This window comes from Streptococcus sp. F2 (assembly GCF_056500955.1).
Window position 1 is genome coordinate 1 of the sequence record NZ_JBWKAI010000014.1, and the last position, 49,839, is coordinate 49,839.

The 49,839-nt window shown below is 39.8% G+C and carries 47 protein-coding genes; 43 read left to right on the top strand and 4 right to left on the bottom strand.

Annotated elements, in window-relative coordinates:
* Positions 1-331: 331 nt before the first annotated feature.
* From ACYTR8_RS05640 to ACYTR8_RS05660, 5 genes are all read left to right on the top strand, one after another.
* Complete coding sequence (locus ACYTR8_RS05640) at positions 332-946, top strand: YutD family protein (RefSeq protein ID WP_269760281.1); 615 nt, start codon at positions 332-334, stop codon at positions 944-946.
* A gap of 3 nt (positions 947-949) precedes the next feature.
* Positions 950-2,032 (top strand): dual-specificity RNA methyltransferase RlmN, encoded by a 1,083-nt coding sequence (rlmN, locus tag ACYTR8_RS05645; RefSeq protein WP_269760282.1) that lies wholly within the window; start codon positions 950-952, stop codon positions 2,030-2,032.
* A gap of 4 nt (positions 2,033-2,036) precedes the next feature.
* The gene (locus tag ACYTR8_RS05650; RefSeq protein WP_479641821.1) at positions 2,037-2,552 is read left to right on the top strand and encodes a VanZ family protein; all 516 of its coding nucleotides are present in this window, start codon (positions 2,037-2,039) and stop codon (positions 2,550-2,552) included.
* Positions 2,553-2,646: 94 nt separating this feature from the next.
* Entirely contained in the window at positions 2,647-4,395 is a 1,749-nt protein-coding gene (locus ACYTR8_RS05655) for an ABC transporter ATP-binding protein (protein WP_443597275.1), read from the top strand.
* Positions 4,382-6,118, top strand: coding sequence for an ABC transporter ATP-binding protein (locus tag ACYTR8_RS05660; protein WP_479641822.1), 1,737 nt, complete (start codon positions 4,382-4,384; stop codon positions 6,116-6,118). The genes ACYTR8_RS05655 and ACYTR8_RS05660 overlap by 14 nt, the downstream gene beginning before the upstream one ends.
* Before the next feature lie 35 nt (positions 6,119-6,153).
* Here the strand turns inward: ACYTR8_RS05660 and ACYTR8_RS05665 are convergent, their stop codons facing one another.
* Positions 6,154-6,789, bottom strand: a complete 636-nt coding sequence (locus tag ACYTR8_RS05665) for an A24 family peptidase (RefSeq protein WP_479641823.1) — start codon at positions 6,787-6,789, stop codon at positions 6,154-6,156.
* Between the two features lie 218 nt (positions 6,790-7,007).
* Here ACYTR8_RS05665 and ACYTR8_RS05670 point away from each other — a divergent pair, with 218 nt between their 5' ends.
* The 18 genes from ACYTR8_RS05670 to ileS all read left to right on the top strand — a co-directional run bounded on the left by ACYTR8_RS05670 (position 7,008) and on the right by ileS (position 26,547).
* Positions 7,008-7,535, top strand: coding sequence for a Dps family protein (locus tag ACYTR8_RS05670; RefSeq protein ID WP_111717121.1), 528 nt, complete (start codon positions 7,008-7,010; stop codon positions 7,533-7,535).
* A gap of 141 nt (positions 7,536-7,676) precedes the next feature.
* Positions 7,677-7,880, top strand: a complete 204-nt coding sequence (locus ACYTR8_RS05675) for a YqgQ family protein (RefSeq protein ID WP_111717119.1) — start codon at positions 7,677-7,679, stop codon at positions 7,878-7,880.
* A 4-nt stretch (positions 7,881-7,884) separates the two neighbouring features.
* Positions 7,885-8,856 carry an ROK family glucokinase gene (locus ACYTR8_RS05680; RefSeq protein WP_479640754.1) on the top strand — a complete coding sequence of 324 codons (972 nt, stop codon included), beginning with the start codon at positions 7,885-7,887 and terminating at the stop codon, positions 8,854-8,856.
* 9 nt (positions 8,857-8,865) lie between these two features.
* Positions 8,866-9,246 carry a rhodanese-like domain-containing protein gene (locus ACYTR8_RS05685; RefSeq protein ID WP_111717115.1) on the top strand — a complete coding sequence of 127 codons (381 nt, stop codon included), beginning with the start codon at positions 8,866-8,868 and terminating at the stop codon, positions 9,244-9,246.
* Positions 9,247-9,435: 189 nt separating this feature from the next.
* A complete protein-coding gene (typA, locus tag ACYTR8_RS05690) occupies positions 9,436-11,277 on the top strand; it encodes a translational GTPase TypA (RefSeq protein WP_111717113.1) in 1,842 nt (613 codons plus the stop codon).
* A 104-nt stretch (positions 11,278-11,381) separates the two neighbouring features.
* The gene (locus tag ACYTR8_RS05695) at positions 11,382-11,633 is read left to right on the top strand and encodes a DUF3165 family protein (RefSeq protein WP_003054124.1); all 252 of its coding nucleotides are present in this window, start codon (positions 11,382-11,384) and stop codon (positions 11,631-11,633) included.
* Positions 11,634-11,893: 260 nt separating this feature from the next.
* Complete coding sequence (locus ACYTR8_RS05700) at positions 11,894-13,549, top strand: transglutaminase domain-containing protein (protein ID WP_479641824.1); 1,656 nt, start codon at positions 11,894-11,896, stop codon at positions 13,547-13,549.
* A 244-nt stretch (positions 13,550-13,793) separates the two neighbouring features.
* Positions 13,794-15,152, top strand: coding sequence for a UDP-N-acetylmuramoyl-L-alanine--D-glutamate ligase (gene murD, locus ACYTR8_RS05705; protein ID WP_479641825.1), 1,359 nt, complete (start codon positions 13,794-13,796; stop codon positions 15,150-15,152).
* On the top strand, positions 15,152-16,234 hold the full coding sequence (locus ACYTR8_RS05710) for a UDP-N-acetylglucosamine--N-acetylmuramyl-(pentapeptide) pyrophosphoryl-undecaprenol N-acetylglucosamine transferase (protein WP_479641826.1): 1,083 nt from the start codon (positions 15,152-15,154) through the stop codon (positions 16,232-16,234). Before murD ends, ACYTR8_RS05710 begins: the two co-directional genes overlap by 1 nt.
* Positions 16,235-17,383, top strand: coding sequence for a cell division protein FtsQ/DivIB (locus ACYTR8_RS05715; protein ID WP_479641827.1), 1,149 nt, complete (start codon positions 16,235-16,237; stop codon positions 17,381-17,383).
* A gap of 210 nt (positions 17,384-17,593) precedes the next feature.
* The gene (ftsA, locus tag ACYTR8_RS05720) at positions 17,594-18,958 is read left to right on the top strand and encodes a cell division protein FtsA (RefSeq protein WP_015057885.1); all 1,365 of its coding nucleotides are present in this window, start codon (positions 17,594-17,596) and stop codon (positions 18,956-18,958) included.
* A gap of 23 nt (positions 18,959-18,981) precedes the next feature.
* Positions 18,982-20,301, top strand: coding sequence for a cell division protein FtsZ (ftsZ, locus tag ACYTR8_RS05725; RefSeq protein ID WP_479641828.1), 1,320 nt, complete (start codon positions 18,982-18,984; stop codon positions 20,299-20,301).
* A 2-nt stretch (positions 20,302-20,303) separates the two neighbouring features.
* A complete protein-coding gene (locus ACYTR8_RS05730) occupies positions 20,304-20,975 on the top strand; it encodes a YggS family pyridoxal phosphate-dependent enzyme (protein ID WP_046176954.1) in 672 nt (223 codons plus the stop codon).
* A 12-nt stretch (positions 20,976-20,987) separates the two neighbouring features.
* Positions 20,988-21,665 carry a cell division protein SepF gene (locus tag ACYTR8_RS05735; RefSeq protein WP_479641829.1) on the top strand — a complete coding sequence of 226 codons (678 nt, stop codon included), beginning with the start codon at positions 20,988-20,990 and terminating at the stop codon, positions 21,663-21,665.
* Positions 21,666-21,670: 5 nt separating this feature from the next.
* Positions 21,671-21,925 (top strand): YggT family protein, encoded by a 255-nt coding sequence (locus ACYTR8_RS05740; RefSeq protein WP_003051849.1) that lies wholly within the window; start codon positions 21,671-21,673, stop codon positions 21,923-21,925.
* On the top strand, positions 21,925-22,716 hold the full coding sequence (locus ACYTR8_RS05745; RefSeq protein WP_269760293.1) for a YlmH family RNA-binding protein: 792 nt from the start codon (positions 21,925-21,927) through the stop codon (positions 22,714-22,716). The genes ACYTR8_RS05740 and ACYTR8_RS05745 overlap by 1 nt, the downstream gene beginning before the upstream one ends.
* A 9-nt stretch (positions 22,717-22,725) precedes the next feature.
* The gene (locus tag ACYTR8_RS05750; RefSeq protein ID WP_003051845.1) at positions 22,726-23,481 is read left to right on the top strand and encodes a DivIVA domain-containing protein; all 756 of its coding nucleotides are present in this window, start codon (positions 22,726-22,728) and stop codon (positions 23,479-23,481) included.
* 264 nt (positions 23,482-23,745) lie between these two features.
* The gene (gene ileS / locus ACYTR8_RS05755) at positions 23,746-26,547 is read left to right on the top strand and encodes an isoleucine--tRNA ligase (RefSeq protein ID WP_479641830.1); all 2,802 of its coding nucleotides are present in this window, start codon (positions 23,746-23,748) and stop codon (positions 26,545-26,547) included.
* Positions 26,548-26,950: 403 nt separating this feature from the next.
* On the opposite strand, the gene ACYTR8_RS05760 is transcribed toward ileS, so the two are convergent.
* The 3 genes from ACYTR8_RS05760 to ACYTR8_RS05770 form a co-directional block, all read right to left on the bottom strand.
* Positions 26,951-27,253 carry a DUF1827 family protein gene (locus ACYTR8_RS05760; RefSeq protein ID WP_003051842.1) on the bottom strand — a complete coding sequence of 101 codons (303 nt, stop codon included), beginning with the start codon at positions 27,251-27,253 and terminating at the stop codon, positions 26,951-26,953.
* Positions 27,254-27,302: 49 nt separating this feature from the next.
* Positions 27,303-27,758, bottom strand: a complete 456-nt coding sequence (locus tag ACYTR8_RS05765; protein ID WP_111717090.1) for an NUDIX domain-containing protein — start codon at positions 27,756-27,758, stop codon at positions 27,303-27,305.
* A gap of 117 nt (positions 27,759-27,875) precedes the next feature.
* Complete coding sequence (locus tag ACYTR8_RS05770; RefSeq protein WP_269760296.1) at positions 27,876-30,167, bottom strand: ATP-dependent Clp protease ATP-binding subunit; 2,292 nt, start codon at positions 30,165-30,167, stop codon at positions 27,876-27,878.
* Between the two features lie 298 nt (positions 30,168-30,465).
* Here ACYTR8_RS05770 and ACYTR8_RS05775 point away from each other — a divergent pair, with 298 nt between their 5' ends.
* The 20 genes from ACYTR8_RS05775 (at position 30,466) to ACYTR8_RS05870 (ending at position 49,702) form a co-directional block, all read left to right on the top strand.
* On the top strand, positions 30,466-30,696 hold the full coding sequence (locus tag ACYTR8_RS05775) for a DUF1797 family protein (RefSeq protein ID WP_003051836.1): 231 nt from the start codon (positions 30,466-30,468) through the stop codon (positions 30,694-30,696).
* A 127-nt stretch (positions 30,697-30,823) separates the two neighbouring features.
* On the top strand, positions 30,824-31,510 hold the full coding sequence (locus ACYTR8_RS05780) for an amino acid ABC transporter permease (RefSeq protein ID WP_003051835.1): 687 nt from the start codon (positions 30,824-30,826) through the stop codon (positions 31,508-31,510).
* Positions 31,510-32,244: an amino acid ABC transporter ATP-binding protein gene (locus ACYTR8_RS05785; protein WP_479641831.1), complete on the top strand. Its 735-nt coding sequence runs from the start codon at positions 31,510-31,512 to the stop codon at positions 32,242-32,244. Before ACYTR8_RS05780 ends, ACYTR8_RS05785 begins: the two co-directional genes overlap by 1 nt.
* Positions 32,245-32,444: 200 nt before the next feature.
* The gene (locus ACYTR8_RS05790; protein ID WP_280641383.1) at positions 32,445-32,921 is read left to right on the top strand and encodes a FeoA family protein; all 477 of its coding nucleotides are present in this window, start codon (positions 32,445-32,447) and stop codon (positions 32,919-32,921) included.
* Complete coding sequence (feoB, locus tag ACYTR8_RS05795; RefSeq protein ID WP_479641832.1) at positions 32,918-35,077, top strand: ferrous iron transport protein B; 2,160 nt, start codon at positions 32,918-32,920, stop codon at positions 35,075-35,077. The genes ACYTR8_RS05790 and feoB overlap by 4 nt, the downstream gene beginning before the upstream one ends.
* The gene (locus tag ACYTR8_RS05800) at positions 35,077-35,217 is read left to right on the top strand and encodes a FeoB-associated Cys-rich membrane protein (RefSeq protein WP_111717078.1); all 141 of its coding nucleotides are present in this window, start codon (positions 35,077-35,079) and stop codon (positions 35,215-35,217) included. The genes feoB and ACYTR8_RS05800 overlap by 1 nt, the downstream gene beginning before the upstream one ends.
* Before the next feature lie 200 nt (positions 35,218-35,417).
* A complete protein-coding gene (locus tag ACYTR8_RS05805) occupies positions 35,418-36,842 on the top strand; it encodes a cryptochrome/photolyase family protein (protein WP_269760300.1) in 1,425 nt (474 codons plus the stop codon).
* 153 nt (positions 36,843-36,995) lie between these two features.
* Positions 36,996-38,690 (top strand): phospho-sugar mutase, encoded by a 1,695-nt coding sequence (locus ACYTR8_RS05810; RefSeq protein ID WP_479641833.1) that lies wholly within the window; start codon positions 36,996-36,998, stop codon positions 38,688-38,690.
* A 216-nt stretch (positions 38,691-38,906) separates the two neighbouring features.
* Complete coding sequence (locus ACYTR8_RS05815) at positions 38,907-39,758, top strand: bifunctional methylenetetrahydrofolate dehydrogenase/methenyltetrahydrofolate cyclohydrolase (RefSeq protein WP_479641834.1); 852 nt, start codon at positions 38,907-38,909, stop codon at positions 39,756-39,758.
* On the top strand, positions 39,758-40,606 hold the full coding sequence (locus tag ACYTR8_RS05820) for an NAD(P)H-hydrate dehydratase (protein WP_479641835.1): 849 nt from the start codon (positions 39,758-39,760) through the stop codon (positions 40,604-40,606). Before ACYTR8_RS05815 ends, ACYTR8_RS05820 begins: the two co-directional genes overlap by 1 nt.
* A 150-nt stretch (positions 40,607-40,756) precedes the next feature.
* Positions 40,757-42,097, top strand: a complete 1,341-nt coding sequence (gene xseA, locus ACYTR8_RS05825) for an exodeoxyribonuclease VII large subunit (RefSeq protein WP_479641836.1) — start codon at positions 40,757-40,759, stop codon at positions 42,095-42,097.
* Positions 42,075-42,290 carry an exodeoxyribonuclease VII small subunit gene (locus ACYTR8_RS05830; RefSeq protein WP_002983901.1) on the top strand — a complete coding sequence of 72 codons (216 nt, stop codon included), beginning with the start codon at positions 42,075-42,077 and terminating at the stop codon, positions 42,288-42,290. Before xseA ends, ACYTR8_RS05830 begins: the two co-directional genes overlap by 23 nt.
* Positions 42,290-43,162 (top strand): polyprenyl synthetase family protein, encoded by an 873-nt coding sequence (locus tag ACYTR8_RS05835; protein WP_479641837.1) that lies wholly within the window; start codon positions 42,290-42,292, stop codon positions 43,160-43,162. Before ACYTR8_RS05830 ends, ACYTR8_RS05835 begins: the two co-directional genes overlap by 1 nt.
* Complete coding sequence (locus ACYTR8_RS05840; RefSeq protein ID WP_111717060.1) at positions 43,155-43,982, top strand: TlyA family RNA methyltransferase; 828 nt, start codon at positions 43,155-43,157, stop codon at positions 43,980-43,982. Before ACYTR8_RS05835 ends, ACYTR8_RS05840 begins: the two co-directional genes overlap by 8 nt.
* Positions 43,969-44,439, top strand: a complete 471-nt coding sequence (locus ACYTR8_RS05845) for an arginine repressor (RefSeq protein ID WP_111717058.1) — start codon at positions 43,969-43,971, stop codon at positions 44,437-44,439. Before ACYTR8_RS05840 ends, ACYTR8_RS05845 begins: the two co-directional genes overlap by 14 nt.
* Positions 44,440-44,457: 18 nt before the next feature.
* Positions 44,458-46,119 (top strand): DNA repair protein RecN, encoded by a 1,662-nt coding sequence (gene recN, locus ACYTR8_RS05850; RefSeq protein WP_111717056.1) that lies wholly within the window; start codon positions 44,458-44,460, stop codon positions 46,117-46,119.
* 206 nt (positions 46,120-46,325) lie between these two features.
* On the top strand, positions 46,326-47,222 hold the full coding sequence (locus ACYTR8_RS05855; protein ID WP_479641838.1) for an LPXTG cell wall anchor domain-containing protein: 897 nt from the start codon (positions 46,326-46,328) through the stop codon (positions 47,220-47,222).
* A 240-nt stretch (positions 47,223-47,462) separates the two neighbouring features.
* Entirely contained in the window at positions 47,463-48,302 is an 840-nt protein-coding gene (locus ACYTR8_RS05860) for a DegV family protein (RefSeq protein ID WP_100249543.1), read from the top strand.
* On the top strand, positions 48,295-49,137 hold the full coding sequence (locus ACYTR8_RS05865; protein WP_479641839.1) for an SGNH/GDSL hydrolase family protein: 843 nt from the start codon (positions 48,295-48,297) through the stop codon (positions 49,135-49,137). The genes ACYTR8_RS05860 and ACYTR8_RS05865 overlap by 8 nt, the downstream gene beginning before the upstream one ends.
* Positions 49,115-49,702, top strand: coding sequence for a YpmS family protein (locus tag ACYTR8_RS05870; RefSeq protein ID WP_111717050.1), 588 nt, complete (start codon positions 49,115-49,117; stop codon positions 49,700-49,702). The genes ACYTR8_RS05865 and ACYTR8_RS05870 overlap by 23 nt, the downstream gene beginning before the upstream one ends.
* Positions 49,703-49,839: the final 137 nt, after the last annotated feature.

The following is a 49,839-nucleotide window of genomic DNA, read 5'->3' on the forward strand; positions in this document are numbered from 1 at the left end:
TTGAAAGATTATTTAGCCCAATTATTTGGAGAAAGAGGCTAAGCAGATGATTGATTTAAAAAGGAATCTTTTCAAAATTGATGTCCGGGCACAAAAGGATGAAGAGAAAGTTTTCATGCGTACGGCGTGTTCATGACTTGTTTCCTACTTACAAAAGCTTAAAAATAGTGTATAATAGATGAGTTACGGGTAACGTTGAAACTCGGTTTTGTCAGTCACTCTAATTCTAAGGAAGTAAACTATTCCTACATGATTGACAAGAGTAGCAGGAGTTACCACGATTGAAATAACCTAACCATTGATATTTAAGGATTCTTATGAAAGGAGTCACATGAAAAAAGACATTTCACCAGAAATGTATAACTACAATAAATTTCCTGGGCCAGAATTTAGTCACTTTGACCAGCAGGTCAAAGCAGAAGGTATAGAGTTCCTCTTGCTTGAAAATGTTAAAAATGCCTTTGATACGATCAGTTTTGGTCAACGTTATACAGAGATTTTACTCAAGTACGACTATATTGTTGGCGATTGGGGAAATGAGCAACTACGTCTCAAAGGGTTTTACAAGGACAGCAATGACATTAAAAAAGCAAACCGCATTTCACGCTTAGAAGACTATATTAAAGAGTTTTGCAATTTTGGCTGTGCCTATTTTGTTTTAGAAAATCCTAATCCTAAAGAAATCACTTTCGAAGAGGAGCGTCAGCCAAGACGGAAAAAGTCCTCTAAGTCAAAACCAAATCGACGGAAATCAGGTCAAACAAATCCACAGGTAGCACCTCAAAAAAACAAACAGAAGCGTTCTCCAAAGGAAAAACCAGCTGACAAACAAACCTTTACTAGTAAAAAGCGTAAAGAAAACAATAAGAGCAAGTCGAAACGTAATCAGACCAAGCAGCTTAATGCTAAGTCCGATCACTTTATTATCAGAAAGAAGGATCAGTAATCCATGAAACCATCCATTTACAGCTTGACCCGGGAAGACTTAATTGCTTGGGCTGTTGACCACGGACAAAAGAAATTTAGAGCTATCCAAATTTGGGATTGGCTCTATAAAAAACGTGTTCAGTCTTTTGATGACATGACTAATATTTCCAAAGATTTTATTGCTATCTTAAAGGAAAATTTTTGCGTCAATCCTCTTAAGCAACGCATTGTTCAAGAGTCAGCTGACGGAACTGTTAAGTATTTGTTTGAGTTACCAGATGGTATGCTCATTGAAACAGTTTTGATGCGCCAGCATTATGGGCATTCTGTTTGTGTTACAACACAAGTTGGTTGTAATATTGGCTGTACCTTCTGTGCTAGCGGCTTAATCAAAAAACAGCGTGATTTAAACAGTGGTGAAATCACAGCTCAGATTATGCTAGTTCAAAAATATTTTGATGAGCGTGGTCAAGACGAACGTGTCAGTCATGTGGTTGTTATGGGAATTGGTGAGCCATTTGACAATTACCAAAATGTGATGAGTTTCTTACGGACGATTAATGATGACAATGGTCTGGCTATTGGTGCTCGCCATATCACGGTATCAACTTCCGGTTTGGCGCATAAGATTCGTGAGTTTGCTAACGAAGGAGTGCAGGTTAATTTGGCGGTATCACTTCATGCCCCTAATAATGACTTGCGTTCAAGCATCATGAGAATCAACCGATCTTTCCCACTTGAAAAACTTTTTGCAGCCATTGAGTATTATATTGAAACAACTAACCGTCGTGTAACCTTTGAATACATCATGTTAAATGAGGTCAATGATGGTGTTGAGCAGGCCCAAGAGTTGGCAGACCTGACTAAAAATATTCGCAAATTGTCTTACGTTAACTTGATTCCCTACAATCCTGTTTCAGAACACGACCAATACAGTAGAAGTCCTAAAGAACGCGTTTCAGCATTTTACGATGTGTTGAAGAAAAACGGTGTCAACTGTGTCGTGCGTCAAGAGCACGGTACCGATATTGATGCGGCCTGTGGACAATTACGTTCCAATACCATGAAAAAAGACCGTGAAAAAGCTGCAGCAACCAACGCATAAGAGGATGCTAAAGCAAGTCTTTAATCAAGAAGGATTAGTGAGGAGAAAATGGCGGTGTTTTTTCCTCCTTGTTCTAGCGGCTTATGGTTTGGCCATTGTTTTGATGTGTTTTACCCCTCAACCCAACTTGTTTGAAGGCATACAAACACCACATGTCATAGCAGTTGGACGCCTTCGTTTCCTCTTGGTACCTTTGAATAGCCTATGGTCGCTACCTCAATTGTCAACCCCTTTGGAACTTAGCTGGGTTATTGGGCAAAATGTAATGAATGTTTTTTTACTCTATCCCTTGGTTTTTATGATTCATTGCCTATGGAAAAATTGGCACAGCTCAAGCAAAAGTTTATGGCTAGGGTTTAGAATCAGTTTGATCATCGAATTGACCCAACTGTTGCTTGATGTTCTGATAGATGCTAATCGAGTATTTGAGTTGGATGACTTGTGGACAAATAGCTTGGGTGCTTTATTGGCCTTTTATAGTTATCGATGGCTGCATCATCGCCTGTCTAGGTCTTTGTAAGACGAATGTAAGCTAAATTTCTCTCCAATGGAGAGACTTTTTATTACTGATATAAAATTAGATTGAAAGATATATTAATGCGGAGGGAGAGTTAATGTCTATTTTGAAAAACTTATGGTGGTTTTTTAAGGAAGAAAAGAAACCCTATCTTATCGGGATTTTATCCTTAAGTTTGGTGGCTTTTTTGAATTTAATTCCCCCAAAAATCATGGGGATTGTGATTGATGGGATTACTAGCCAGAGACTAACTAAAAGCGAGTTGCTTTGGTACCTTTTTTGGCTTATCATAGCTGCTTTAGCAATGTATGCCTTACGCTACGTCTGGCGAATCTGTATTTTTGGGACGTCTTATCGATTAGGACGTGTCATGCGTTTTAAACTCTTTGAGCACTTTACCAAGATGTCTCCTTCTTTTTACCAACGTTATCGGACAGGGGATTTGATGGCCCACGCGACCAATGATATTAATTCCCTTACTCGTTTGGCAGGAGGTGGGGTTATGTCTGCGGTTGACGCCTCGATAACAGCGATTGTGACCTTATTAACCATGCTCTTCACAATTTCTTGGCAAATGACAGTCATTGCAGTCTTGCCTTTGCCCCTGATGGCTTACGCAACTAGTCGTCTAGGGCGCAAAACTCATAAGGCATTTGGAGAATCTCAGGCAGCTTTCTCAGAATTGAATAACAAGGTTCAAGAAAGTGTAACTGGTATTAAAGTGACCAAATCGTTTGGCTATCAAAGTGATGAAGTAGCTTCTTTCCAGGAAATCAATCAGATGACCTTTAAGAAGAACATGAGAACGATGTTTTATGATGTCATGTTTGATCCGGTGGTGCTTCTTTTTATTGGCTTATCCTATGTGCTAACCTTATTAGTTGGGGCTTTTATGATCAAGGCTGGGCAAGTAACGATTGGGAATTTGGTGACCTTTATGACCTACCTCGATATGCTCGTCTGGCCGTTGATGGCAGTTGGCTTTTTATTCAATATGGTTCAACGGGGAAGTGTCTCCTATGAGCGTATCAGTCAATTATTAGAACAAGCCTCGGATGTTGAAGAAAGCAGTCATCCCTTAACAACAATTTCTAATGGTTCTTTGACCTACGATATCAATCATTTTTCTTACGATAAAGAAGAAACATTGACCGATATTCATTTCAGGTTAGAAAAAGGACAAACCTTAGGATTGGTTGGACAGACAGGATCGGGTAAAACAAGTCTTATTAAGCTTCTGTTGAGAGAATATGACGTGACTGATGGCGCTATTTGCTTGAATAATCACAATATTAAGGATTATCGTCTTAAAGATTTGCGGCATTTAATGGGCTATGTTCCTCAAGACCAATTTTTATTTGCGACTAGTATTTTAGAAAATGTTCGTTTTGGTAATCCTAAGTTATCGGTTGAGGAAGTAGAAGCAGCGACACGTCTCTCCCATGTCTATAATGATATTATGGAAATGCCACAAGGTTTTCATACCTTAATCGGTGAAAAAGGGGTGTCCTTATCTGGTGGGCAAAAACAACGGATTGCGATGAGCCGTGCGATGATATTGGACCCAGATATTTTAATTTTAGATGATTCCTTATCAGCTGTTGATGCCAAAACAGAGCATGCTATTATTGAGAACCTGAAACAAACAAGACAAGATAAGACAACCATTATTACCGCTCACCGTTTGAGTGCGGTTGTTCACGCAGATTTGATTTTGGTTTTACAACATGGTCGTATTATTGAGAGTGGCCGTCATGAGGATTTGGTAGCAGCGGGAGGTTGGTATGCTAAAACCTATGCCTCACAACAATTGGAAATGGAGGTAGAAGACCATGAGGACAAATAATCAATGGCAAGTTTTTAAACGCCTCTTATCCTATTTGAAACCTTATAAATGGCTCACTCTATTTGCCTTAGCGCTCTTATTGTTAACCACTGTTATCAAAAGTATCATACCGTTGATTGCGTCACGCTTCATTGATCACTATTTGACAGCTTTGAATCAGCCAGCTTTCCTACTTTTATTGGGTTACTATGGCATGTACCTCATTCAAAGTGTAGTTCAATACCTTGGGAATCTCTTTTTTGCACGTGTGTCATATAGTATTGTCAGAGATATCAGACGGGATGCCTTTGCTAAAATGCAGGCGTTAGGTATGGCTTATTTTGATAAAACGCCAGCAGGTTCTATTGTCTCTCGGATAACCAACGACACCGAAGCTATCAGTGATATGTTTTCGGGCATATTATCTAGTTTTATTTCTGCTATTTTTATTTTTTCTGTGACCCTTTATACCATGCTGTTGTTAGATGTGACCTTAACAAGCCTGGTCGTGATTTTTCTTCCTTTTATTGTGATTTTGGTCAATCTTTATCGAAAAAAATCTGTGCAAGTGATTGATAAAACAAGAAGTTTACTCAGCGATATCAACAGCAAACTGGCAGAAAGTATCGAAGGGATTCGTATTATTCAGGCATTTGGACAAGAGGATCGATTGAAAGATGAGTTTGAAGTCATCAACCAAGAGCATGTTCGTTATGCCAACAAATCGGTAGCTTTAGATAGTATTTTCTTACGTCCAGCCATGTCCCTTTTGAAACTGTTAGCGTATGCGGTATTAATGGCTTATTTTGGTTTCAAAGGACTTAATGGTGCCATTACGGCTGGGATGGTGTACGCCTTTATCCAGTACATTAATCGTTTATTTGATCCTTTAATTGAAGTTACTCAAAACTTTTCAACTTTGCAGACCTCGATGGTGTCAGCAGGTCGTGTCTTCAAATTAATTGACGAAGAATTCTTTGAACCACAGCAAGCTAATCAACCAATTAAAGTCACAGAAGGGAATATTTCCTTTAAAAACGTGTCATTCTCTTATGATGGTAAACAAAAGGTTTTGGATAATATTTCTTTTGAGGTTAAGAAAGGAGAGACCATCGCTTTTGTAGGAGCGACAGGTTCTGGGAAGTCTTCTATCATTAACGTTTTCATGCGCTTTTATGACTTCCAATCGGGACATATTTTACTTGATGGGCATGATATTCGTGATTATTCTCAAGAGGAATTGCGCCAGTCTATTGGGTTAGTTTTGCAGGATCCATTTTTATATCATGGGACTATTGCTTCCAACATTCGGATGTATCAAAGCCTAAGTGATGAAGAAGTCAAAGCTGCAGCTGCTTTTGTCGATGCGGATCAATTTATTCAAAAATTACCAGACCAGTATCAATCTCCTGTTAGTGAAAGAGGGGCAAGCTTTTCGACAGGTCAGCGGCAGTTATTAGCATTTGCAAGAACCGTAGCCAGCAAGCCTAAAATTCTAATTCTTGATGAAGCGACTGCCAATATCGATTCTGAAACAGAAGCTATTGTACAACGTTCTCTAGCTAAAATGCGGCAAGGCCGTACAACCATTGCTATTGCTCATCGCTTATCAACCATTCAAGATGCTAATTGTATCTATGTGCTTGATAAAGGAAAAATTATTGAACATGGATGTCACGAAGAATTGCTTAATCAAAAAGGTACCTATTATAAAATGTATCAATTACAAGCAGGGATGCTATAAAACCTTAACCCTAGTCACCAAAGTGGCTAGGGTTTTTAGTAGATTAAGTATTTTTCAAGAAAGATAATACAAAGTAACCCAAAAGTTAAGTAAGGGATAAAGGGAATGTGTTTTGTACGTAGCAATAAGCAAGCAGCAATACCTGCTAAAGAGGCCAGTTGGACTAGCCAGATAAGAGACATTAAGTCAAACACTAACGCCAAACTCGCGAGATACAGAAAATCCCCTGCGCCAATTGAAAAAGGTCGGAGATAGGCTAACAGTCCTAACAACAGTAATAAAAGCGAGGTGTGGTTAATGGAGTAAAAAGGGAGCAAACTAACAAAAGTCACTAGCCATAAAAGGAAAGGGTATTCTTGTGATTGCCCATCAAAGAGACTGAGTAATAAAGAAAATAGTAGCAAATAGCAGTGCCTCACGTCCATCCAGCCTACCAAGGTTGCCATAAAGATTGTAAATAAACTAATTTCTAAAGTAAAGTAAGTATGATAGCTGACGAGGACATGCTTAATCAATGATAGCTGACAGTGCTGTAATTTTTCCTTGAGAGGGATTGATTCATTGGCAGTATTAGCTATTTCTTCTTGGCTCGCGTTTGTAAAAAAATGGAGTAAGTAGCGAAACAGTAGGCTTAAAAAGAGAGCAAGACAGAAACTAAAAAAGATATTCATACTTACTTATTCGAAAATAAATCAAATACTTGCAATCTTTTCCTAATCGTTGTAAAATAAAGTTATGAGACGAGAATGATTCTAAATAAGGTGTTTAGCCTGTTAGTTCAGTCCGTTATTGTCGAATAGGATTAGGCGACAACGATTCCTTCTTGATGAGTAATCGTTGCTCACCCTCCATTCTTGCCCTTTAAGCCGAAAAGTAAGGAGACGTTATTATGACAAATACACTCGTTGACAATATTTATGCTTCAGTAACCCACAATATTTCTAAAAAAGAAGCTTCTAAAAATGAAAAAACAAAAGCTGTTTTAAACCAAACAGTAGCTGACTTATCTGTGGCTGCCTCTATTGTGCACCAAGTACACTGGTATATGCGTGGTCCAGGTTTCTTGTACCTTCACCCAAAAATGGATGAATTACTGGACAGCTTAAATGCTACCTTAGATGAAATGAGCGAACGCTTGATTACCATCGGTGGTGCACCTTATTCTACTCTAGCTGAATTTTCACAACACTCTAAGTTGGATGAAACAAAAGGTAGCTATGACAAAACAGTTGCCCAACATTTGGCAAGATTGGTAGAAGTTTACCTTTATCTAAGTAGCCTTTTCCAAGTTGGTTTGGATATTACCGATGAAGAAGGCGATGCTGGAACAAATGATTTGTTTACAGCAGCTAAGACAGAGGCTGAAAAAACCATTTGGATGCTCCAAGCAGAGCGTGGACAAGGTCCAGCACTTTAATTAACAATGCCTTAGGATGAAAGAAGTCAATGATAAAATTGGCTTCTTTTTGATGGAGTCATCGGTTCATTTTCAGAAACATAGAAAGCGATTCCATGCTTGTCTTGAAATCTGCCTTAGAATTTGCTAAAATCTAGTTATATGAAAACACTATATGATGTGCAACAACTGTTAAAAAACTTTGGCATTTTTGTTTATCTTGGCAAACGTCTCTATGATATTGAAATGATGAAGATTGAATTGCAGCGCCTCTACGATAGCGGCCTGTTAGACAAGAATGACTATTTAAAAGCCGAGTTGATTTTACGGCGTGAGCATAGATTAGAAATGGAAAAAGAAGGATAGGCAAATGAGTCAAAAGTTACTGGGGATTGATTTAGGTGGAACAACTGTTAAATTTGGTATTTTAACAGCAGCAGGAGAAGTTCAAGAAAAATGGGCAATTGAGACTAATATTTTAGAAGGGGGCAAGCACATTGTCCCTGATATCATCGCTTCCATCAAACACCGCTTGGAATTATATGGTCTAAGCAGTGCAGATTTTATTGGTATCGGTATGGGGTCACCAGGGGCTGTTGACCGTACTGCTAATACAGTGACCGGGGCATTCAACCTTAACTGGAAAGAAACTCAGGAAGTCGGTTCCATTATTGAAAAAGAATTAGGTATTCCTTTTGCCATTGATAATGATGCCAATGTGGCTGCTCTTGGTGAGCGTTGGGTTGGAGCTGGCGAAAACAATCCTGATGTTGTTTTCATGACACTAGGAACTGGTGTCGGTGGGGGGATTATCGCCGATGGTAACCTGATTCATGGTGTTGCAGGAGCAGGTGGTGAAATCGGCCACATGATTGTTGAGCCGGAAAATGGCTTTGCTTGTACTTGTGGCTCACACGGCTGTTTGGAAACAGTAGCCTCAGCAACAGGTGTTGTCAAGGTAGCACGTTTATTGGCAGAAGCTTATGAAGGAGATTCTGCTATTAAAGCCGCCATTGATAATGGAGACAATGTCACCAGCAAAGATATTTTTATGGCAGCAGAAGCAGGGGATACCTTTGCAGATTCTGTTGTGGAAAAGGTTGGTTACTATCTTGGTCTTGCGTCAGCAAATATCTCCAATATCTTGAATCCAGATTCAGTGGTTATTGGTGGAGGTGTGTCGGCAGCAGGAGAATTCTTACGTTCACGCATTGAAAAATATTTTGTGACCTTCACCTTCCCACAAGTGAGGCATTCCACTAAAATTAAGATTGCAGAGCTTGGTAACGATGCTGGTATTATCGGTGCAGCTAGCCTTGCTCGGCAATTTATCACAGAATAGGAGGGGGATATGTCTCCAATCACACTTATCTTATGGTTACTCCTTTTAGGAATTATTGGCTATTACACATGGAACTATTTCTCTTTTCGGAGAATGGCAAAGCAAGTTGATAATGACACCTTCAAAGACTTGATGCGTCAAGGTCAATTGATTGATTTACGAGAGCCAGCGGCTTATAGAAACAAACACATCCTAGGAGCTCGAAATTTTCCAGTGCAACAATTTGAAGCAGCTATCAAAGGTCTTCGCAAGGACAAACCCGTTCTTATCTACGAAAATATGCGGCCGCAGTACCGTGTGCGTGCGGTTAAATTACTCAAAAAGGCTGGTTTTGAGGCTGTCTATGTTTTAAAAGACGGTATTGATTACTGGGATGGCAAAGTTAAATAAATAATTTAGAAAATCATAACATGGAGTTAAGGGAGTTTAGGCAATCATTGTCTAGAAAACCTTAGCTCTTTTTTGGGTATATAAGTGCTTGCTGAAAATCTGAAAACATTTACAATTGATTAAAACCAGTTTTTTAAAACATTTTGTGTTATACTTGTTTAGTTAAAATATATTTACTTAGAGGAACAAATGACTAACTTAAGAAACGATATCCGTAACGTAGCGATTATTGCCCACGTTGACCACGGAAAAACAACACTTGTAGATGAATTATTAAAACAATCCCATACTCTTGATGAGCGTAAAGAGCTTCAAGAGCGTGCCATGGATTCCAATGACCTTGAAAAAGAACGTGGGATTACAATCCTTGCGAAAAATACGGCAGTAGCCTACAACGATGTTCGTATTAACATCATGGATACCCCAGGACACGCGGACTTCGGTGGTGAAGTTGAACGTATCATGAAAATGGTTGACGGGGTTGTTCTTGTTGTGGATGCCTACGAAGGAACAATGCCTCAGACTCGTTTCGTATTGAAAAAAGCACTTGAACAAAATCTTATCCCAATCGTTGTGGTGAACAAGATTGACAAACCTTCAGCTCGTCCAGCAGAAGTTGTAGATGAAGTGCTTGAATTATTCATCGAACTTGGTGCCGATGATGAGCAATTGGAATTCCCAGTTGTTTACGCATCAGCTATCAATGGCACATCATCATTATCAGATGATCCTGCTGACCAAGAGCATACTATGGCACCGATCTTTGATACGATCATTGATCATATTCCAGCGCCAGTTGATAATTCAGCTGAGCCTTTGCAATTCCAAGTGTCACTTTTGGACTACAACGATTTCGTAGGTCGTATCGGTATCGGTCGTGTCTTCCGTGGTACTGTTAAAGTGGGTGACCAAGTAACCCTTTCAAAACTTGATGGTACCACTAAAAACTTCCGTGTGACAAAACTGTTTGGTTTCTTCGGTTTGGAACGTCGTGAAATTCAAGAAGCAAAAGCAGGTGACTTGATTGCTGTTTCAGGTATGGAAGATATCTTTGTTGGAGAAACCATTACACCGACTGACTGTGTGGAAGCTCTGCCAATTCTTCGTATTGATGAGCCAACGCTTCAGATGACTTTCTTGGTCAATAACTCTCCTTTTGCAGGACGTGAAGGTAAATGGATCACGTCTCGTAAAGTTGAAGAACGCTTATTGGCAGAATTGCAAACAGACGTTTCACTTCGTGTTGACCCAACAGATTCTCCCGATAAGTGGACTGTTTCAGGCCGTGGTGAATTGCACTTGTCAATTCTTATCGAAACCATGCGTCGTGAAGGCTATGAACTTCAAGTATCACGTCCAGAAGTTATCATTAAAGAAATTGATGGTGTCAAATGTGAACCCTTCGAACGCGTTCAAATTGACACGCCAGAAGAATACCAAGGTGCTATTATTCAATCCCTTTCAGAACGTAAAGGGGACATGCTTGATATGCAAATGGTTGGTAATGGTCAAACTCGTTTGATTTTCTTGATTCCTGCTCGTGGTTTGATTGGTTACTCAACAGAGTTCCTTTCAATGACACGTGGTTACGGGATTATGAACCATACCTTTGACCAATACATGCCAGTCGTTGCTGGTGAAATTGGTGGCCGTCATCGTGGAGCACTTGTTTCTATCGATAATGGTAAGGCAACCACTTATTCAATCATGCGTATTGAAGAACGTGGAACTATCTTTGTTAATCCGGGAACAGAAGTCTACGAAGGAATGATTGTCGGTGAAAACTCACGTGACAATGACCTTGGGGTTAACATTACAACGGCTAAACAAATGACAAACGTTCGTTCAGCCACTAAGGACCAAACAGCTGTGATTAAAACACCTCGTATTCTGACGCTTGAAGAATCATTGGAGTTCTTGAATGATGACGAATACATGGAAGTAACGCCAGAATCTATCCGCTTGCGTAAACAAATTTTGAATAAAGCTGCGCGTGATAAAGCTAATAAAAAGAAAAAATCAGCTGAATAAGCCATAAAAAATGAATAACAAAAAGATGTTTAGGAAAGAGACTATTCTAAAGGTCTTTTTGCGTCTAAGGGTTACCTACTTTATTAGAATCAAAGGAGATGAGGATGTTCTATCTTATTATTGCTGCCTTAATTATTTCCTATTATCTGTTTATGGCACCTAAAAGTGTGCGTAATACGCTTGGTATGATTGGACTTGTGGGTTTAGTTGCCCTCCTCATTGTTTTGGCAGGATTGAGTTTCATCAAAATCATGCAGACACCTCCTGAGATAGTTGTAGGACTCGGGATGATAGTATTGGGATACTATGCTTTGAAAGACTTACTCAAAATGCCAAAAAAATCAAAAGTGAAATAACTAGTCTTGATAAGGTTCATCATCTCTCTTCAGAATTCATGAAAAATAATGTTTCTACTGGGATGATGCCTTAGTTTATCAGTTATCAAAAGGACTGTGCTCGTTCGACACAGTCCTTTTTGCAATGCTAATCGGCATTAGTTGATATTCTAAAATTATTTTAATGTTTTGTTTATTAAAAATATTAAAAAATTTTACATTTTCTAAAAAAAGTAATATAATACTATTAGGTATGGATGATATAAAAAGGAGGACTAGCTATGAAAAAAATGCTAGGTCAATTAGGAGTAGTGGCCCTATCAACTTGTTTTTTGGTAGCACCATTATATGTTAAAGCTGATACTAACCAATCAAGTATGGTATCTCGAGAATTGGATCGGAAAGATCATCTTTCGCAAACAGACCATCTTGAAAAAGTAAGTGCCAGCACGGCGCAAGTTGTTGAAGGAGTTATTCAAGAAAGGGATGGCGACAGTCTGACAGCTTTAAATGCCTATGTCCTCGGGACAGATGAGCATTTTCGAGTTTGGCTGTTCGAAATGGAACGAAACCTAACGGATCAGTTAGGTTCAGATTATGGTTCACAATACGACTTTGTCAAAATCAATCATAAGTGGGTTAATGGGGGAGATTCACTTTTATTGATAAAGAAAACAGGCTATGTTCTTAATAGCTTAGAAGAGTATAATGCGTTAGTTCGCAAAACTATTCAGGATTTTGATTTGACAGATAAATTAGTGGTTGCTAGTTTTAATTTAAATGAGAGTATTCCTTTAAAATTATTATTAGCTAACGCTGGATTATCTATTGGTCAACAATCACATGATGTCACTATTGGCTCTCAAACACTTTATTCAAGAAATATTCGCATGATGAATTATGTTGAAGGTGTTGGCAGTGGGGTTATTGGAGGCTATGAAAATTCAAATGCTAGCCTGGAACGTTACCTTGCGAACGATGAGAAAATTAAAGCCTTGATTGAAAAGTCGGGAGCAATGAAAGAGACGACTGAAAAAGAAAGGCTACGTAAATGGTGTCTTTATGTCACAAATACCTTTGATTACGATTTAGAAGGTAGTAGCATTGATAATAAGCAAGCCTATTACAGAGCTTCAGATATCTTTTCAGTGACCGAACGTCAAAAAGCGGTATGTGTCGGCTATAGCGCCATCACAGCAAGGGCCCTTAACCTAATGGGCATTAAAGCTTATGTCGTTGGTGGTGTCAATGATAGTGGCATTCCTCACCAGGTAACCAGAGTTCATTATGATGGGGCATGGTATTATCTCGACACAACGAGTGGCAATCGTCCAGATAAAAAAGTAGAAATCACTCATTTTGGAAGAAACTATACGCCTGTGGAAATGTCAGTTCGTGAGGCCAATGGTCTTAGAGAAATGGAATACAGTAAAGCTTTTGAAGACTGGATGATGCGAAGCAACCCTAGTGAATGGCTGGTTTATGGTCGTAACCTTCAGGGAGAAAAAGCAAGTGCCACAACCTATTTATATAACCAAGCTTTTGCAGAACTGTTTAAAAACCAATCAACGAAGATGACGTATTCACCAAAAGCAAGTAATGACGATAATCAGCCAGTTCCAGTTGAAGAAGAGTATGCTGAGGAAGTGACAACTTCCAGTCAAGGTTCTCTTTTTAGCAGTCCAGCTACTTTTGGCGCTGATGTTATAGGAAATAGTAGAGACATTAATTCTAGAAATGTGGTTAGCCAAGGAACATGGTATCATAATGAGCAAGGACAATATCGCTATGCTGTAAATGGTCAATTTGTTCAAAATCAATGGGTCAAAGATAACAATTACTATTACTACTGCGGCAGCGATTGTAATGTGGTAACAGGGAGTTATCAGATTGAAGGAAAATGGTACGTTTTTGACCAATTCGGACGTTTAACTTAAGGTATTGGGAGATTCTTGAGTGATAGCATCCTTAACGTCAGGCTGGGAGACTTGATGTAGTTAGTAGAAAAGGCAAATATCCCTGCGGATGTTTGTCTTTTTTGATGCCGAAAAAGAAATAAAGGCAGCTCTTTTTGGAAACGGATTCTAATTTAGAAAGCATCAGGTCCTTTTTTAAAATCTTGAAAAAGCTTTTAAATAAAGGTAAAATAGAAACCAAATAGAATGGATAGTGTGGGCTCAGATGAAAAAAATCAGAGAATTTCAAAATAAAAAAGTATTAATATTAGGCTTAGCTAGATCGGGCGAAGCAGCCGCAAGACTCTTAACCAAACTAGGTGCTCTTGTCACCGTCAATGATGGCAAACCTTTTGAAGAAAACCCAGCAGCACAAGCCTTGTTGGAAGAAGGTATTAAGGTTGTTTGTGGCAGTCATCCCCTAGAATTATTGGATGAAGACTTTGAATATATGGTCAAAAATCCGGGAATTCCTTACGATAACCCTATGGTTACACGTGCGCTTGAAAAACAAATTCCTGTCTTGACCGAAGTTGAGTTGGCTTATTTGGTATCCGAATCCCCTATTGTTGGGATTACAGGGTCGAATGGAAAAACAACGACTACAACAATGATTGCCGATGTCTTAAATGCAGGTGGTCAATCTGCTTTATTATCAGGAAATATTGGTTATCCTGCCTCCGAAGTCGTTCAAAAAGCTAGCACTAATGACACGCTAGTAATGGAATTATCCTCTTTCCAATTAATGGGGGTTGACGCGTTTAATCCCCATATCGCTGTTATCACAAACCTGATGCCCACTCATCTCAATTATCATGGGAGTTTTGAGGATTATGTGGCAGCCAAATGGAGGATTCAGGCTGAAATGACAGCTGAAGACTATCTCATTTTAAATGCTAATCAAGAAATCTCAGCGGCCTTAGCTAAAACAACTAAGGCAACGGTCATTCCTTTTTCAACTCAAGAAGTGGTGGACGGAGCCTATCTGGAAGACGGCATGCTTTATTTTAAAGGACATCCTATAATGCCTGCGGCTAACTTAGGTGTCCCGGGTAGTCATAATATTGAGAATGCTTTAGCAGCAATTGCCGTGGCTAAATTGTCTGGCATTGCCGACGATGTTATTGTGGAAGTTCTTTCTCATTTTGGGGGTGTTAAACATCGCCTACAACTTGTCGGGAAAATTAAAGATATAACCTTTTATAATGACAGTAAATCAACCAATATCTTAGCGACTCAGAAAGCTTTATCTGGCTTTGACAATAAGAAGCTAGTTTTGATTGCAGGTGGACTAGATCGGGGAAATGAATTTGACGATTTAGTACCAGACCTTAGAGGTTTGAAACAAATGATTATTTTGGGAGAATCAGCGGAGCGTATGAAGCGAGCAGCGGAAATGGCAAATGTTCCTTACCGTGAAGCAGCTGATGTTGCTGCTGCGACTGAATTAGCTTTCCAAGAAGCGCAGGCAGGAGATACAATCTTGCTTAGCCCAGCCAATGCTAGTTGGGACATGTATCCTAACTTTGAGGTCCGCGGGGATGAATTTTTGACAACTTTTGCAAAATTAAAAGGAGATGCCTAATGTCTAAGAAGATTGTATTGACAGGTGGCGGAACCGTGGGTCATGTGACCTTAAATTTAATTCTTATTCCAAAGTTTATCAGCGACGGCTGGGAAGTACATTACATTGGAGACAAGAACGGCATTGAGTACCAGGAAATCAAAAAATCAGGACTTGATGTGACTTTTCATGCCATTGCCACTGGAAAGCTGCGCCGCTATTTTTCATGGCAAAATGTAGTGGATATCTTTAAGGTTGCGCTAGGCTTGTTGCAGTCACTGGTGATTATCGCTAAGATTCGACCGCAAGCGCTTTTTTCTAAAGGTGGTTTTGTTTCCGTTCCACCTGTCATGGCTGCTAAATTGCTGGGGAAACCAGTGTTTATTCACGAATCTGATCGATCAATGGGGCTTGCTAATAAAATTGCCTATAAATTCGCGACCACAATGTATACCACTTTTGAGCAGGGCCACCTTTTGCCTAGAACCAAGCATCTTGGTGCGGTAACAAAGGTTTCACTAACTGCCCAAGAGGTGTCGGGTACCACTCAACTTGAGGCCATTAAGTCTTATTTTAATAGTGACTTAAAAACCCTTTTATTTATTGGAGGTTCGGCAGGGGCTCAAGTCTTTAATCAGTTTGTTAGCGACCATCCGGAGTTAAGGCAGACTTATAATATTATTAATGTGACGGGAGATCCTAATCTTAATGAACTGAGTCCTAATCTCTATCGTGTAGATTATGTCACGGATTTATATCAGCCCTTAATGGGGATGGCGGATCTTGTTATCACTCGAGGAGGCTCGAATACCCTCTTTGAATTATTGGCAATGGCTAAGCTACATCTCATTGTACCTCTGGGAAGAGAAGCTAGCCGTGGTGATCAATTGGAGAATGCCGCTTATTTTGAAGCAAAGGGCTATGCCAAGCAGTTGTTGGAACCCGAATTAACTTTGGATAATCTTAAAAAGACAATAAGAGAATTGTTCGATCACCAAGCGCATTATGAGGCAACGATGTTAGCCACAAAGGACATTCAGTCGTTGGACTTGTTTTATGACCTTTTGAGAGCCGATATTAGCTCCGCGATTAAGGAGAAGTAAATGGCAAAAGATAAAGAGAAAAAAAATGACGATAAGCTCATTTTGACAGAATGGCAAAAACGCAATATCGAATTTTTGAAGAAAAAGAAACAGCAAGCTGAGGAAGAAAAAAAACTCAAAGAGAAACTGTTGACTGAGAAAAAAGCACAACTTCAATCGACTTCAGAAGAAGATAAACCAGTTGAGCCCAAAGATGAGACGAAAAGCCCAAGTGCGGATGAACCACCTGTTCCTAAGAAGAAAAAAAAGATCAAGAAAGTAAAAGAGAAAAGTTTAAGTCAAATTGCCTTTCAAAAATCCTTACCTGTTATATTAGTATCGCTATTACTCATGGCAGCATCTATTTTTATGATTACCCCTTACAGTAAGGTTAAAGATTTTTCGATAAAAGGTAATCATCAAACGGATTTAGAAGAATTAGTAAAAGCAAGTAAGGTGAAAGCTTCAGATTACTGGCTCACCTTAGTGACATCCCCAGGTCCTTATGAACAAGCCATTGTTGACGCTAACCCCTGGGTTAAGTCTGTTAAGATGTCTTATCAGTTCCCTAATCATTTCCAGTTTAATGTGACCGAATTTGAGGTCATTGCCTACGCACAAGTTGAAGGAGGTTTTCAACCTATCTTGGAAAATGGTAAGCGGGTTGATAAGGTTAAGGCTTCAGAACTGCCAAAATCTTTTTTGATCATTAATTTAGAAGATGAAAAAGCTATCCAAGAATTGGTTAAACAACTAACAACCTTGTCTAAATCTTTAGTCAAAAACATAAAATCAGTTTCTTTGGCTGGTTCTAAAACCACATCAGATTTATTGGTTATTGACATGCATGATGGCAATCTGATCAGGGTTCCGCAATCACAACTTACCTTAAAACTACCTTACTATCAAAAATTGAAAAAAAATCTTGAAAGTGATAGTATAGTTGACATGGAAGTGGGAATCTATACCACAACAGCTGACATTGAAAATCAAGTAGAAGTACCAGTAACAACAGAACAAAATGCGTCTAACAAAGAAGGCGAAAGTGCTGATAGCAATCCGTCTCAAGACCAGTCAGGAAATCAACATGCTACTGATACAGGACAAGGTCAAGCGTCTGAGGCAACAGAGGTTACTAATCCAGATCAGGCAAGTCCATCGAACACCTAATTTTGGTATCGAAAATGCTTGTAAAAAGCCTTTTAAAACCAGATATAATCATGTTTGATTAAATTGACTAGAAAAAGTTAAGTTTATATAACAAAATGCGTAAAATGATAACATTTTACGTTTTTTTATGTTATAATATTCTCTGAATAATTCTGTTTTTTAGCAGTTTTTAGAATAGTAAAAGTTTGGAAAGTAAGTGAGGTCAAGTGAATGGCTAGAAATGGCTTTTTTACTGGTTTGGACATTGGAACAAGCTCAATAAAAGTTTTAGTTGCAGAATTTATTTCTGGTGAGATGAACGTCATTGGTGTGAGTAATGTTCCAAGTGCCGGCGTAAAAGATGGCATAATAATTGATATTGAGGCAGCAGCGACTGCCATCAAAACTGCAGTAGAACAAGCAGAAGAAAAAGCAGGAATGACAATTGAAAAGGTGAATGTTGGGTTACCAGCAAATCTGCTTCAAATTGAGCCAACACAGGGGATGATTCCTGTTCCAAGTGAATCAAAAGAAATCAAAGATGAAGATGTTGACAGTGTGGTAAAATCAGCCCTCACAAAAAGCATTACACCCGAACGTGAAGTGATTTCATTGGTTCCAGAAGAGTTTATTGTTGATGGTTTCCAGGGTATTCGTGATCCACGTGGTATGATGGGGATTAGGTTAGAAATGCGTGGCTTGATTTACACTGGCCCAAGTACCATCTTACACAATTTACGTAAAACGGTGGAGCGTGCAGGCATCAAGGTTGAAAATATTATTATTTCACCATTAGCAATGGCTAAGACTGTTTTAAATGAAGGTGAACGTGAATTTGGCGCTACTGTTATTGATATGGGCGGTGGACAAACAACAGTTGCCTCAATGAGAGCTCAAGAATTACAGTACACTAATATTTATGCAGAGGGTGGTGAGTATATCACCAAAGATATCTCTAAAGTGTTGAAAACCTCTTTGTCTATTGCTGAAGCCTTGAAATATAATTTTGGTCAAGCTAACATGGATGAAGCAAGTCTGACAGAGACGGTTAAAGTAGATGTAGTTGGTAGCGAAGAACCAGTTGAAGTGACTGAACGTTACTTGTCTGAAATTATTTCAGCCCGTATCCGCCACATTTTAGATCGTGTGAAACAAGATTTGGAAAGAGGGCGCTTGCTTGATTTACCAGGTGGTATTGTTCTCATTGGTGGTGGTGCTATTATGCCAGGTGTGGTTGAAGTTGCCCAAGATATTTTTGGAACAACTGTAAAACTTCACGTTCCAAACCAAGTTGGTATTCGAAACCCAATGTTTGCGAATGTGATTAGCTTGGTAGAATACGTGGGCATGATGTCAGAAGTAGATGTTCTTGCTCAAAATGCGGTTTCAGGTGAGGAATTCTTGAGACGTAAGCCAATTGACTTTACTGGTCAGGAGTCTTACTTGCCGGACTACAATGAGGCAAGAAGATCCGAAACACCTGTTCGCTATGAACAACAAGTACCACAAGCAACCTATGAGCCACAAGCACCTGCTGAACCTAAGCAAAAGATTTCAGAACGCGTTCGTGGTATCTTTGGAAGCATGTTTGACTAAAAGTAATAAAGTGAGGAAATAAAATGGCATTTTCATTCGATACGGCATCAATTCAAGGTGCAATCATTAAAGTAATCGGTGTTGGTGGAGGTGGCGGAAACGCCATCAATCGCATGATTGATGAAGGTGTTGCAGGTGTTGAGTTTATCGCTGCAAACACTGATATTCAAGCATTGAGTTCATCAAAGGCTGAAACAGTTATCCAGCTTGGACCAAAATTAACGCGTGGTCTAGGTGCTGGAGGCCAACCGGAAGTTGGTCGTAAAGCTGCTGAAGAAAGTGAAGAAGTTTTGTCAGAAGCACTTACAGGTGCAGACATGGTCTTCATCACTGCTGGTATGGGTGGTGGATCTGGTACAGGAGCTGCACCAGTAATCGCACGTATTGCTAAAAGTCTAGGAGCCTTGACTGTAGCTGTTGTTACTCGTCCATTTGGATTTGAAGGAAATAAACGTGGTAACTTTGCAATTGAAGGTATCCAAGAATTGCGCGAGCAAGTTGACACGTTATTGATTATTTCAAATAATAACCTTCTTGAAATCGTTGATAAAAAAACACCATTGCTTGAAGCACTTAGCGAAGCTGACAACGTCCTACGCCAAGGTGTTCAAGGTATTACTGATTTGATTACAAGCCCAGGCCTTATTAACCTTGATTTTGCCGACGTGAAGACTGTTATGGCAAATAAAGGAAATGCCCTTATGGGTATCGGAATTGGTTCTGGAGAAGAACGTATCGTTGAAGCAGCTCGTAAAGCCATTTATTCGCCACTTCTTGAAACAACCATTGATGGCGCAGAAGACGTTATCGTTAACGTGACAGGTGGACTTGACATGACCCTTACAGAAGCAGAGGAAGCTTCTGAAATCGTTGGTCAAGCAGCTGGTCAAGGAGTTAACATTTGGCTAGGAACATCTATTGATGATACGATGAAGGATGAAATTCGTGTCACAGTTGTTGCGACTGGTGTGCGACAAGATAAGGCTGAACAAGTATCTGGCTTCCGTCAACCACGTACATTTACTCAAGCAAATGCTCAACAAGCAGCTGGTGCTCAATATGCTTCAGAACAAGTGAAGCAACCTGTTCAACCAGGTTTTGACCGTCGTTCAAGTTTCGATTTTGATATGGGTGAAACACGCGAGATGCCGAATGCACAAACGTCTTCCCCAAGTCATAACCAGAACCAAGGGTCAGCATTTGGTAACTGGGATTTGAGACGTGATAATATTGCTCGCCCAACAGAAGGTGAACTGGATAACCAATTAAACATGTCAACTTTCTCAGCAAATGATGACATTGACGATGAATTAGAAACACCACCATTTTTTAAAAACCGTTAATAATGGATTTACAAAAAAATAAAAGGATTGTTTTTGACAATGTCCGCTTAGCTACTGAAGCAGCTCATAGACCTGAACATAGTGTTTCGGTCATAGCTGTGACAAAATATGTGGACAGTACAATTGCAGGTCAGCTTATTGATACCGGAATCGAGCATATCGCTGAAAACCGTGTGGATAAATTTCTTGATAAATATGAAGCATTAAAAGATAAATCGGTGACATGGCATCTCATTGGAACCTTACAACGTCGTAAAGTAAAGGATGTTATCAATTTTGTTGATTATTTCCATGCTTTGGATTCTGTAAAGTTAGCTTCAGAAATTGAAAAGAGAGCTGATCATCCTGTAAAGTGTTTTCTACAAGTTAATATTTCTGAAGAAGATAGCAAGCATGGCTTTAAGGTCTCTGAGATTGAAGCAGCAATTGAGGAGATTGGTAAGATGGAAAATATCCAGCTTGTCGGTCTTATGACGATGGCGCCAGCAGATGCTAGTCAAGAAAGAATTGCCTCTATCTTCCGAGAAGCTAATCAATTGAGAAAAAACTTGCAGTCAAAAAAAAGAAAGAACATGCCTTTTACAGAATTGAGTATGGGTATGAGTGGCGATTATTCAATTGCTATTCAGGAAGGCTCAACTTTCGTTCGTATTGGAACGTCTTTCTTTCACTAAATGGAGAATAAGATGGCAATTAAAGACACATTTAATAAGATGATTTCTTATTTTGATACTGATGGTGTTAATGAAGTGGAAGAAGAAGCAACAGATGCAACTGAAGAAGTTGCTTCAAGACCACAGCAGTCAGTGAGACCAAGTAGTCAGCCACAACAGGCACCGAGAGTCAGCCAATCACAACAAAGTCAACAAGTAAGACATCAAGCGCAGCCTCAGTCAAGACCTCAAACACAACCAAGACCTCAAACACAACCAAGACCAAGTGCATCTGAACGTCATTATCAGACGCAGGCAAGAAGTTCGCAAGAATCTATTGAGAGAAGGGGAAATCCAACCGTTCAAACTGCTGCTAGTCGTCGTGAGCAATATCAGCATGCTAGTCAACCTGATCAAACAACAATTGCCTTGAAATATCCTCGTAAATATGAGGATGCTCAAGAAATTGTTGATCTTCTGATTGTCAATGAGTGTGTCTTGATTGATTTTCAATACATGCTAGATGCTCAAGCTAGACGCTGTTTGGATTTTATTGATGGTGCAAGTAAGGTTCTTTATGGAACCTTGCAGAAGGTGGGGTCTTCTATGTATTTGTTGACCCCATCAAATGTATCTGTTAATATTGAAGATATGAATATCCCAAATAACGGCCAAGATATTGGTTTTGACTTTGATATGAAGAGACGGTAACTTATATGATATTGATATTATCTATCCTCCTTCGCTTAATCAGAGTTTACAGCTACTTGTTAATAGCTTATGCCCTATTATCATGGTTCCCAGGAGCTTATAACTCTTGGATTGGTCGTTTACTTAGCGGTATTGTTGAACCAGTCTTGAAGCCCTTTAGAGCATTGAACTTACAATTTGCGGGCCTTGATTTTACTATTTTTGTTATTATCATTGGTTTAAATTTCTTAGCTCAAATTTTGGTTAGAGTGTTTATTTAATGGTTAATCACAAACAACTTTATCAGCATTTTCATCCTGAGGAATATCCTTTTATTGAGAAAATGTCTGATATGATTAACAGGGTGGATAGTCACTATCTTTTAGAAGTCACTGATTTTTTAAATCCTAGAGAGATAACGATTCTAAAAAGTCTGGTTGCTCCAACGGATTTAAAGGTTTTTTCCTCAACAGATTATTATCCAAGTGAATATGGTCGTGTGATTGTTGCACCGGATTATTATGATTTGGATGAAGCTGATTTTCAGATAGCTTTGGTAGAAATAACCTATCAAGCAAAGTTTAATCAGTTAACGCATAGTCAAATTTTAGGAACTTTGATCAATGAACTGGGGATTAAACGAAGTCTACTTGGGGATATCTTTGTGGAAACAGGGTATGCGCAACTCATGATTAATCGGCAGCTATTAGATTATATGTTAACAACCATTTCTAAAATAGCCAGAGCGAGTGTTTCGTTGAAGGAAATTCCTTTGAATCAACTGATCAAATCCTCTAATGATGCGCAACTTGTGGATATCATGGTTTCGAGCCTTCGGTTAGATCGCTTGGTTGCGACGGTGTTGAAAAAATCTCGAGCACAAGCCATGACATTGATTGAAACTGACAAAGTGAAAGTTAACTACCGGCAGGTTCATAAGGTAGCTGATCATTTAGCCATAGGGGATATGGTGAGCATTAGAGGTTATGGTCGGTTTACCCTTCTAACGGATAATGGATTGACCAAAAATGGGAAATACAAATTGACGCTTAGTAAAATGATGCATAAATAAGGAGACATAATGGCACTTACAGCACTAGAAATTAAAGATAAAACGTTTAAAACCAAATTCCGTGGATATAGTGAAGAGGAAGTTAACGAATTCCTTGACATTGTTGTTGACGACTATGAGGCTTTAGTTCGTAAAAATCGTGACAACGAAGCGCGTATTAAAGACCTTGAGGAAAAATTATCTTATTTTGATGAAATGAAAGAGTCACTTAGCCAGTCTGTAATCTTAGCTCAAGAAACAGCTGAAAAAGTGAAAGCAACGGCTAATGCGGAAGCAACAAACTTGGTTAGCAAAGCGACTTATGATGCTCAGCACTTGTTGGATGCATCAAAAGCAAAAGCAAATCAAATGTTACGTGATGCAACTGACGAAGCGAAGCGTGTGGCGATTGAGACAGAAGAATTGAAACGTCAAACCCGTGTTTTCCATCAACGTTTGATTTCATCAATTGAGTCACAATTGAGCTTATCAAATTCACCTGAATGGGATGAGTTGTTACAGCCAACCGCAATTTACCTTCAAAATTCGGATGCAGCGTTCAAAGAAGTTGTAAAGACTGTTCTTAATGAAGATATTCCGGATTCTGATGACAGTGCTTCTTTTGATGCTACACGTCAGTTTACTCCGGAAGAACTAGAGGAATTGCAACGTCGTGTTGATGAAAGTAACAAAGAATTAGAAGCTCACCAACAAGAGCATCAGAATGAGGCAGAAGCTGAACCTGTAAATCTTAGTGAGACACAAACGTTTAAATTGAATATTTAAGATATAGAAAAACAAGGTGGTTTGCTTACAATCACAGCAAGCGGGAGACGATGAGAGTCCTGCATTCCCTGAGCATTCACATTATCATTTTCTTATATTTTCGCTGAATGACAGTAGGCGAGGAGGTTGGCTCACCTTACGAGCAAAGAGGGAATAGTTATTTTGTAGCTATTCTGAACTAAGGTGGTACCACGAGCTTTCGTCCTTTTTTGAGACGAGGCTTTTTTATATAGTTTCAAGATTGTTTAGAAGGAGTTTGATACAATGAAATTAAAAGAAACACTTAATCTTGGGAAAACAGCATTTCCAATGCGGGCTGGTCTTCCTAATAAAGAACCACAATGGCAAGCAGCTTGGGAAGAAGCAGATTTGTACACAAAACGCCAAGAACTTAATGCTGGCAAACCAGCTTTCCATCTTCATGATGGTCCTCCATATGCCAATGGAAATATTCACGTTGGGCATGCTCTTAATAAAATTTCAAAAGATATTATTGTTCGCTCTAAGTCTATGTCAGGCTTCCAAGCACCTTATGTTCCAGGTTGGGATACACATGGTCTTCCAATCGAACAAGTCTTGGCTAAACAAGGTGTGAAGCGTAAGGAAATGGATTTGGCTGACTACCTTGATATGTGCCGTCAATACGCTTTAAGCCAAGTGGATAAACAACGTGATGACTTCAAACGTCTGGGTGTGTCAGCGGACTGGGAGAACCCTTACGTGACTTTGGATCCACAATTTGAAGCTGATCAAATCCGTGTCTTTGGAGCGATGGCTGATAAAGGATACATCTATCGTGGCGCTAAACCAGTTTATTGGTCTTGGTCTTCAGAATCGGCCTTGGCAGAAGCTGAAATTGAATACCATGATATTGATTCAACCTCTTTATACTACGCCAATAAAGTTAAAGATGGTAAAGGCGTCCTTGATACCAATACGTATATCGTTGTTTGGACCACAACACCATTTACCGTTACAGCCTCACGTGGATTGACAGTTGGGCCTGATATGGATTATCTTGTGGTGAAACCTGCGGGTTCAGACCGTCAGTATGTTGTGGCAGAAGGCCTTTTAGATAGCCTTGCTGGAAAATTTGGTTGGGAGTCTTTTGAGACTTTAGCTAGTCATAAAGGAGTTGATCTAGAGTACATCGTGACAGAACACCCTTGGGATACTGATGTAGAAGAACTCGTTATCCTTGGTGACCATGTTACCCTTGAATCAGGAACAGGGATTGTCCACACAGCACCAGGTTTTGGTGAAGATGACTACAATGTTGGTACAAAATATAAACTGGAAGTTGCTGTGACAGTTGATGAACGTGGTCTCATGATGGAAAATGCAGGACCAGATTTCCACGGACAATTTTATGATAAGGTAACGCCAATTGTCATTGATAAACTTGGTGACCTCTTATTAGCACAAGAAGTGATCAATCACTCATACCCATTTGACTGGCGGACGAAAAAACCAATCATCTGGCGTGCTGTACCGCAATGGTTTGCTTCTGTTTCTGACTTCCGTCAGGATATTTTAGATGAAATTGAAAAAACAACTTTCCATCCTTCTTGGGGTAAAACACGTCTTTACAATATGATTCGTGATCGTGGTGATTGGGTTATTTCTCGTCAACGTGCTTGGGGTGTTCCACTTCCAATCTTCTATGCGGAAGATGGCACAGCTATTATGACTAAGGAAGTGACAGATCATGTGGCCAATTTATTCCAAGAAAATGGCTCAATCATTTGGTGGCAAAAAGAAGCTAAAGACCTATTGCCAGAAGGCTTCACTCATCCAGGGTCACCAAATGGTGAGTTTACAAAAGAGACTGATATCATGGATGTTTGGTTTGACTCTGGTTCTTCTTGGAATGGTGTTATGAATGATAGGGACAACCTATCTTATCCAGCTGACCTATACCTAGAAGGTTCTGACCAGTATCGTGGTTGGTTCAATTCATCCTTAATCACTTCTGTGGCTGTTAACGGTCATGCTCCTTATAAGGCTATCTTATCGCAAGGCTTTGTTCTTGATGGTAAGGGAGAAAAAATGTCTAAATCAAAAGGCAATATCATTTCTCCAAATGATGTGGCTAAACAATATGGTGCAGATATTCTCCGTCTCTGGGTAGCTTCTGTGGATACCGATAATGATGTCCGTGTTTCTATGGAGATTCTTGGTCAAGTCTCTGAAACCTACCGTAAAATCCGTAACACCCTTCGCTTCTTGATTGCTAATACATCTGATTTCAACCCTGCTACGGATACAGTAGCTTATGCAGACTTAGGAGCTGTTGATAAGTACATGACAATTGTCTTTAATCAGTTGGTAGCAACGATTAATGACGCTTATGAGCGTTATGACTTTATGACTATTTACAAAGCAGTGGTGAACTTTGTTACGGTTGATTTATCAGCCTTCTATCTTGATTTTGCTAAAGACGTTGTCTATATTGAAGCTGCCAACAGCTTAGAACGTCGTCGCATGCAGACAGTCTTCTATGATATCTTGGTTAAGATTACGAAGTTATTGACGCCAATCTTGCCTCACACTACTGAAGAAATCTGGTCTTATCTAGAGCATGAGTCAGAAGCATTTGTTCAATTGGCAGAAATGCCTGTGGCAGAAACCTTCTCAGCTCAAGAGGATATTTTAGAAGCTTGGTCAGCTTTCATGACTTTGCGTACCCAAGCTCAAAAAGCTTTGGAAGAAGCGCGAAATGCCAAGGTTATTGGGAAATCATTGGAAGCTCATTTGACTATCTACGCTAGCGAAGAAGTGAAAACCTTGTTGACAGCGTTGGATAGCGATATTGCTTTACTTTTGATCGTGTCTCAATTAACCATCGCTGACTTGGCAGATGCTCCTGCTGATGCCGTAGCATTTGAAGATGTTGCCTTTACAGTTGAACATGCAGTGGGAGAAGTTTGTGAGCGTTCACGCCGTATTGACCCAACTACTCGCATGCGTTCTTACAATGCATTTGTCTGCGACCATAGCGCTAAGATCATTGAAGAAAATTTCCCAGAAGCTGTTGCTGAAGGCTTTGAAGACAGTGGTAAATAATTCTATACTTTACTTAGGTAGTACGGATGGTAGCAACTTCCTACGGGATTTTATACCTAGATGTTGAGCCTAAGTCTCAAAATCTCCAAACGCCAGAAACATCATGTTTCTGGCGTTTTTGTTCTGGCGTAAAGTACCCAGTTTGGGTCGCCTCTGACGAACATAATGCAAACAGTGATACTACTTTTGATAATATTGTAAACAAATTCTCTTAGAGCTACATTGCCTACAACCTGATGATTTTTTAGTATGATGACATAAGCTCATTTAGCCTATGTTAACTGCTGTTACTACATTTTAAAGTAAGGAAGATATGACATATAATAAGATCTCATCATGATGACTAAAAAAAACTTAGGCCCTTTAAAAAGGACCTAAGTTAGAGTAATGTCGCTAACTGCTTCTAGACAGTTGTTTGGAATGAAATTTCAATCAAGTTATTCGTATGAAGGGTCTTGGATTGCCCAGGAATAACGATAGCAGGGTCAATTTTACGTTTCATGAAAAATTCACGAATCACTTCAAGTTCATCTTCCTTGATGGCACGGTATTTATTTGAAATTAGTAGTTCGTAATGTTTTGGTGCTTGGGTAAAAATGACATCTGTATTTCCTGCTGAATAAACCTCAACTAAACGAGCATCTGTATTCTGCAGCTGATTTCTGACGAGTTCTGGGTGACTACTAGTCGTGTTGATGAGTCTCATAAATGTCCTCCTGAATATCCTATACCTATTATAGCACTATTTAAAAGAGTTAGTTAGTAGAATGATGCTTTTTTTGCCATTGTTCAACACCCCATTTATGACTTCCGCGTTTTAATTTAGAGATAGCTTCTTCAGTAGAAAACCAAGCCAAAGTGTTGAAATCTTCTAAGGGTTGAGAAACTTCTTGAAACGCAGTCACTTCATAAAGATAGGCTGGATGATAGAAATGGGTATCACGATGGCGAGAGTAGAAGTATTCATCAGCTTGACCATAGTAAGCACCAATCTGAGCAGTAAATCCTAGTTCTTCCAATAACTCACGTTCTAAGGCCTGAGCATGATTTTCACCAGCCTCAATTTCACCACCTGGTAAAAACCAAGCGCCATTAGGAGCTTGCACGAGAATCACTTTGGTCCGTTCTTGATTAGGAATGATGGCATAAACACCATACCGTGCCACATAGTTTTCATGGTCGCTATAGTTACCGAATGTTGGAATTGTCATCGTATCCCTCCTTTTTCTTATTATACTAAATTTTGAGCTATTATTCTTATAAAAATGTTTTCTTTTGACTAGTTCACGAAAAAAAGAGAGTTTCAATGAGAAAACTCTCTTTTAGGTTTAGTTCTCGTCGGTCTGATCTTGTTTAGCTGTTACCGTTTCATCTTTTTTGGCAGCTTTAATCATGATATTACCGTTACTTGTCATTATGGCACGCAAGTCCTTTTCAGTGGGGTGTTCCAAATAGTAGTCCGTAATCGCATCTTCGATATAATCTTGGATGGTACGACGGAGTGGTCGAGCACCCATTTTAGGATCATAGCCTAAATCTACTAATTTTTCTTTGACTTTTTGTGTCACATCAAGGTGAATCCCATTATAGCCTAAGCGCTTATTAACATCTTCCAGCATTAAATCAACGATATGCAAGAGGTTATCTTTGCTCAAGGCCTTAAATTCAATAATACCATCGAAACGGTTCATGAACTCTGGGCTGAAGAAGTTACTTAATTCACCAAGGACAGAGCTTGTTCGTCCTTCTCTAGCTGCACCAAATCCAACAGAAGCTTCGCTTTTACCTGTTCCGGCATTAGAGGTCATGATAATAATAGTATCTTTGAAGCTGACTGTCCGTCCTTGACCATCTGTTAAACGGCCATCATCAAGAACTTGTAAAAACATATGCATGACGTCAGGATGAGCCTTTTCCACCTCATCTAAGAGAATAAGTGAATATGGGTTGCGGCGAACTTGTTCCGTCAACTGGCCAGCTTCTTCATAGCCCACATAACCAGGAGGAGCCCCGACTAATTTAGCAACGGCATGTTTTTCCATGTATTCGGACATATCAAAGCGAATCATATTGTCAGCAGAGCCAAAGAGTTCAATAGCTAGTTGCTTAGACAATTCTGTTTTACCAACACCTGTTGGCCCAACGAATAAGAAAGAACCAATAGGACGATTTGGAGTTCCCAATCCCACACGGTTTCGGCGAATGGCCTTGGCAATTTTGTCAACGGCATCATCTTGGCCAATCACGTGAGCTTTCAAATCATTAGCCAAATTAACGAGTTGAGATTGTTCTTTTTCTTTCAAGTCGCCAACTGGAATATTGGTTTTTTGTTCAATGATGGCTTCAATGGTTTTTTCAGTAATGATAGGAATATCCTGTTCGTCGACTTTTTGAGCTTGCATTTCCTTGTATTTCGCAATTTGATCACGGAAATAGGCTGCTCGTTCGTAATCTTCGTCACGAGTTGCTTGAGCCTTGAGGTTTTCTGCTTCAATCAGACGTTTGTCAATCTCTTTAGGGTCAACAAAATTAAGGGTTAAATTCATTTTTGAACCAGCTTCGTCCAGAAGGTCAATGGCCTTATCAGGGAGGAATCGGTCTTGGATGTAGCGATTGGATAAGTGTGCAGCAGCCTCGATAGCTGCTGGGCTATATTTGACATGATGATAGTCTTCATATTTGGGTTGGATACCTTTTAAGATGGTAATGGTTTCTTCTACAGAAGGTTCGTCAACTTTCACCGGCTGCATCCGCCGCTCCAAGGCAGCATCTTTTTCAATAATACGGTATTCATTTAAGGTAGTAGCACCAACGAGTTGCAACTCACCACGGGCCAAGGCTGGTTTTAAAATATTGCCAGCATCCATATTGCCATCTCCAGCAGAACCAGCACCTACAATTTCATGAATTTCATCAATAAAGAGAATCACATCTTTGCGCTGACGAATTTCTTCCATTAATTTTTGCATACGTTCTTCGAATTGACCACGGATACCTGTGCCTTGAACAAGACTAACCACATCTAGACGAATCACTTGCTTACCTTGCAATTTGTGAGGTACTGTGCCATCTACAATTTTCTGAGCTAGACCTTCTACAACAGCTGTTTTACCAACTCCTGGTTCTCCAATAAGCACAGGGTTATTTTTAGTCCGACGGTTAAGAATCTCGATGACACGTGTAATCTCGTCATCTCGACCGATGACAGGGTCAATATCACCATGTCTTGCAATATCGGTCACATTAATGCCAAATTCTTCTAGCAAGCCTTTTGCTTGCTGATTTGGTGTTTGTGGTTGAGTGGGACGTTGCCCATTGAAATGACCACCATGGCGTCCCCCACCATTTCCACTTTGCCCTGCCTGAGTAGGTGGGGTATTTGGAAGGTTGCCAAAGGCTCTAAAATTATTTAAATCACCAAAAAAGTCATCAAAGAAGGGGTTGGATGAGCGTTCTTGGGCTCTTTGACCTCCATTTAGACCACCTAAAATAGGATTAGTAGCGTCAGTCTTCATGATTTGATAACAGTTTTGACAAAGGTCAACTTGTTTTTGTTTTCCATTAACATTCGTGTAGAGGTGAATGGTTGATTCGTTTAAATTACAATTTTGACAAAGCATAATATACCTCCAAGGGTTTATCTAAAAGTCAAAGTCATTTAGTCAAAAATGGTCAAACTTTATACTCATATTATAGCACCACTGTTTTGGAAATCAAGTAAAAAGCTTATGATGTTAGCACTGTCAGGGATAGAGTGATAACTGATCTTGTCAGCCCTGCTATTTTTCAAAAGGTTAAGAGGTAGGAGGCACTAAAGGCTAAAAATGGGAAAATGTGAAGAAAAATGCTACTTTTCTTGTTTGTTTGGCGCGAATTGTGTTAAAATAATAGGGATAAAAAACGAATAGGAGAAACGAAATGGAATCACATTTGGTGAGAATCATCAATCGTTTGGAATTGATGGTAACAGATGGCGGTAATCTCAAGCGAAATTTTGAACGTGATGGTGTTGTTGTAGCAGAAGTTGCCTTTTCAAATGACCCGGAAAACGGACCAGTTTTCACATTGCGTGATATTGAAGCGCGTGAGTCATATTCCTTTGATAGTATTGACTTGATTGCAATGGAAATCTACGATTTATTATATTAAGCTGTATATCATAAAGAGACTTGCCTGAGGCAGGTTTTTTTATTGCCAAAAAAGTATTGTATTAATATTCATTGAATGGTATAATTATCTTTATTGTTGTGACCTTAGGACTTATAAGGAGATATAGATGGATTTATCATTTTTGCCCAAATACTGGGCCTACTTTAACTATGGTGTTCTTGTCACCATTATGATTTCGGCTAGTGTCGTCTTTTTTGGAACCATTATTGGGGTTTTGGTAACACTAATCAAACGTACTCAAATAAAGCCTTTGACTTGGCTAGTCAATACTTATGTGTGGATTTTTCGTGGGACACCAATGGTTGTTCAAATTATGATTGCCTTTGCTTGGATGCATTTTAATCAAATGCCAACTATCGGTTTTGGAGTTTTGAATTTAGATTTTTCAAGATTACTTCCTGGTATTATTATCATTTCGTTGAATAGCGGTGCCTACATTTCAGAAATTGTTAGAGCGGGTATTGAAGCTGTTCCAAAAGGGCAACTTGAAGCAGCCTATTCACTAGGTATCCGCCCTCGAAATGCCATGCGCTATGTGATTTTGCCTCAAGCCTTTAAGAATATTCTTCCTGCTTTAGGCAATGAATTTATCACGATCATTAAAGATAGTGCTCTCTTGCAAACTATTGGTGTTATGGAACTTTGGAATGGAGCTCAGTCAGTAGCAACAGCTACCTATTCTCCAATTGCTCCTTTACTAGTTGCTGCTTTTTACTATTTAATGGTCACGACAGTGCTGTCACAATTATTGGCAGTCTTAGAGCGTCGTATGGCACAAGGAGGTAATCATTAATGACGGAACCTATTATTGCAATAAAAGCGTTACACAAATATTATGGGCAAAACGAGGTGCTTAAAGGAATTGATTTAAATATTATGCCAGGAGAAGTCGTGGTGATTATTGGCCCTTCTGGTTCTGGAAAATCAACTTTACTTCGTACCATGAACCTTCTTGAGGTTCCTACGAAAGGTCAGATAACGTTTGAAGGCATTGACATTACAGATAAAAGAAATGACATTTTTACAATGCGTGAAAAAATGGGAATGGTATTTCAACAATTTAATCTTTTCCCTAATATGACCGTTATAGACAATATTACCTTGTCACCTATTAAAACGAAAGGCATTTCTAAAGCAGAAGCTGACAAAATGGCTTTGGTACTGTTAGATAAAGTTGGATTGTCAGAAAAAGCTAATGCTTACCCATCTAGTCTATCTGGGGGACAGCAGCAGCGAATTGCGATTGCGCGTGGCCTAGCTATGGATCCAGACGTCTTACTATTTGACGAGCCTACTTCAGCCTTGGATCCCGAAATGGTGGGTGAGGTTTTGGCTGTTATGCAGGATTTGGCTAAATCTGGGATGACGATGGTCATTGTCACCCATGAAATGGGCTTTGCTAAAGAAGTCGCAGACCGTGTGATTTTTATGGATGGCGGCGTTATTGTGGAAGAAGGAAGTCCGGACCAACTTTTTGATCTGACTAAAGAAGAACGTACAAAAGATTTTTTAAGCAAAGTGCTCTAACAATCAAATTATCTCTTGTTAAACTTGAGTCTATGCAGACTCAAGTTTTTTTGATGATAACTCCTAAGGGGGTGCTATTGCCATTTCTTTTTTAGAATCATTATTATATGAGATTAAAAAGACAAAAAACTTAAAGCACCTTGTAGTGAGAAGAGCAGAGTATGTTATAATGGACACTGTAATTAAAAGGAGAGCTTATGATGAAATTATCTCAGGTAAGAAGTGGCATCGCCTATCAGGTACTTAGCATAGCATTACCTCAAGACCATCAGAGGCATCTAGCTCATCTTGGCATCAAGAAAGGAAGCCAAGTCAAGGTCATGTCGCAGACGAAGCAAAATGCAATTTTGATGATTAAAACAAGTCGTCTGGCCTTTGACAAGAGTCTTTTAGATGCTATTGAGGTCAGTGAGGTTGATGAAGGAGGGCAAACACTTCCTTTATCAGAATTAGCAATCATGGAAGTGGCTATTGTCGAAGCTATTTATGCGAGCAAGGAAACGAAGCGGCGTTTAATGGATATGGGACTAACGAGGGGAACTCGTTTTCAGTTACGTAAGCGAGCGCCTTTAGGTGACCCTCTAGAAATTAGTTTGAGGGGGTATGAGTTAAGTTTACGTCAGTCGGAAGCTCAATTAATTGCTGTACGGCAGCTAGAAGATGAGGACATGTCATGACAAAAATGGCCTTGATTGGTAATCCTAACAGTGGAAAAACGAGTCTTTTTAACCTCTTAACAGGAACTAATCAGCGGGTAGGAAATTGGCCTGGTGTTACGGTTGATCGTAAAAGTGGTTTGTTAAAGTCAGATAAGACAATTGAGATTCAAGATCTCCCTGGTGTTTACTCAATGTCACCCTATAGTCCAGAAGAACAGGTTGCAAGAGACTACCTGCTTAGCCAAGATGCTCAAGTTATTATTAACGTGGTAGACGGTACTCATTTGGAGCGGAACCTCTACTTGACCACACAACTGATGGAGATGGGCATGCCTTTAGTTATGGCGCTCAACATGTCTGATGTGTTAGAAGCTAGTCAAAAACAGATTAATCTGGATAAGCTAAGTTACCAACTGGGTTTTCCCATTGTAGCAACCAGTGCTTTAAAAAACACAGGGCTTAACCAGCTAATTAGCAGTTGCCAAAAGGAAATAGCATATCCTAAGGAAACACCTTATTTTCCGATTTATGATAATCGATTGGAAGCGGCACTAGCTCAAATCATGGAAGTGTTGCAGGGAGTTGATTTAGGAATGGCCTGGCGATATTATAGTCTTAAATTATTTGAACGAGACCCTTTAGTTCAGCAAGCCTTAGCTTTGGAGGATGCTCTTGCCAAAGAAATTGAAATGATTATTAAGATTACTGAAGATGTTTTTGGGGAGGATGCTGAATCCATTGTTATTAATGAGCGCTATGCATATATTGAACAAGTTTGTCACATGGCTCAGATTGAAACTAATGATTTGGAATGGCGACGTTCAGACCAAATTGATCGCATTGTCACCAATCGATTTTTAGCACTCCCCATTTTTGCTTTAGCCATGTTTTTGGTCTATTTTTTAGCTATTCAAACGGTGGGAACCATGGGAACGGATTGGGTCAATGATGTTTTATTTGGCGACTATGTTCCGAATGCAGCCAGCACAGCCTTAGATTATCTAAAGGTTGAAGCCTGGTTACAATCTCTCATTATTGATGGGATTCTTGCAGGGATTGGTGCTGTTATAGGATTTGTTCCTCAAATTTTTGTTCTTTTTATCTGCCTAGACATTTTAGAAGATATTGGCTATATGAGTCGGATTGCTTTTGTCATGGACCGTATTTTTAGACGATTTGGGCTTTCTGGCAAATCTTTTATTCCTATGCTTATTGCGACAGGTTGTGGTGTTCCGGCTATTATGGCTAGCCGCACTATTGAAAATGAGCGAGACCGGAAAATTACAATCATGACAGCTACTTTTATGCCTTGCTCTGCCAAGCTAGCGATTATTGCGCTAATTTCTGGAGCTTTTTTCCCTAACAATCCTTTCATTGCTCCGAGTGCTTACTTTGTGGGAATTGCTTCTATTATTTTATCTGGAATTGCTCTTAAAAAGACCAAGTTATTAGGTGGACAGGCTAGTCCCTTTATTATGGAATTGCCAGCCTATCATTTACCTAATATGTTAACGGTGACGCATTATGCCTTTGGGAAGGCATGGAGTTTTGTCAAACGAGCCGGCACCATTATTTTTGCATTGACGATTTTAATCTGGTTTTTGTCAACTTATAATGGCCATTTGCAGGTTGTTAAAACAGACCACAGTCTGCTAGCTGACTGTGGCCGCCTCTTTGCTTGGCTTTTTAAACCGTTAGGATTTGGCAATTGGAAAGCAACCGTGGCAGCTCTCACTGGTTTATTGGCCAAAGAAACCGTAGTGGCTACCTTCGGTATCTTATATCATCAGGCAGACGCGACTGAAACTAGCAGGGCCCTCTGGACTAGCCTTCAAATGGATTATACTGCCTTAGCTGCTTATTCATTTTTGCTGTTTAATTTGTTGTGTGCGCCTTGTTTTGCGGCCATCGGTGCTATTAAACGTGAAATGAATAGCGTCAGGTGGTCACTATTTGCCATCGGTTTTCAGACAGGTCTAGCTTATCTTCTCAGTTTTATCCTTTATCAGGTGGGGTTGGTCTTTATGGGGCAAGAAGTCACTTTCTGGACGATTTTGGCAGGAATCGGGATAGTTGCTCTCTTATATGCTATTTTGAGAAAACCAGCATTTGTGTCTGAACAAGTTATTACCATGAGCAACCTTGAGCGTATTAGTCAGGAGGAAAAAAACTAATGTCAACTCTTATTTTAGCAGCTGTGATCGGTATTCTTGTTGTCCTAGCCCTTACCCATTATTATAAACAAAAGGGCTCTTGTGGGGACTGTCAGTGTTCTTGTCCTATCAAGGAAGATATGGAAAAACTCAACAAATAAAAAAATAACGCTTTAGAAAAGTCATGTTTTAGTGGCTCACCTCATCATACTTGTTAAAAGCCTTTGGTTCATACGGACTAAAGGCTTTTCGATATGCAGCTATTAAGGTTTTTGAGAGGTGCTTGCTTTCGTTTTCTGTTACAATAAGAAAAAGTGACAGTGCACGTGAGACTTAACAAAGAACGAGAAAGGAATAAGATATGGTTTCCGTAATGTGGTTTCGTAGAGACTTAAGAGTAGAGGACCAAAAAGCTTTGGCTCGTGCTATTGCCAGTCAGTCTCCAACTTTATGTGTGTTTCAATTTAATCAAGAGCAACTCAGTCAGCCCCCAAGTCGAAATCAGTCAGCTGTTGTAGCAAGTGTTTTGGCATTTAAAGAGGAGTTGAAAGAAAAAGGGATTGATCTCTATGTGATGCATGGTGATTTAATCACTTGTTTTGAGCAGTTAGCCCAACAGTTAGACCAGTGGACGGATGTGTATTTCAATTATGATGAGTCAGGGTTTGGTCGCAGGCGAGACCAACAAGCAGCGCAATGGTTTAGAGCAAAAAAGATTAATATTCATGCTTACCAGGATCATTATTTGCATGGTAGTCAAGAAATAAAGAACCAGTCAGGGCAGTATTATAAGGTCTTTACACCATACTATCGCGTCTGGCAATGCCTTCCTAAAGAAACGCCAGTTGTTGTTGATTTATCTCGGGGAAATTGGTTAAGTCTAAAAACACCTCAAGCAACTTTGGAGTTGATTGAAACGTTAAAAGATACGACTTTTAATGATGTGATGACTGTTAAAGAAGCCAAGGAAAGGCTAAATCATTTTGTGGACAACCAACTAGCTGACTATGATACAACGAGAGATTTTCCATCCCGGTGTGGGACAAGCTTCTTATCGCCTTATTTAAGATTAGGAATGGTTAGTATACGGACAGTCTATCAAGCTGTTAGCCAAGCACCTGCTAGTTCAGGACAAGCAGTTTTCCTTAAAGAATTAGCTTGGCGTGATTTTTACCATATGGTTTATGTGGCCAACCCCAATCAGAAACAGCTAGCCATACAAGAAGCTTTTCGTCATTTAGAATGGGACGAGAACCCAGCAGCTTTCAAGGCATGGAAAGAAGGACAAACAGGGTATCCTATTATTGATGCAGCTATGAAACAATTACTAGCGACGGGGTGGATGCATAATCGCTTACGCATGGTAGTAGCCTCCTTTTTAACCAAGGATCTGCAGATTGATTGGCGTTTGGGGGAAGCTTATTTTCAAGAACAGTTGATTGATTATGATGCTGCAAGTAATATTGGTGGTTGGCAGTGGGCTGCCTCCGTCGGAACGGATGCGGTTCCTTATTTTAGGATTTTTAACCCGGTCACTCAAGGCAAACGATTTGATCCAGATGGTGAGTTCATAAGGTCTTACCTGCCTAGCTTGGTTAGCGTTCCTCAAAAGTACCTTTATGAGCCTTGGAAAATGCCAGAGGCTCTACAAGAAAGTATTGCTTGTATTATTGGGAAAGATTATCCTCATCCTCTAGTGGATCATGCAGAGCAACGCAAACGAGCGATTGCTAGGTATGAATGGGCGAAGGAAAAAGCGCAAATGCAAGAGGAGAGGCTTCATTAAAATGGCTATCACTTGCATTTGTTAACATGAATTAATTAAAAAAATAAGTTGACTTAATCAACGTTATTTGTTACTATTCAGTTAGTTTCCTTAAAGGATATTCCTGACGATGGAACAACTTTTATTATGTGATCTTAGAATAGGAAATGTCATATGACTTACAAAGAGGTTTATCAAGAGTGGTTAACAAATGATGCGCTCAGTGAAGACATCAAGAAAGATTTAGTAGCAATTCAAGATAATGAGACTGAGATTCAAGATCGGTTTTACAAGACACTTGAATTTGGGACAGCAGGGCTAAGAGGCAAGCTTGGTGCAGGAACTAATCGTATGAATACTTATATGGTTGGAAAAGCTGCCCAAGCTTTAGCCAATACTATCATTGATCATGGTGCTGAGGCAGTTGCAAGAGGGATTGCTGTTAGCTATGATGTGCGTTATCAGTCTCAAGAATTTGCAGAGTTAACGTGCTCTATTATGGCGGCGAATGGTATCAAGGCTTATATTTATAAGGGTACTAGACCAACACCCATGTGTTCCTATGCTATTCGTGCCTTGGGTTGTGTCTCAGGGGTCATGATTACCGCTAGTCATAATCCACAAGCCTATAACGGTTACAAGGCTTATTGGCAAGAAGGGTCTCAAATTCTAGATGATATTGCAGACCAGATTGCAGGCCATATGGCTGAGTTGACTGATTATCAATCCATTAAGCAAATGTCTTTCAAGGAAGCCTTAGCGAGCGGTCTTGTTAGCTATATTGACGATAGCGTTGAAGAAGCATACAAGCAAGAAGTCCTTGGTTTAGCCATTAACGATATGTCTATTGATAAGTCTGTTCGTGTGGTTTATACGCCCCTTAACGGCGTTGGGAATTTACCAGTGCGTGAAATCATGAAACGTCGTGGTTTTGACAATGTTTATGTGGTTCCTGAACAAGAATTACCCGATCCTGACTTTACAACAGTTGGTTACCCTAACCCAGAAGTCCCTAAAGCCTTTGCCTATTCCGAAAAATTAGGCAAGGAAGTTGATGCCGATATTCTGATTGCGACTGACCCAGACTGTGATCGTGTGGCTTTAGAAGTGAAAAATTCAGCAGGAGAGTATATCTTTTTAAATGGCAATAAAATCGGTGCGCTCTTGTCTTATTACATTTTTTCACAGCGTTCAGCCTTAGACAATTTGCCAGAGCATCCTGTTTTGGTCAAGTCTATTGTGACAGGTGATTTGTCACGGGCTATTGCGAGCCATTATGGAATTGAAACCGTTGAAACCTTGACTGGTTTTAAAAACATTTGTGGCAAGGCAAATGAATACGAAGTGACCAAGACTAAAAGCTATCTCTTTGGCTACGAGGAGAGTATTGGTTTTTGCTATGGAACATTTGTTCGGGACAAAGACGCTGTTAGTGCCTCGATGATGGTTGTGGAGATGGCTGCCTATTATAAGGAAAGAGGCCAAACCTTACTGGATGTTTTAGAAAACATCTACACTACTTTTGGCTATTATAACGAACGTCAGATTGCCTTGGAATTAGAAGGGGTTGAAGGTCAAGAACGTATTGCTAGAATCATGAATGATTTTCGTCAACATCCTCTAAAAGCGGTGGCAGACCTAACTTTAAAAACGACGATTGACTTCAAAGAAGGTTATCAAGAATTTCCAAAACAAAACTGCCTCAAGTATTATTTTGATGAAGGGTCTTGGTATGCTTTGAGGCCGTCTGGAACAGAGCCTAAAATCAAACTTTATCTCCACACCATTGGTCAAACGCAAGCTGATAGTCTTGCTAAATTAGATGCTATTGAGGCGGCTTGCAAACTAAAAATGGAACAGGTTGACTAGCAAATAAACTAAGAAAGAGGCAAGAAAGTTACTGAGAGCACTGAGATTCTTAGCTAAAATGATTCACCTAGGGCTGCAGAAACCTTTCTGACAGCCTCTTTTTGGTTTTCTGAAAAGGGCATACTAAGAGTAGGCAACCAGTAGAAGTTTGCAAATAGGAGAACAGATAAACAAATTTTTGATATAATAGAGAGATGAAAATGAAAGGGGAATTGGATGACTGAAATAATGGATGGGAAAGTCCTAGCCCAAAAAATGCAAAGCGAATTAACTATTAAGGTGCAGCAATTAAAACAGGAGAAGGGTATTGTACCAGGTTTAGTGGTTATCTTGGTTGGGGATAATCCTGCCAGTCAAGTGTATGTTCGCAACAAAGAACGGGCTGCACTTGCTGCTGGCTTCAAAAGCGAAACCGTTAGGCTGTCAGAATCTATTTGCCAGGAAGAATTGATTGCAATCATTGAACGCTATAATGAAGATGATACGATTCATGGCATCTTGGTCCAATTGCCCTTGCCAAATCACATTAATGATAAGAAAATTATCCTTGCTATTAATCCTAAAAAAGATGTGGATGGTTTTCACCCCATGAATACAGGTCACCTTTGGTCAGGTCGTCCCTTGATGGTTCCTTGCACACCAGCAGGCATTGTGGAAATGTTACGCGAATACGAGGTGGACCTTGAAGGTAAGCATGCGGTGATTATCGGAAGATCTAACATTGTAGGCAAACCAATGGCTCAACTCTTGTTAGATAAGAATGCAACGGTAACGTTGACGCATTCTAGGACACGACATTTAGAAGACGTCTGCCACCATGCGGATGTTTTAATCGTGGCCATTGGACAAGGTCATTTCGTGACGAAAGACTTTGTTAAAGAAGGGGCCGTTGTTATTGATGTTGGCATGAACCGTGATGATAATGGTAAACTTATTGGAGATGTGGCTTTTGATGAAGTTTCTCAAGTTGCCTCTAAAATTACCCCTGTTCCTGGGGGAGTCGGTCCGATGACGATTACCATGTTATTAGAACAAACTTACCAAGCAGCTTTACGGAGTGTGAGTTGATGATTAGTGACCATGATCTTGCGAGAAAAGTGATTTTACCAAGGCAAAAAGAAACTCATAAAGGCAATTACGGGCGCTTGCTTCTGATAGGGGGCTTAGCACCTTATGGTGGTGCTATTATTATGGCAGCTCTGGCAGCTTTAAACAGTGGAGCAGGTTTAATCACTGTTGCGACTGATCAATCAAATATCTCAGTTTTGTATAGCCATTTACCAGAAGCAATGGCATTTTCAGTGGATGACAGGGACTTGTTGCTAAGACAACTTGAAGTGGCAGATTTAGTCCTTATTGGTCCAGGGCTTTCTGAAAATAGCAAAGCACAAAGATTATTTGAATGGGTCGTGTCTCATATCAAAGGCCATCAACTCTTGTTAGTTGATGGCTCTGCTTTAACGATTGCTGCTCAAAAAAACTATTTCTTTCAAGATTTGACGTCACCAATTATCCTTACTCCCCACCAGAAAGAGTGGGAACGCCTTTCTGGATTAGCCATTGACCAACAGACGGTGACCAACATTCAAAAAGTCTTGCAGCAATTTCCTCAAGGGACGATTTTGGTGGCTAAAAGTTCAGTAACTAAACTCTATCAAGATGATAAGATTTATGAGCTAACTGTTGGAGGGCCATATCAAGCAATTGGTGGTATGGGGGATACTTTGGCAGGTATGATTGCGGCAATGGCTGTTCAGTTTAAGCAGGTTGATTTGTTTGATAGGGTAGCTTGTGCGGCCTATCTTCACTCAGCCATTGCTGATGCATTAGCCCAAGAAGCTTATGTGGTCTTACCAACAGCTATTAGCCAGGAAATTCCAAAATGGATGAAAGCATTCAGCGAAGAAAATGAGTAGTGCTGATAAAGGGTTTATAATAGAGTAAGAGAGGAGCCGAAAGAGACTCCTTTTTCTGGTTTTCTGCTCACTATTTATTCAGAAAAATGGTATAATTGCATTAGTATGCAAAGGGACTATGTCAGGTCCAACTATGTGAAAGGTGGCTTGATGGCAGATTATTTAACCGTCACTCATTTGACGAAATATTTAAAATTAAAATTTGACCGTGACCCTTATTTGGAACGGGTTTATCTGACTGGTCAAGTGTCCAATTTTCGAAAACGACCGACTCATCAATATTTTTCCTTAAAAGATGAAAGTGCTGTGATTCAAGCCACCATGTGGGCAGGAGTCTATAAAAAACTAGGATTTGACCTAGAAGAAGGCATGAAAATTAATGTGATTGGGCGAGTCCAACTTTATGAACCGAGTGGTTCCTATTCTATCGTGATTGAAAAGGCAGAGCCAGACGGCATAGGTGCCTTGGCTTTGCAGTTTGAACAATTAAAGAAGAAATTAACTGCAGCAGGTTATTTTGAGCAAAAACACAAGCAGCCCTTACCACAGTTTGTGTCAAAAATTGGGGTCATTACAAGTCCAAGTGGCGCTGTGATTCGAGATATTATCACAACTGTTTCACGGCGTTTTCCAGGGGTTGAGATTTTATTATTCCCAACTAAAGTACAAGGTGATGGAGCTGCCCAAGAAGTAGTGGCGAATATTCGAAGAGCCAACCAAAGAGAGGATTTGGACTTGCTCATTGTTGGTCGTGGAGGTGGCTCGATAGAAGACCTTTGGGCTTTCAACGAGGAAATAGTGGTTCAGGCTATCTTTGAATCGAAACTTCCAGTGATTTCGAGTGTGGGTCATGAAACTGATACAACCCTGGCGGATTTTGTGGCAGATCGCAGAGCAGCCACACCAACAGCAGCAGCAGAGTTAGCAACGCCTATTACAAAAACAGATCTTATGTCTTGGATAGTAGAGCGGCAAAATCGTTCCTATCAGGCCTGCATGAGGCGGATTAAGCAACGGCAAGAGTGGGTGAATAAACTATCACAATCTGTTATTTTTAGGCAACCAGAACGATTATACGATGCCTACTTGCAAAAAATTGATCGCCTTAGCATGACCCTGATGAATACTATGAAAGATCGTCTGAGCTCCGCCAAAGAAAACAAGGTTCAGTTGGATCATGCCTTGGCTAATAGTCAATTACAGACAAAAATCGAGCGGTACCAAGACCGTGTTGCTACCGCTAAGCGTTTACTGATGGCTAATATGACAAATCAGTACGATAGCCAGCTGGCCCGATTTGAAAAAGCACAGGATGCTTTGCTATCACTGGACACTGGCCGAATTATTGCGCGTGGTTATGCGTTGATTGAAAAAAATCAAGAACTGGTAGCCTCTGTAAGTCAGATAACAAAGGGTGATCAGTTAACCATTAAGATGCGTGATGGACAATTAGATGTAGAGGTAAAAGATGTCAAAAACGAAAACATTTGAAGAAAATTTACAAGATTTAGAGACTATTGTGAACAAACTTGAAAATGGGGATGTCCCATTGGAAGAAGCTATTTCAGAATTTCAAAAAGGAATGCTTCTCTCAAAAGAACTTCAAAAGACCTTACAAGCGGCAGAAAAAACACTCGTCAAAGTGATGCAAGCTGATGGCACAGAAGTAGATATGGATGATTAATGGACAAATTAGCTAGAATTGACGAAGCCATTCGTCGCTACTATAAGCCGACTAGTAACGGTGTATCTGAAGAGTTGATTGATGCCATCTTGTATTCTGTTGACAGTGGTGGCAAGCGCATTCGCCCACTTATCTTATTAGAGATGATTGAGGGATTTGGGGTATCGTTACAGAAAGCTCATTTTGATTTGGCTGCAGCTCTTGAAATGATTCATACAGGAAGTCTGATTCACGATGATTTGCCAGCCATGGATAACGATGATTACCGACGTGGCAGACTGACCAATCACAAACAATTTGGAGAAGCCACGGCCATTTTGGCGGGAGACAGCTTATTTTTAGACCCCTTTGGGTTAATAGCTCAAGCTGAATTAAATAGTGAGGTTAAAGTAGCCTTAATCCAAGAACTTTCCCTAGCTTCAGGAACTTTTGGCATGGTTGGTGGTCAGATGCTAGATATGAAAGGGGAAAATCAAGCTTTAAGTCTCCCTCAGTTGTCACTGATTCACCTCAATAAAACCGGAAAATTATTAGCTTTTCCTTTTAAAGCAGCAGCTCTTGTAACAGAACAGGCTATTACTGTTCGTCAACAACTAGAGCAGGCGGGAATGCTCATCGGGCACGCCTTTCAGATTAGGGATGATATTTTAGACGTGACAGCTAGCTTTGAAGATCTTGGAAAAACGCCTAAAAAGGACTTATTCGCAGAAAAAGCTACTTACCCAAGTTTACTGGGGTTAGAAGCCTCTTACCAACTGTTGACAGAGAGTTTAGATCAGGCTTTGACGATTTTTCAGACACTAGAAAGCGATGTAGGCTTTAAGCCTCAAACGATTACAAAACTGATAGAAGGGTTACGACTTAATGCCTAAAGAAAGAGTAGATGTGTTAGCCTATAAGCAAGGATTATTTGAGACCAGAGAGCAAGCTAAGCGCGGTGTTATGGCAGGGTTAGTGGTCTCTGTGATTAATGGCCAACGCTATGACAAGCCAGGTGACAAAATTGACGATGGGACTGAGTTAAAACTTAAAGGCGAAAAACTCAAATACGTCAGTCGTGGTGGATTAAAACTAGAAAAGGGGCTGCATGTTTTTGGTGTATCGGTTGCTAATCAAATTGGGATTGATATTGGCGCTTCAACAGGTGGCTTTACGGATGTTATGTTACAAGATGGGGCCAAGTTAGTCTATGCCGTCGACGTTGGGACCAATCAGTTGGTATGGAAACTCAGACAAGATCCACGAGTGAGAAGTATGGAACAGTATAACTTTCGTTATGCTCAGCTAGAGGACTTTAGTGAGGGACAGCCTGTATTTGCCAGTATTGATGTGTCTTTCATTTCCCTCAGCTTGATTTTGCCAGCCCTGCATAACGTTTTATCAGATCAGGGACAGGTTATTGCTCTCATTAAACCGCAATTTGAAGCTGGGCGCGAGCAGATTGGTAAAAAAGGCATCGTCAAAGACAAACAGATTCATGAAAAAGTGATTCAAAAGGTCATGGATTTTGCCTTAAATTACGGATTTACAGTTAAGGGTCTTGATTTTTCCCCTATTCAGGGTGGTCATGGCAATATCGAATTTTTAGCTCATCTTGTTAAGTCACAGACACCTGAAACGTTAGCCCCACATCTGATTCAGGAAGTTGTTGCCAAGGCACATAAGGAGTTTGAGAAACATGAAAAAGAGTGAACGACTTGAATTAATCAAAAAAATGGTTTTGACGCATCCAATTGAGACGCAACATGACCTCTTAAGATTGTTGGCAGAGCATGGGTTAGAATTGACCCAGGCTACTATTTCAAGAGACATGAATGAAATTGGCATTGTTAAAATTCCTTCTGGCAGTGGTCGCTATGTCTACGGCCTCTCTCAAGATAGTCGTAAAAAGATAATCCAAGGACCACGTTCTATTAAAAGTACCATTTTGGCTATTTCGGACCCGACAGCAGGACTTGAGCAACATCTTTATTTAAAAGTAGTTCCTGGAAATAGCAAACTCATAAAACGTTACTTGTTAACTGATTTTCCAGAAGCTATTTTTAGTCTTATTGCAGATGATGACAGTTTACTTTTGATTGCTAAATCAGCAGCAGATGCCGATAAGATTCGTCAGGAAGTCTTGCTCTGGATGCAGGGGCAAACTTAGAATAACAGGGAGAAAGTGATGCTATTAGAAATTTCCATTAAAAATTTTGCCATTATTGAGGAAATCTCTCTGAATTTTGAAAATGGCATGACAGTTTTGACGGGTGAAACAGGAGCTGGAAAGTCCATTATTATTGATGCCATGAATATGATGCTTGGTGCGCGTGCTAGTACAGAAGTGATTCGCCACGGCGCTAATAAGGCAGAAATTGAAGGCTTTTTTTCCGTAGATGCCAATCCGGCACTGGTTGCATGTTTAGAAGCCTCTGGAATTGCAATGGAAGAAGATTTGGTAATCCGCCGAGATATTTTTGCCAATGGCAGAAGCGTGAGCCGCATTAACGGTCAGATGGTTAACTTAGCGACCTTAAAAGAGGTCGGGCAGTTTTTGGTAGATATTCATGGGCAACATGACCAAGAAGAATTAATGAGACCACAGCTTCACCAGCAAATTTTGGATGCTTTTGGTGATAAGGCTTTTGAGCAATTGAAAGAGAACTATCAGCTTATTTTTGATCGTTATAAAAGCTTGCGTCGACAGGTTATTGATAAACAAAAAAATGAAAAAGAACATAAAGATCGTATCGACATGTTGGCTTTTCAGATAGCGGAGATTGAAACTGCAGCTTTGAACCGAGGAGAGGATGAGCGACTAGGTCAAGAACGTGATCGTTTGTTAAATCATAAGAAAATTGCTGATACCCTGACCAATGCTTATGTCATGCTAGATAATGAAGATTTTTCAAGCCTATCCAATATTCGCTCTAGCATGAATGACTTGCTATCAATTGAGCAGTTTGATTCTGAGTACAAAGGGATGTCGACTTCGATTTCTGAAGCCTATTATATTCTTGAAGAAGTGAGCAAGCAATTATCAGATACCATTGACCAACTGGATTTTGATGGTGGGCGATTACAGGAAATTGAATTTCGCTTGGATACACTCAATAGCTTAACCCGTAAATACGGTGGCGATGTGAATGATGTGCTTGACTACTACGATAATATCGTCAAAGAATACCAGCTATTAACAGGCGATGAGTTGTCTTCAGGGGACCTAGAGGCAGAATTGAAAAGCTTAGAAAAACAATTGGTTACTGCTGCTTCGGAGTTAAGTGTCTCTCGCCATCAATTGGCGGAGCAATTAGAAACTGATATCAAAGCTGAACTTAAGGAACTTTATATGGAAAAAGCAGACTTCAAAGTTCACTTTGCCACATCAAAATTCAATCGTGATGGTAATGAAAGCTTGGAATTTTACATCTCCACCAATCCAGGTGAAGGATTCAAGCCCCTTGTCAAGGTGGCTTCGGGCGGCGAATTATCACGCTTGATGTTGGCTATCAAAGCAGCTATCTCTAAAAAAGAAGATAAAACGAGTATTGTTTTTGATGAAGTAGATACAGGTGTTTCTGGTCGAGTTGCTCAAGCCATTGCCCAAAAGATTTATAAAATTGGGCGACATGGGCAAGTTCTTGCTATTTCACACTTACCTCAAGTCATTGCCATCGCTGATTACCAGTATTTTATTTCTAAAGAGAGTAAAGAAGAGTCCACTGTTTCGAAGGTAAGGTTGTTAACTTCTGAAGAACGTGTGGAAGAAATTGCCAGAATGCTTGCTGGTGCAGACATGACAGAAGCTGCTCTCACTCAGGCTCGTGAATTACTGGCCAAACATTAATAAACAGAAAAAACTGTGACTATTCAATAGAATAGTCTTTTGATGAGAAAGAGAAACCGTCAGATTAGCCTGTTGTTAGATTCTGGAGCCTTAGCGCTCTGATGCCATCTAGCAGGACGTTGGGCGGTTTCTTTTTGCTCAACTGTCTTGACAAACCCCTGATAAATAGTAGAATATATAAGAGAATTTTAAGCTAGGAGACATACATGTCTAATAAAAAATTATATTTCGCAAGCATTATGGTATTGGCTGTCCTAAGTTGCAGTTTTTCAACAGTGAGAGCAACTCAACAGTCAAGTAAGGAAGTGAAAGTAGACCATCAAATAACTACTGACCAAGACACATCCACCTCTGCGAAATCCGTGCCTCAAGAGCAGTCTGAAGCAAAACAGGAAATACCAGATTTTCCTTTAGCAGATGATTTTGAGGATGATCTTGAAGAGGATGAGGGTCACTACTTTGAAAGAGAGGGTGAGCCATCCGCTGAAGATGAAGGGTTAGATAAGCCTAGTTTAGCAGAAACCTCTGCTGGTGAAGCTGATACGCCTATGTTGATGAACGCTATCGCTGTTAGTCTTCCGGTTCTTGATGATCAGGAAAATAGTGATAAACCGACACCACACGTGAGAACAGCCCCAAGCCCAGCTCTGCGTTATATGGTAGCAAAGCGTCAATTGCTTGAAAAAATGGAAGCTTTGAATGCAGCGACTACAAAATTAGCGTCTTTAGTGTCTAAAAAGTCTGATTTAACAACTCAGGTGTATTCTCATGGTGAAGTGTTTGGCGAAGTTTTAGCAGCCCACTATGAAAAGAAAAAGGTCGAACAAACTATTGATAGGAAAAGAGGAACTAGTCAGCAAACGAATCAACCAAGCGTTATTATTGATGAGTTAGGACGCATTATTTCTTATATTGGGGATAACAGAAAAGATGTTCCCGTGCCCTATAACCGAAAAATTAGCTTCCTAGTGCGCAAGGAGAAGAAAGATTTGCCAGTAACAGGAGATCAATCGTGGACCACTCTGCCTTGGTTCGGGATGACTTGCCTAGGTTTTGCAACTCTTCTGGTGATTAAAAAAACTGAGCCCTCATCAATTGACTGATAAGGCAGGTCTGAGAAGATAAGACATGGATAACACAACACAGGAGTCAGACCATTTAGATGAGGCTCCTGTTTTATATTGATTTAAAACTCATGACGTCATCATACTTTAAAAACAAAACAGCTGGTTTGTTAACTTCTCAGTTAATAAATACTCAGAAGATGCGTGACTAATTTTGATTTATTTGCCAAGGAGTGATAAAATAAGGAGACGAGAAACTAGTCTAGAATGGAAAAATACATGGGAACTATTAAAATTGTTGCAGATTCATCAATGACCATTGAACCAGAATTAGTTAAGGCCTTGGACATTACCGTAGTGCCTCTATCCGTTATGATTGATAGCAAATTATATTCTGATAATGACTTGAAAGAAGAAGGTTACTTTTTGAGCCTAATGAAGGCTAGCAAGTCTCTTCCCAAAACGAGTCAACCTCCAGTTGGTCTTTTTGCTGAAACTTATGAGAAGCTTGTTAAAGAAGGAGCAACCGACATTGTTGCTATCCACCTGTCCCCAGCTTTATCAGGAACTATCGAAGCATCACGCCAAGGAGCAGAAATTGCTGAAGCGCCAGTAACGGTTTTAGATTCTGGATTCACAGACCAAGCCTTGAAATTCCAAGTTGTTGCAGCAGCAAAGTTGGCACAAGCGGGTGCAAGTCTAGAAGATATTTTGGCTGCGGTTCAAGATATTAAGTCAAAAACAGAACTCTATATTGGGGTTTCAACGTTAGAAAACCTTGTCAAAGGGGGCCGAATCGGCCGTGTAACGGGAGTTCTTAGCTCGCTTCTAAATGTTAGGGTGTTGATGGAACTTAAAAATGATGAACTCAAAACTCTTGTCAAAGGGAGAGGAAATAAAACCTTTACCAAATGGTTAGATGGCTATCTGGCTGATAACAGTCACCGTCCGATTGCTGAAGTAGCCATTTCTTATGCTGGAGAAGCTGATCTTGCTTTAATGCTAAAAGAAAAAATTGCAGCTCACTACACAGGACTTATTACGGTTTTAGAAACTGGCTCTATTATCCAGACGCATACGGGTGAGGGAGCCTTTGCGGTTATGGTTCGTTATGAATAATCGTCGATTTCTTAACGGTCTCCTTTTCTTTCTGGTCAGTTTAGGCCTGGCGTTCGTAATGCTCAATTTTCTCATCCCTAAGTCAGATTCACGATTGAAAAAAAGTGATTTTCTAAAAAATGAGCAAATGGATATCCATTACGTTGCCATAGGAGATTCCTTGACTGAAGGCGTGGGAGACTTGACCAACCAAGGCGGTTTTGTTCCCTTATTAGCAAGTGATATGGGAGATTATCTAAAAGCTAACGTGAGCCCTCAAAATTATGGCGTATCTGGGAACACCAGCCAGCAAATCCTTGATCGAATGACCCAAGAAAAAGACATTCGAAAAGCTTTAAAAAAAGCTGATGTGATGACTTTAACAGTTGGTGGTAATGATGTTATGGCCGTTATTCGAAACAATTTAGCTGACTTACAAGTGTCCAGTTTTAAGAAACCAGCTCGTCAGTATCAAGAGCGGTTGCGGAAGATTATTGATTTAGCAAGAAAAGATAATAATGAACTACCCATTTTTGTTTTGGGGATTTATAATCCTTTCTACTTGAATTTTCCAGAATTAACGGATATGCAAAAGGTTATTGACGATTGGAACGATAAAACTAAGGACGTTCTTGATGATTACAAGCATGTTTATTTTGTTCCTATCAATGACCTCTTATATAAGGGGGTTAATGGCCAAGAGGGGATTGTTCAATCGTCAGGAGACCAAACCACAATTGTTAACGATGCCTTGTTTACGGGAGACCATTTTCACCCCAATAATACTGGTTATCAAATCATGTCAGACGCAGTAATGGAGAAAATCAGAAAACATGGAAAAGAAATCACCCCTTAACTGGTGGAAATGGGGCTTCTTGCTTTTGTTGGCTTTCAATGTCGCCTTTTTATTAGTTATTGGAAGTCGTCTTATTCAAGTGAGAGAGCCTGAGTCAGATTTAATTGCTCAAAAAGCCACTAAAAATGTTAAAGTCGGTACGTTTACCACAAGCAGAGAACAACTGAATGAAACGGTGGCCAGCTACCTCAAGGACTATCAGTCTGAAAAGATGCATTACAAATTCTACGCCACCTCTTCATCCATTTTATTCGAAGGAACCTACCAACTTCTAGGATATGAAGTCCCTTTATACATCTACTTTCAACCTCATCGTTTAGATAATGGAGCTGTTCAGCTACAGGTGATTTCTTTTTCAGTAGGAACCTTGCCTCTACCTGAAAAAGATGTTCTGCAATATTTGAAGTCAAGCTACAAGTTGCCGAAGTTTGTGAAAGTGATGCCACAACAATCAGCTATTGTGGTCAATTTGCAAGAGGTTAAAAACGATGCGAGAGTCTATTTGAAGGCCAAGAAAATTGATTTGTTTAAGGATGAAATCAGCTTCGATATTTACAAGAAATAAGGCCAAATAACCACGCCAAACGCATGAAGAAACTTTTGTTTTCAGAAAACTAGATTCATAATGACAAAATCAATCAAAGTAGTACACTATAGATGAGGTGACTACGATGATTGATTTTATTATTGCTATTGATAATT

Coding starts and splice junctions, on each gene's coding strand:
- ACYTR8_RS05650 (WP_479641821.1), top strand. CDS start 2,037: ATGCTAAAGCAAGTCTTTAATCAAGAAGGATTAGTGAGGAGAAAATGG.
- ACYTR8_RS05830 (WP_002983901.1), top strand. CDS start 42,075: ATGTCAAAAACGAAAACATTTGAAGAAAATTTACAAGATTTAGAGACT.
- ACYTR8_RS05840 (WP_111717060.1), top strand. CDS start 43,155: ATGCCTAAAGAAAGAGTAGATGTGTTAGCCTATAAGCAAGGATTATTT.
- ACYTR8_RS05750 (WP_003051845.1), top strand. CDS start 22,726: ATGGCACTTACAGCACTAGAAATTAAAGATAAAACGTTTAAAACCAAA.
- ACYTR8_RS05695 (WP_003054124.1), top strand. CDS start 11,382: ATGTTCTATCTTATTATTGCTGCCTTAATTATTTCCTATTATCTGTTT.
- ileS (WP_479641830.1), top strand. CDS start 23,746: ATGAAATTAAAAGAAACACTTAATCTTGGGAAAACAGCATTTCCAATG.
- ACYTR8_RS05685 (WP_111717115.1), top strand. CDS start 8,866: ATGTCTCCAATCACACTTATCTTATGGTTACTCCTTTTAGGAATTATT.
- ACYTR8_RS05710 (WP_479641826.1), top strand. CDS start 15,152: ATGTCTAAGAAGATTGTATTGACAGGTGGCGGAACCGTGGGTCATGTG.
- ACYTR8_RS05790 (WP_280641383.1), top strand. CDS start 32,445: ATGAAATTATCTCAGGTAAGAAGTGGCATCGCCTATCAGGTACTTAGC.
- ACYTR8_RS05870 (WP_111717050.1), top strand. CDS start 49,115: ATGGAAAAGAAATCACCCCTTAACTGGTGGAAATGGGGCTTCTTGCTT.
- ACYTR8_RS05675 (WP_111717119.1), top strand. CDS start 7,677: ATGAAAACACTATATGATGTGCAACAACTGTTAAAAAACTTTGGCATT.
- ACYTR8_RS05860 (WP_100249543.1), top strand. CDS start 47,463: ATGGGAACTATTAAAATTGTTGCAGATTCATCAATGACCATTGAACCA.
- ACYTR8_RS05660 (WP_479641822.1), top strand. CDS start 4,382: ATGAGGACAAATAATCAATGGCAAGTTTTTAAACGCCTCTTATCCTAT.
- ACYTR8_RS05735 (WP_479641829.1), top strand. CDS start 20,988: ATGGCAATTAAAGACACATTTAATAAGATGATTTCTTATTTTGATACT.
- ACYTR8_RS05810 (WP_479641833.1), top strand. CDS start 36,996: ATGACTTACAAAGAGGTTTATCAAGAGTGGTTAACAAATGATGCGCTC.
- ACYTR8_RS05780 (WP_003051835.1), top strand. CDS start 30,824: ATGGATTTATCATTTTTGCCCAAATACTGGGCCTACTTTAACTATGGT.
- ACYTR8_RS05730 (WP_046176954.1), top strand. CDS start 20,304: ATGGATTTACAAAAAAATAAAAGGATTGTTTTTGACAATGTCCGCTTA.
- ACYTR8_RS05835 (WP_479641837.1), top strand. CDS start 42,290: ATGGACAAATTAGCTAGAATTGACGAAGCCATTCGTCGCTACTATAAG.
- recN (WP_111717056.1), top strand. CDS start 44,458: ATGCTATTAGAAATTTCCATTAAAAATTTTGCCATTATTGAGGAAATC.
- ACYTR8_RS05640 (WP_269760281.1), top strand. CDS start 332: ATGAAAAAAGACATTTCACCAGAAATGTATAACTACAATAAATTTCCT.
- rlmN (WP_269760282.1), top strand. CDS start 950: ATGAAACCATCCATTTACAGCTTGACCCGGGAAGACTTAATTGCTTGG.
- ACYTR8_RS05805 (WP_269760300.1), top strand. CDS start 35,418: ATGGTTTCCGTAATGTGGTTTCGTAGAGACTTAAGAGTAGAGGACCAA.
- ACYTR8_RS05715 (WP_479641827.1), top strand. CDS start 16,235: ATGGCAAAAGATAAAGAGAAAAAAAATGACGATAAGCTCATTTTGACA.
- murD (WP_479641825.1), top strand. CDS start 13,794: ATGAAAAAAATCAGAGAATTTCAAAATAAAAAAGTATTAATATTAGGC.
- ACYTR8_RS05745 (WP_269760293.1), top strand. CDS start 21,925: ATGGTTAATCACAAACAACTTTATCAGCATTTTCATCCTGAGGAATAT.
- ACYTR8_RS05770 (WP_269760296.1), bottom strand. CDS start 30,167: ATGCTTTGTCAAAATTGTAATTTAAACGAATCAACCATTCACCTCTAC.
- ACYTR8_RS05820 (WP_479641835.1), top strand. CDS start 39,758: ATGATTAGTGACCATGATCTTGCGAGAAAAGTGATTTTACCAAGGCAA.
- ftsZ (WP_479641828.1), top strand. CDS start 18,982: ATGGCATTTTCATTCGATACGGCATCAATTCAAGGTGCAATCATTAAA.
- ACYTR8_RS05865 (WP_479641839.1), top strand. CDS start 48,295: ATGAATAATCGTCGATTTCTTAACGGTCTCCTTTTCTTTCTGGTCAGT.
- feoB (WP_479641832.1), top strand. CDS start 32,918: ATGACAAAAATGGCCTTGATTGGTAATCCTAACAGTGGAAAAACGAGT.
- ACYTR8_RS05800 (WP_111717078.1), top strand. CDS start 35,077: ATGTCAACTCTTATTTTAGCAGCTGTGATCGGTATTCTTGTTGTCCTA.
- xseA (WP_479641836.1), top strand. CDS start 40,757: ATGGCAGATTATTTAACCGTCACTCATTTGACGAAATATTTAAAATTA.
- ACYTR8_RS05815 (WP_479641834.1), top strand. CDS start 38,907: ATGACTGAAATAATGGATGGGAAAGTCCTAGCCCAAAAAATGCAAAGC.
- ACYTR8_RS05670 (WP_111717121.1), top strand. CDS start 7,008: ATGACAAATACACTCGTTGACAATATTTATGCTTCAGTAACCCACAAT.
- ACYTR8_RS05760 (WP_003051842.1), bottom strand. CDS start 27,253: ATGAGACTCATCAACACGACTAGTAGTCACCCAGAACTCGTCAGAAAT.
- ACYTR8_RS05665 (WP_479641823.1), bottom strand. CDS start 6,789: ATGAATATCTTTTTTAGTTTCTGTCTTGCTCTCTTTTTAAGCCTACTG.
- ACYTR8_RS05775 (WP_003051836.1), top strand. CDS start 30,466: ATGGAATCACATTTGGTGAGAATCATCAATCGTTTGGAATTGATGGTA.
- ACYTR8_RS05655 (WP_443597275.1), top strand. CDS start 2,647: ATGTCTATTTTGAAAAACTTATGGTGGTTTTTTAAGGAAGAAAAGAAA.
- ftsA (WP_015057885.1), top strand. CDS start 17,594: ATGGCTAGAAATGGCTTTTTTACTGGTTTGGACATTGGAACAAGCTCA.
- typA (WP_111717113.1), top strand. CDS start 9,436: ATGACTAACTTAAGAAACGATATCCGTAACGTAGCGATTATTGCCCAC.
- ACYTR8_RS05740 (WP_003051849.1), top strand. CDS start 21,671: ATGATATTGATATTATCTATCCTCCTTCGCTTAATCAGAGTTTACAGC.
- ACYTR8_RS05680 (WP_479640754.1), top strand. CDS start 7,885: ATGAGTCAAAAGTTACTGGGGATTGATTTAGGTGGAACAACTGTTAAA.
- ACYTR8_RS05700 (WP_479641824.1), top strand. CDS start 11,894: ATGAAAAAAATGCTAGGTCAATTAGGAGTAGTGGCCCTATCAACTTGT.
- ACYTR8_RS05845 (WP_111717058.1), top strand. CDS start 43,969: ATGAAAAAGAGTGAACGACTTGAATTAATCAAAAAAATGGTTTTGACG.
- ACYTR8_RS05855 (WP_479641838.1), top strand. CDS start 46,326: ATGTCTAATAAAAAATTATATTTCGCAAGCATTATGGTATTGGCTGTC.
- ACYTR8_RS05765 (WP_111717090.1), bottom strand. CDS start 27,758: ATGACAATTCCAACATTCGGTAACTATAGCGACCATGAAAACTATGTG.
- ACYTR8_RS05785 (WP_479641831.1), top strand. CDS start 31,510: ATGACGGAACCTATTATTGCAATAAAAGCGTTACACAAATATTATGGG.